Source organism: Prevotella sp. C0026C3, from assembly GCF_056590795.1.
In genome coordinates, this window is record NZ_JBWPWW010000012.1 from 1 (window position 1) to 57,671 (window position 57,671).

The window sequence follows — 57,671 nt, forward strand, 5'->3', positions numbered from 1 at the left end:
AAGTAATAGCGAAATAAAATGACCCACCCGACCAGGGCATTTAGTGGGTCAATAATAAATCGTTTTACTGGGTCTAAAATACTTTGCCAGCGTGGGTCAAATTAGTGTGGCTTTTCCACACGGTGAGTAGTCGTGCCAGACAGGAGAGTGCTGTACAGGTGGGCATCATCAAACCATCACGCATGGCCGCCGATGCTACTTATCGCACACTCGTGGAAACCGTCAACGCCCTTACCATCATCAACGGTGCAGCCCCCTACCCCCCCGTTCATCGCCCCTGTGAACGCCATCATCGACCGCATGAAGACAGTGTTGACCACACGCCACACCGTAAACACAAAGAAGGGCAGCAGCCCCACTCTGCCCCTCCCCATAAAGGGGAGGGGGAAGTATAAACTCATAAACTCAAGAGCTTAAAAACTCACAAACTCCATTTTGTAAAAAGACAGGCGCCTCTGCAAAATATGCAGAGACGCCTGTTTCGTTATTGATTGCTGTTTTCTGAATTAACCGAAGTTATCGAACATAATAGATTCCAGTTCTACACCGATACTATCAAGCATGTCTTGTACGGCCTTACTCATCGGGCCGGGACCACACATATAGTATTCTATATCTTCGGGCGCTTCATGGTCTTTCAAGTAGGTGTTGTACATCACTTGGTGTACAAAACCGGCCGTATAAGCCACTCCTGCTTCGTCGGCCTTAGGATCTGGACGGTCTAGCGCCAAATGGAAATGGAAATTAGGATATTCCTTTTCCAATTCATGGAAATCTTCTAAGAAGAATGCTTCGCTCAAAGAACGCGCACCATAGAAATAATGCATCTCGCGGTCGCGGGTGTGGAGCGTCTTCAACATGTACATAATCTGTGAGCGTAGAGGAGCCATTCCGGCACCACCACCAACCCAAATCATCTCTTTTCCGGAGTCTAAAATAGGATGGAAATCACCATAAGGGCCACTCATCGTCACCTTATCACCCGGCTTTAAAGAGAAGATATAACTCGATGCAATACCCGTCGGTACATCTTGGAAACCTACCTGTGGACGTGGAAGGAATGGTGTGCTGGCAATACGCACCGTCAAAGTGATGATGTCTCCCTCATCAGGATAGTTGGCCATAGAGTATGCACGTACCGTATCTTCAGGGTTATGAGCCTTCAATGACAGAATATTGAAATTCTTCCAAGCGGAAAGATACTCTTCGCCAATATCATTTTTATCAAAATCCTTATCGTAATCAATGACGTCGTAAGCAGGAATTCTAATCTGCGAATAGGAACCGGGAATGAAGTCCATATGCTCTCCAGGGGGTAATGCCACCTTAAATTCCTTGATAAATGAGCTGACATTCTTGTTACTAATGACCGTACACTCCCACTCTTTTACGCCAAGAACGCTCTCTGGTACTTTAATCTTCAAGTCGCCTTTGACCTTACATTGGCATCCAAGTCGCCAATGTTCTTTCACTTCTTTGCGACTGAAGTGAGGACGTTCGGAGTCTAATATCTCTCCACCACCCTCTGTAACACGTACACGGCACTGACCGCAACTACCTTTTCCACCACAAGCAGAAGAAAGATGTATGCCATTTTGAGTTAGTGTAGAAAGCAACGAACTTCCTTGTTCTACATTGAGAGTCTTCTCATCATTAACAACAAGATTTACGTTTCCACTTGGACTAAGATACTTTTTAGCCACAAGTAGTACGACTACCAGCAGTAGGATAATCGCCAAGAATACGAGTATACTTATTAATATAAACTGTCCCATATCTTATATTATATTTTTAGACCAGAGAAGCACATCATGGCCATAGCCATGAGTCCCACTGTAATAAATGTAATACCAAGTCCCTGTAGAGGCTTTGGCACATCACTATACTGCATTTTCTCACGAATAGCGCCCATACTCACGATAGACAGCGTCCATCCAATACCACTACCTATAGCATAAGCAATACTATCCCAAATACTCCCAATATACTGTGTGTTGCTTGGATCAAGGTTGATACGCTGCTGCATGAAGAGAGAAGCTCCCATAATAGCACAGTTTACTGCTATCAAAGGTAAGAAGATACCCAACGCAGAGTAGAGAGATGGACTAAACTTCTCGACCGTCATCTCAACCAATTGAGTAATACCTGCAATGACTGCTATAAAGAGAATGAAACTCAAATAAGACAAATCCACACCCTCTATCAAACAATCGGGACCTAAAACCTTCGTTTGGAGCAGGTAATCCACCGGTACCGTAACTAGCAATACAAAGGTAACGGCAAGTCCTAATCCCAAACTCGTCTTCACATTCTTACTTACAGCAAGGAATGAACACATACCAAGGAAGAATGCGAAAATCATATTATCCACAAATATGGACCTAAAGAAAAGACTAATAATATGTTCCATCTTAATTATTTCTCTTTATAAAAGTAAGCACGGTGTATCCAAATCACACACCCGACAAGTAATAATGCCATAGCAGGCATGGTCATCATACCATTATTAATATATCCTGCGTCGTACACTCCTTGGGGTATTAACTGGAATCCTAGCAAGGAACCGCGTCCCAAAAGTTCACGAAAGAAACCTACCACAACAAGAATCAAAGCATAACCTAAGCCATTTCCTAAACCATCTAAAAAACTTGGCCAAGGTTTATTCGTCATGGCGAAGGCCTCAAGTCGGCCCATCAGAATACAGTTGGTAATGATAAGACCTACATAAACGGACAACTGGACACTCACATCATAGGCTACTGCCTTCAACAATTGACTTACAATAGTTACCAAAGCTGCTACTACAACCAACTGTACAATAATTCTTATTCGCATCGGAATCGTATTACGAATAAGTGAGATTATCACGTTGCTAAATGCAGTAATAACCGTTACAGCCAATCCCATAACTATAGAAGGCTTCAATTGACTTGTTACAGCAAGAGCACTACATATTCCCAACACCTGAACCATGATAGGATTATCTAGGTTCAGAGGATTGATAAATGTCTCTTTATTTTGTTTTGAGAATAATGCCATATTATTTATCCTTTAAAAATTTAAGATATTGTCCCAAACAAGTGTGGAGCATCTCTGTCACACCATTTGATGTCAGAGTTGCACCGGTGACGCCATCAACTTCTCTCTGAGGGTCTTCTACCTTTTTGCTAACAGTAATTGCGATGGCAACTCCATCTTTCCCAAATATTTTTTTGCCTTGGAATTGAGCCTGCCAAGCTCTACTATCTTTGATTTCAGCACCAAGTCCAGCTGTCTCACTCTCATGGTTGAAGTAAGCACCAAATATAGTTTCCTTGTCGGCATTTAAAGAAATGTACCCGCTGATAGGTCCCCAAAGTCCCATACCATATACTGGAATGATATATTTCTCTTCACCATTGACTTTACAAATATACAGAGCGAGACGACCTTCTTTAGTATCTTTACTATTCAATTTGAACCCGGTGTTTTCTCCACCTTGTTCTCCGGGTGCTAAGACCTCTCCATTTGGATTGATAATCTCATCTGCCAATACCACCTCATGATATTTCTTGACAGCCTCTGCGTCATTGATGTCACGAATGTTAAGGGCATAGAGTAGTTGCTTTTTCTTATCTAAGGCAACGTTAGCATCTTGCGCCGGCTTCAATGCTTGAAACACAAATGCCAAAAGAAAGGCCACAACCACTACAATTACCATTGAATAGATAATCGTATATGAATTTGAATTTGTTTTCATTGTTCAATAATTATAATTTCAGTAGTGGCAATATTATTTGCTGGTACGCTTGGTACGCTTAGCAATATTTCGCTGTACTACACAGTAATCAATTGTTGGAGCAAACATATTCATCAGCAAGATAGCCAGCATCATACCTTCCGGATATCCGGGATTAAGCACACGTATAATAACAGCCATCGCTCCAATGATGAAACCATAAATATATTTACCGATTTCTGTTCGTGCACTTGTTACAGGGTCTGTAGCCATAAAAACTGCTCCAAATGCAAATCCACCTAAGATAAGATGTTCATACCAAGGAATATCAGTAGCACCACCAATATTAAATAAAGCTGCTACAATACCGCCACCGACAAATACACTACACATAATCTTCCAAGAAGCAATGCCTGTCCACAATAAGATAATGGCGCCAATAGCTATTGCTATAATAGAAGTTTCGCCTATTGAACCGGGGATAAAACCTACAAACATGTCGTTGAGACTTGCAGTTGGAATAATATTCTGGCCTAATTGACCAAGGGGTGTCGCTGCCGTGAAACCGTCAGGAAGCGTATTGCCTAAACCGAATATGGAATTTTTAGCTATCCAGACACTGTCACCACTCATTGTTTGGGGATAAGAGAAGAATAAAAATGCACGAGTTACAAGTGCAACATTGAAAATATTCATTCCCGTACCACCAAATATCTCTTTAGCAAATATGACAGAGAAAGCTATTGCAATAACCAAAATCCAAATAGGAGTGGTTACAGGAATAATCAATGGAATTAAGATACCAGTCACAAGATAACCCTCTTGTATCTCCTCTCCTTTCCATTGCGCCCAAGCAAACTCTATACCCAATCCTACTATATAAGAGATAATTACTTTTGGAAGTACAGCCAACATTCCGAAAGTAAATATTTCAGTAAATGAAGCTGTGGTCAATGTACCCGCAGCTAAATAATTTTGGTAGCCGACATTATACATTCCGAAAAGTAAAGCGGGCAATAAAGAAATCACCACTATACTCATGATTCTCTTTGAATCTATTGAGTCGTGAATCGAAACGCCAGTCTTTGAAGTTTCGTTTGGAACATATAGGAAAGTCTCGAAGCCTTCAAAAACGCTCTTAAATGCGTGCAACTTCCCTCCCTCTTCAAAGTTTGGTCTGATTCTATCTATGTATTTTTTTAAACTCATAATAAATATAACTACGTTTTATACCTTAAGCATTTTCTTTACGTAGGATATCTAGTCCATTACGTACGATTTGCTGTAGGGGCAATTTTGAGCTATCGACAAATTCAGCCAAAGCAAAATCTTCTGGACTTACTTCATAAATACCTAGCTGTTCTTGCTTATCAATATCACCCGCAATAATAGATTTAATAAGGAATTCAGCCATAATATCCATTGGCAACACCTTATCATACTCTCCACTCATAATCATGTGACGCTCTCCACCTTTGATTCGAGCATCCAATTTATAAGCTTTCTTCTTCCCTTGCAACCAAGAGAAATAGCTGCGATTGACAGAGAATTGAGAGATTCTCGGTAAAATCCATCCGAACATTTCATTTACATTGTCACCTTCGGGAATAGCAGTTACTTCTGATGTATGCGCTCCAAGGAAATCATCTAATAACGCTTTACGCCCTGTCAAAGGATTACCATTAATAATACGCACATTATCTATAGTTTTCAACTTATCTTTGAGCAAATCCTTAAGTGGAGTTCCCACCAAAGTTTTAACATAATCCGGTTCATGAATCTTACTTCCGGCAATAGCTATTGTACGTGTTAAATCTACTTTACCTGTTGTAAACAAGCGACCAATAAAGATAACTACAGATGGCTCTACCGTCCAAACCACTTCACCTTTATTCACCGGTGACAAATGATTCACTTGTATTCCGACATTACCAGCGGGACATGGACCATCAAAGATTGTTACTTCAACATCTTTGGCATTTGTCAATGCATCACTCTTTTGATTGGCTCCAATTCCCAAATATGTTTTTTGAATCTTCGATAAGGCAGTAAGTCCGGTTTGAAAGGCAGATTCATTACCTTCTAACTCAACCTCGAAATCTGCGGCCAAAGGCATATCACGCAAAGCAGATACAAAAATAGCTTTAGGTTCTACATCCTCTGTTGTTGACACTGCATACGGCAATTGGTTGATGAAACCAAAGAGACCGGCTTCTAACAAAGACTGTTTAACGCTTTCTGCATCAAGGCTATTCACATCTTTTACACCGAAATCTATAAATTGCTGTTCTGCATCTGCCTTTACATTCACGCTAAGGACTTTTCTACGATCACCTCGCACAATAGCTTCTACAGTACCACTAACTGGAGAAGCAAACTTAATCGAAGGATGTTTTTTATTCACAAACAAGCCTTCTCCTGCTTTAACATGGTCACCTTCTTTGACGATTACCTTCGGCTGTAAGCCTATGAAATCATTTGGGACAAGCGCATATACATCGCTCATTCCTTGACTTCTTGTTACAGTCTTGGCCTTGCCTTGCAGGTTAATGTCTAAGCCCTTACGTAACTTAATTACATTTGCCATAATTATATTTAAACTGATAAATATTGTTTTTGTACATTCACAAAAATAAACACAAGTGCAAATATACTAAAAAGCGGACACTTAAAACAAGAAAAGACAGCTTTTATTTCTATGTCAGGCAAAAAACGACTAAATTTGCGTCATTAATTCATAGAGAGCGAATAAAACGTAAATACAAACATATCATAAATGGGAGTATCTGGACATTTGTCAGTATATACTTCTTTACAATTGTATTGTTGCATATACCAGCAATACAGCGCTTTATTGGGTCGAAACTTAGCATTGCCGTTGGCAATAAATTAGGTACCAAAGTAGAAATAAAACGAGTAAACTTAGGTATATTTAATCGGGTAATTATCGACGGGATAGCAATTCAAGACCAGCATGGTGAGACTATGTTATCAGCCAGTCGGTTATCTGCCAAGTTCGATATACTCCCCCTTTTCCATGGTAAGCTCTCTATTTCTGCCGCTCAATTGTTTGGTACCTCTATCACCACATATAAACAAACCACTAATTCTAAGCCTAATTACCAATTTGTAATTGATTCTCTAGCATCAAAGGATACAACTCAACATTCAAAATTAGACTTAGCAATACACTCAATTATTATTAGACATGGTGCTTTTTCATATGACTTGCGAGAAGCAGTTACACTCTCTCGTACATTTAATACAAATCATATTGCCTTCCAAAATATCAGTGCACATCTTATATTAAACCAACTCACCAAAGAGCTGATAGATGTGAATTGTAAAAAGCTGTCACTCACAGAGAAATCAAGTTTGACGGTCAAAGGCCTGACTTTTAAGTTAACAGTAAACCAGCATGAAGCTAAACTATCCCATTTTCATCTGCAATTACCTCAATCTTCTATCAAGTTAGGAGAATGCCGTGCCAGTTTCAAAAAAGGTAAACATGGAATAGAAATGCCTTCATTGCAATTCATTGGTAGTATTGATAAATCTACCATAACACCTTGTGATTTAACGTTTTTATATAAATTATTCAAAGAAGCAAACAATCCAATAACACTTCAATCCTCTTTTTCTGGAACTAGTACATTTATTCGAATCAAAGATATTCATATAACAGGGAAAGACCTTACATTAAATACAAATGGTTCTTTAAGCAATTGGCAGTCCACTCCACGCTGGGTTGCTGCCGTACAAGAACTACGAATATCTGCTAATGGTATTAAGATGATAGCCGAAAGCCTAGGAACCAAATTCAACATCCCGGCAGAAATGACAAGATTAGGCAATATCCATTTCCAAGGTTTTCTTGGTGGATATGGGCAAGACCTTGCTCTAAAGGGAATATTAAAAACCGGTCAAGGTGTCGCTAATATAGCTTTAGGCAAGCATCTCAACAACTTTTCCGGACGTCTAGAGACAAAAGGTATCAACCTTGGTAAAATACTTAATAACAACAAATTAGGCGTCTTAGCATCAAGTATCAATATAGATGGGAAATTGCCTACAAAAGAACAATCTCCTCTATTGATTATTGCTAAAGGTTTTATCTCACGCTTTGACTACAACCAATACTCTTTCCAGAATATTCATCTAAATGGAAAATTTGTACAAGCTGCTAAAGGTATGCAGTTTAAAGGACTATTAAATGTTGACGACCCTAATGGACAATTGAGTTTACATGGTAATATCAGCAAAATTAATCAGGTATTAACAGCCCAATTAGAAGCTCATACTACTAATTTAAACCTAACGGCCATGCATTTGCCATCACCTTGGTCACAAGCTCTCATTAGCGGGAAAATTTCTAGTAATATAGTCGGTAAATCTCTCAATACAGCTACTGGCCAACTCGTCGTATCAAATCTTAATATCTCAAAGAGTGATGGTGATTTTATACTCAATGAGCTGCGAGTTAATACGGGATACCATGACAAAATCCATTACATGAATTTAACGAGTGATTTCGGGACACTTGCTATTCAGGGAAACTTTGATTATGCAACACTCTATCAAAGCATAACCAATCAAATAGGCAGTAAACTCCCCACCCTGCCCGGTCTTCCAAAAGTTACAAATAGCAAGTATAACAATTTTACTATCAACACTTCACTCTACAACTCAGAATGGTTGAAGACTCTTTTCAACGTTCCTTTGGAACTCCAAGATACAGTTTCGTTGAAGGGTTCAATTAATGACATTGATAAAAAGATCAATCTTATCTGCCAAGTTCCACACTTCACTTATGCAGACAAACAGTACGAAGACGCCTTCATTGAAGTAACTACGCCCAATGACACGTTGAAAGCCAACGCTAGATTGAAAATGCTAGACGACAAGGGAAACGGTTTCTATTGGAACCTCCAGTCTCATGCCGCCAACAACAAGCTGGGAGCAATTCTCTCATGGGACAATAAAAGGAAGAAATTATTTAGAGGACAATTGTCTACAGAGGCCGACTTCTTTAGAACTGATGGTGGTGTGTCTTCTGCCCATGTCAAGATACACCCATCAAATATTCTTGTCGGCGACACAATTTGGCATGTCCAGCCCAGTGATATCATTTATAGTAAGAACCATCTAACCGTTGATCATTTTGAAATATCCCACAACAAGCAGCATATCATTGTATCGGGAATGGCCACAAAAAGTATGGAGGATTCCCTAACAGTAGACTTGCAAGATGTCAATGTCAACTACATTTTGAATTTAGTCAACTTCCATGCTGTAGATTTTAGTGGTCTTGCTACCGGCCAAGCTTACGTTACATCAGTTTTTACTGAGCCCAAAGCTCACGCTAATCTACGCGTCAACGAATTCCGATTTGAGAATGGCCGCATGGGTACACTCTTTGCCCATGTAAACTATAATCACCAAGAAGGACAAATAAACATAGATGCTCAAGCGCTTGATGAAACCGACAAGCAAACCATTATCAAAGGTTATGTATCGCCCAAAAAGAATTATATAGATTTAGGTATAGCTGCCGATAACACCAGACTAGAATTCTTAGAGAGTTTTTGTGGGACATTCATGAACAATATAACAGCAACCGCAAATGGTAAAGTGCGACTGTTTGGCCCCCTGAACAACATCAATCTGACCGGGCTACTAGTTGCTTCGGGCAATGTACACATGCTAAGTCTCAATACAGATTATACATTAAAGAACGATACAGTAACACTTATTCCCGACCATATCATCTTAAAGCATGATACAATCTACGATCGAAACCATAACATCGGTATCGTTCACGGCACCATCAACCATGAACATCTGACCAATCTAACGTATAATATCAATGTAGATGCAAGGAACCTATTAGCCTACGATACTCATGAATTTGGGGGAAATACGTTTTATGGAACGGCTTACACAACCGGTACATGCTCTATTACCGGCCGCAGTGGCGAAGTAGTCATTGATGTCAATGCCACGCCGGAGAAAGGGAGTCAATTCGTTTATAACGTGGCAAGTCCGGCAGCTATATCTTCTCAGGAATTCATCAAGTGGTCTGACAGAGATACTATTGCGACAGATTCTATCCAGCACCTTCACTTACGAGCTGAGCAAGACCTACAGAATGAAGACGACACTCCTGATATTCCTACAGATATACGTATCAAGTTTCTCATCAACATGACCCCTGACGCTATCATCAGACTCATCATGGACCAACAAACCGGTGACTATATTGATTTGAAAGGCACAGGAGGAATCAGTGCCACATATTATAATAAGGGCTCGTTCGACATGTTTGGCAATTATGTGGTATCCGATGGCCTCTATAAACTTACTATCCAAAACGTCATTAAAAAAGATTTTACATTCCAACAAGGCGGAACTATCAGTTTTGGTGGCGACCCTTATGCCGCACGCCTAAACCTCAATGCCTTATATCCAGTAGTAGGTGTCAGTCTGAGTGACTTGAAGATAGGACGTAGTTTCTCGAGCAATAACATACGCGTCAATTGTCTTATGAATATTAGCGGTACTCCTAGTGCTCCTAAAGTCGACTTTACACTAGATTTACCTACTGTCAGTTCCGATGTTAAACAGATGGTATTCAGTATTATAAATAGTGAAGAAGAGATGAAACAGCAAGTATTATATCTGCTAGCTGTAGGTCGCTTCTACACCCAAGGTACCAACAATGCCACATCTGAATTGTCGGCTCAGCAAAGCCAGACAAGCTTGGCTATGCAGAGTCTATTAAGCGGTACGCTGAGCCAACAAATCAATAATGTTCTGAAAAATGTCGTTAATAATTCTAATTGGAACTTCGGGGCAAACATCTCTACCGGCGATGAAGGATTGAATAATGCAGAATATGAAGGATTATTCAGTGGTCAGCTACTCAACAATCGCCTACTCTTTAATGGACAGATGGGCTATCGCGACAATGCAAAGACCGCCACTTCAAGCTTCATCGGGGACTTTGATTTACGTTATCTGATATTTCCTAATGGCAACTTTGCCATCCGAGTGTACAATCAGACCAACGATCGATACTTTATTAAGAACACACTGAACACACAAGGAGTCGGAATTATCCTGAAAAAAGACTTCACTAATTGGCGCGACCTTTTCCGTTTCCGTAGCAAAAAGAGATTAAAGAAAGAAGTCGATAAGAATAATAAATAATACTGCAACGCTTTGGCAGCATTATTGTATAAGCCATTCAGCAAAACTGCCAAAGCACAACAGTATCGCTGTTAAGCCTTGGCAGTAACTCAATACTATTTTCTATACTTCCAGATATGTATCACCTTTCTAACGATTGCAATATGGTTGAAAGTCGATATACCTACAAATAGCACAATACCTACAACCAATGCAGGCCACACTCCCCTATCATCCATATTAGGAAATAGCGCTTCTATAACATCCATATAGTAAAGACGAACGGCATACAAAATAATCCAAGCCAAAATTAGAACTCCAAAATTCAATACCAATGTCAGCCATCTGTATGGCCATGCCACTTGCATAGGGCTATACCCTATCAACAGTAAATTTTCTAATTTCTCAGAATTCTTTTGTACCAATAGGTAGATGCTCAACATAAGGATATAAAAACTAAGAGCACTAATAATTAGACCGATGGCTACAACCATTGCTACAAGTAGTCGCAAGAAGTAAGTAGTCTTCTCCGCATTGAGTTTATCATTCTCCTGCTCATATCCTTTCCTATCCAGATACTTTGTAAAATGTTCGTCCGATGGGTTCTTAACAGTTACTATTAGGCGTGTAGGAGCAGTCGATTGCTGAGGCGCATACCGCTGATTACTCCAATCCATGAACGACTGCGGTACTAATATTGATGACAAACGGCTAGAGAATCCTATTACTTTGCCCTTATAAATATCAGTATATCCATTACCACGTATGTTGATATAAAAGTCTATCAGCCCCACCAATCCTTCACTGATTTTGGGCAGCGAATGGCTCTGTGCAAATCCAAAATTGTACATCGTAAGATATACTTTCGGCAGGATAATCGGAATAACCTTGCTTCCCGGAGTATATTTCCAAGCACTTAAAGGCACTTCGACAAATTGATTAGGAATGCTCTCAAAGGATATTTCACCATTATTCAGAACGCTTGTCCCATTGACAGACATATTGGCATCAGCTTTATACTCTGCACTTGTAAAGGTTCCTAAGTCGGTAATGAAGTCTTGATTTTCCAAGTCTTCTACTTCAGCATCACTGAAATTGCTGGCTTTTGCACTTAATGTATTACCTGCTCCTATTTTCTTATTAATAACCAGAAAGCCCGAACGCATGAAGCTATCTTCTGCTGTGAGTACCGAAGATATATCATGATAAAATTGAAAACCTAACAGAACGATGGTCATTCCAAACAGGTTTGCAAAGAAAAAACCGGCAAACTGCGGAATGCTGATATGTTGTCTTAGTAACTTCCAAACAAGTTTCATAATCTCAAAACTCTTTCGTAATTCATATCCATATGCTTTCCAATACTGGTAACAATAATACCCGCGCCTTGCTTCTTAGCTTCTTCTAACATAATTTCAGCCATAATTGTCGAATTCTTGTCATCAAGATGACTGATAGGTTCGTCTGCCAATAAGAAATCAAATGGCTGAACCAAAGCTCTTATAAAGGCTACACGCTGTTGTTGACCAAAAGACATAAGCCCAACTTTAGTATTCATCTTGTCTACAATTCCAAGACGTTCGAACCAATCATGAATTTGGGCATCTGTCTTAAAAGCGGTAATATGATTCTTGATTTCTACATTTTCATAAGCAGTAAGTTCTGGAAAGAGTCTCAATTCTTGAAACAAATGGCTTACATGACATTTCCTTTGCTCTACCCAATCTTTCTTTTTAAAGTCACTGATAGACCGATTATCAAAAGAAATTTCACCAGTATAATCATGCCGGTAGCCAACTATATAGCTGCAGAAGGTGCTTTTTCCTTTACCACTTTCTGATTCTAGGAGGTATAAATGTCCCTTTTGAAATTCTACATCCTGCTTCCACACATCAGAATGAATGTCACTTCTGTTAGTAAAAACTTGTGGCAAGACATTGCTAAACTTGATTTTTTCCATCGGTTATTTGATTCTATAAACGAGTTGGCTAACCTTTCCAAAGATAGGACTGATAAAATCCCCAACCATATTACCCTTTTCTGTCCCAATATGATTAAGGTTGACCATCATGACAAAGCGTTGTCCGGCAAACAACTGTTGGTCATTTCTTGTCGGTCTATTCTCTTGATTAGCGATGGTAGATAAAGCCTTTTCTGGTGTACTACCACTATAGAATTGCTTATCAGGCGTTACTCCAAAGTAGAAATCAGCCTTTCCATCAGAAAAATGGAATGCATCTTTCTGCCAATCGACGATGCTACTGCCTGCTGGACAAGACTGTTTCCAATAATCAACATCGGCTAACCATTTTGTATGAGCTAGTTGGGCTACTAATGAGATGCCTTGACTTGCCTTATCATTCCTCCCTATCAAAGTCATTTCACCATCAATGCTCCTTAATATATTATTCATGTCTATTGCCGAATTAATTCCGGAAAGTAGTACTTGGAATCCCTTGTTATTCTGCAAAACAGGTAAATAGGCTTCTCCATTCACATCCATAAAGATGCCAATAGCATCTTCGGGATGCATGGTATTCGCATATGTGCCTTTGATTGGGCGATAAATAGCCAATGCGTTTTGTAAGGACTCATTCACCTTACGATTAAATGCAAACGGCTTCCCATCAAAGAATAAACATTCTCCATGCTTCTCTACATTTGCACAAATATAAACTCTTGACGCATCAGCACCTTTAGGTATACCGATAGTCAGAGGGGCTACCAACTGTTCAGGCAAGGCATCTGCCCGTGCCACCATGCACATGGGAGCTTCCAGTGAATCGATTTTCTCGTAGATTTTACTACTCAAGATACCTTCATCCTCATCTTGATTCAAATATTTTACCATCTGTTGTCGCATTTGACTTTGGCCAGATACCGTAACAGGTCCCATTATCAAAAGCGATTTATCAGAATAACCTACGAGCCAAGAATCTCTCAACACAGCAAAATTATAATCTCTGAAAGATTGTACTTTGCTACATACTCCTTGCTCGTTTAAATTGTCCAATGTTTTTAGAAAATCGTCCTTATCTCGCATTTTCATGCATGCCCCTAAATTCCCATCAGGCGATTCAAACAGCAGGATACGTTGTGAAAGGTCTATCCCCGTCTTGTCTAATTTCTTCAAGTGAAGAAGTGACTTTAAAACAATAACATTATCAATGCCACTCATCTTGGCAGGATTAATAGCTATTAAAGCTTTTGATTCTGCTGGAACAGGATTCAAATAGCTACTATCCGAACAAGATAATAGCAAATTCACTAATAATACTCCTATGATAATCCTAAAATGTTTCATACTTCTAAATTTCTTTTAGTCAATTGCGACATCATAACAGCATACAGTCCGGCCGTTTCCGTCCGTAGCCGACTATTCCCCAATGATATAGGACTATAACCATTGTCCATAGCAAACTTCACCTCGTCAATAGAGAAGTCGCCCTCTGGCCCTATCAATACTGTAATATCCTCATTCGCATCTGTTTGCTGTAAAATATTAAAGAAATCTTCTCTTTCTATTTCTGGGTAACAATGTGCTATAAATTTAAGCCCTTTGCGAGGAGAGGTTATAAACTCTTCAAACGAAGATAGTTCATTGATAGTAGGCATCATGGACTTCCTACTCTGCTTAACAGCCGAAACCATAATTTTTTCAAGCCTGTCTATACGCAAGACTTTACGCTCAGAAAACTTGCATTGTAAAAAAGAAAAATGGTCAATACCTACTTCGCAAGCTTTCTCAACCATCCACTCCATACGGTCAATATTCTTTGTTGGTGCAATGGCTAGATGTATACTTCCATACCAACCTTTAGGTTGAGAAATCATATCAAGTATTCGGAATAAACATCTTTTCGATGTTGTCAAAGTTACTTCTGCTTGATAGAAATTACCAACTCCGTCTAATAACCATAATTGGTCGCCTGTTTTAAGGCGCAATACGCGTATTGCGTGTTGGGCTTCATCTAATGGTAACTCTTCCGTTTCGGGAAGAGTCGATACATAAAAAAAATGAGATTCTTTCATTATTTATTTGAATCATCAGTTATATCGGTACGCCTTTTCAACTCTTCGCTAAGATTAGAGGCGAGTTTATAATCCTCATCGCGAATAGCACGCTCTAATGCTTCCTTAAGCATAGGAGTACTAATGACATTCACAGGGAGTGCCACTCCATTTCCATTGGGATTGTATGGCACCCTTTGGCGCTCCCAAAGATTAGTATCTATATTGATAGGAAGTCTAGCCATATAAGCCAAAAGGACTCCATCTGTAGCTCTTATAGCATATTGGTCTAATGTCTCCACATTATTCAATACGGTCATATACTGTCCATCCACAACATCTAATATTAACAATTCAAAGGCATTGGATTGATCGGAACTGATGATATTCCATAAAACGGCAGGCAACATACGCTCCGACATCTTGCCTTTTGTGAAATAAAGGTCGAAGAGTTGCATGTCATATCGTTCACATGTTATTGACAACAGATATTCTTCGGCCTTATCTACCAAGACAAGAAGTCCTTTATCTTTTGTTCCAATTATCTCCGATATGTTTTTAAAGATAATTTCAGTCTTATTCATGTACCTCCTTCGGCTGCGGTTTAAAAATCAAAGCAAAGCATACACCAACCAACAATGCATAGCCGGCAAAAATCAACCAACAAGATTGCCAATCACCGACAATAAATACTTCATCAAACTTCTTTAGTTCATGTGTAAAATGATCGACCACAGCCTGTGCCGATAAAGTTCCTATTGTAGCCCCAATTCCATTAGTCATGAGCATAAAAAGTCCTTGGGCGCTCGAACGGAGTGCCGGATCTGTAGACTTATCGACAAATAGCGAGCCCGAAATATTAAAGAAGTCGAAAGCCACTCCATAAACTATCATGGACAAAACAAACATCCATACACCATTGCCGGGATTTCCATACGCAAAAAGACCAAAGCGCAAAACCCAAGCAAACATGGCTATAAGCATAACATTTTTGATTCCATACTTCTTCATGAAGAACGGAATGAGAAGAATACAGCATGTTTCGCTAATCTGTGAAAGAGAAATAAGCATATTAGCATGGCTTACCCCGAAAGTATCTGCATATAAATCCATCGGTTTAAAGCTGTGGATAAAAGGATTGGCAAAGCCGTTGGTTATCTGCAAACTTACACCAAGCAACATTGAGAAGATAAAGAAGATAGCCATCTTACGCTGCTTGAACAAAGTAAATGCACGTAATCCAAAGGCATCGACCAAGCTTTTCTTATCATCACCTTTACTAACAGGGCAAGCAGGCAATGAAAATGTATATAGGAATAAGATTAGACTAAATACGCCCGATGTTACAAATTGGTACTGATTGGATTGGAACCCCATTAAATCTACCAACCACATCGTACAAATAAATCCGATAGTTCCAAAGATACGTATGGGAGGGAAAGCTTTTACAGTATCCATATTTGCCTGCGTTAAGGCAGAATATGCAACAGAATTGCTTAATGCCAAGGTTGGCATGTAAAACGCAACACTCAAGGAATATAATAAAAAAACGTGATTTTGTGTGGTAGCAACACTCAACATCAAAGCTCCGGCAATCAAGTGACAAAATCCCAATAAGCGTTGGGCAGGTATCCATCTATCAGCAATAATACCTATCAATGCAGGCATAAATATAGAAACAACACCTTGTATTGCATAAAACCACCCTATGCTTTGAGCCATCCCAATATTTACGAGATAGGTTCCCATGGAAGTCAGATAAGCCCCCCACACTGCGAACTCCAAAAAGTTCATCAGTGCCAAACGTATTTTTAAATTCATCTGTGTTATTGATTTACTTTGTTGCAAAGATAAGGTAAATCAACCAATTACAATAAGAATAAAACAAAAAAAATTGATTGTCTCACGACAACCAATCTTTATTAACCTTAATAATCTAATACCATGAAAAACACAGTGCAAATATAGACTATATCTTTTAATATATCAAAGTATAGTGCAGTTATATGTATGTTTTATAACATAACTTAATAAACTTAGACAGTCTATTAAACTTCGTTGACAAGAACATGCGTTTCTAACAATATGTACCTATTTTATATACGATATCTAGTAACCGATAAGAAGTTCACATCAGCAGTAACCATCACTTTAGTAAAACATTCATTATAATTTGGTCAAACTCTGCCTGATGATGTACCCCTACTATCATTTGCGGTTGTCCGGTTTTAGGTATCATGAGAAAAGTCGGTATCGACTGTATACCAAACTGTGTAGCAAGCTCTTGCTCTTTATCTATATCAATCTGATAAACATTGATACGTCCTTTATATTTGGTTGCAAGCTGTTCCAAAATGGGAGACATCATTTTGCAAGGCCCGCACCATGTCGCATAAAAATCTATAATTGCTGGCTTGTCACCTTTAAACTTCCATTGTTTATCGTTCTCATAATCCATGACTTTATTCTTGAATTCTTGAGCGGTTAGACTTTGTACAGCTTTCTCAGAATTCTCTTTCGACTCTACTTGCTGTGCTACATTTTTTACCGAACGAGGGGAGGTATTACAACCAACAAATGTAAACGCTACAGCCATTATTATTAATACAATTTTTGTTTTCATTTATTTGAATCCTTTCATTTAGATTGATAATTCTTTAAATTCATAAAGGCAAAGATAGCTGTAATTCTATTTAGAATTAGGAAGTTAATCCTTTTTAAATAGGATTTTATAAAGAATTGAATAATAAGAAGGTTATCTGTTTGCGGAAACAGCAAAAATGTAATGTAGAGATTACAAATTTGAGACTCTATTCTTTGTACATTTATATTTTTACGCTATATTTGCAAAAGAATTACATGAGAGTGCAAACTTGACGCGTTTGACCTTATAATATAAAACGAATAATAAAAACAATAATTAAATAACCCCATTTTAACATGACTAAAAAAAGAGTTTACACTTTTGGTAATGGAAAAGCTGAAGGTAAGGCGGACATGAGGAACCTGCTTGGTGGTAAAGGTGCCAACTTGGCAGAAATGAACTTAATTGGTATTCCTGTCCCTCCCGGATTCACAATTACCACTGATGTTTGTAATGAATACTTTGAAAAAGGCCGAGAAGCTGTTGTTGAACTACTAAAAGCAGAAGTAGAACAATCTGTTCATCACATAGAATCATTGATGAACTCTAAATTTGGTGATCCTCAAAATCCTTTATTGGTCAGTGTCCGTTCTGGTGCTCGTGCATCTATGCCCGGCATGATGGATACGATCTTGAATTTGGGACTCAATGACGAAGTGGTTGAAGGGCTTGCCAAGAAAACTCAAAATGAACGTTTTGCATACGACAGCTATCGTCGCTTTGTCCAAATGTATGGTGATGTTGTATTAGGCATGAAGCCTGTAAACAAGGAAGACATCGACCCATTCGAAGCTATTATCATGGATGTAAAACGTCAACGTGGTATCACTCTGGATAATGAATTAACCGTTGAAGAGCTGAAGCAATTGGTAGAATTGTTTAAATTTGCCATCAAACAGCGTACTGGCAAAGATTTCCCAACAGATCCAATGGCTCAATTATGGGGTGCTATCTGTGCTGTATTTGATAGTTGGATGAATGAAAGAGCAATTCTTTACCGTAAGATGGAGGGAATTCCTCAAGAATGGGGTACGGCCGTTTCTGTTATGGCTATGGTGTTCGGAAACATGGGCGATACTAGTGCCACCGGTGTATGTTTTAGCCGTGATGCAGCTACAGGAGAGAATGTATTCAATGGAGAATATCTAGTAAATGCACAAGGAGAAGATGTGGTTGCAGGTATCAGAACTCCTCAACAGATTACTTTGGCGGGTTCTAAAAATTGGGCAAAACTTCAGGAAATTGATGAAGAGACTAGAGCCACGAAGTATCCTTCGATGGAAGAGACAATGCCTGAAATCTATGCTCAGCTAAATACCATCCAAGAGAAGTTGGAAAAACATTACCATGACATGCAAGATATGGAATTTACTGTTCAAGAAGGTAAATTATGGTTCTTGCAAACAAGAAATGGCAAACGTACAGGTATGGCAATGGTTAAAATAGCCATGGATCTTTTGAAAGAGGGTGAGATTGATGAGAAAACAGCTTTGCAGCGCTGTGAGCCCATTAAGCTGGACGAACTCTTACATCCGGTCTTCGACAAGTTGTCTCTAGCTCAAGCCAAGGTGTTAACACGAGGATTACCAGCGTCTCCGGGTGCTGCCTGTGGACAAATTGTATTCTTTGCAGACGATGCTGCTAGATGGAGCGCAGAGGGACATAAGATTATTATGGTTAGAATAGAGACCAGCCCCGAAGATTTAGCAGGAATGAGTGCTGCAGAAGGAATTCTCACTGCTCGCGGAGGTATGACAAGCCATGCTGCCGTCGTAGCTCGCGGAATGGGTAAATGTTGTGTATCTGGTGCCGGTGGCATCAATATCGATTATAAAGAGCGCACATTAGAGATTGATGGTATCACTTTGCGCGAAGGTGATTACATTTCACTAAACGGAAGTACAGGTGAGGTATATTTAGGTGAAGTTCAGACAAAGCCTGCAGAAATCACAGGTGATTTTGCGAATTTGATGGCGTTGTGCAATAAATATACGAAATTGGTTGTTCGTACCAATGCCGACACCCCACATGATGCTGAGATTGCTAGACAGTTTGGTGCAGTAGGTATTGGTCTGTGCCGTACAGAGCACATGTTCTTCGAGAATGAAAAGATCAAAGCTATGCGTGAGATGATTTTGGCTGAGAACACTGAAGGACGTGAGAAAGCACTTGAAAAACTTCTTCCTTTCCAAAAACAAGATTTCTATGGCATCTTAAAAGCTATGGATGGTTGTCCGGTTAATATCCGCTTACTTGATCCTCCATTGCACGAATTCGTACCTCACGATATTGAAGGACAAAAGATTATGGCCGAAGAGATGGGAGTTTCTGTACAGACGATACAACAACGTGTCAACTCCCTCAGCGAACATAATCCTATGTTAGGACATCGTGGTTGTCGCCTTGGAAACACTTATCCTGAAATTACAGCGATGCAGACTCGTGCTATCCTTGGTGCTGCAATCCAACTAAAACGAGAAGGCTTGGATCCTCATCCAGAAATTATGGTTCCCTTGATCGGTATAGTAAATGAATTCGATGAGCAAGAAAGGGTTATTCGTAAAGTGGCTAAGGAGTTATTTGAGCAAGAGAATGTAGAAGTTCCATTCAAAGTTGGAACTATGATTGAGATTCCGCGAGCAGCTTTAACAGCTGAAACCATCGCAACGAAGGCTGAATACTTTAGCTTTGGTACGAACGACTTGACACAAATGACATTCGGTTATAGCCGTGATGACATCGCCACATTCTTACCGGTCTACTTAGATAAGAAAATATTGAAAGTAGATCCATTCCAAGTATTAGATCAAGTCGGTGTTGGCCAACTCATTGATATGGCAGTTCAAAAGGGACGTAATACCCGTCCTGAACTGAAATGTGGTATTTGTGGTGAACATGGTGGTGAACCATCCTCTGTTAAATTCTGCCATCGCGTAGGACTCGATTATGTTAGCTGTTCTCCCTATAGAGTGCCAATTGCAAGACTTGCGGCGGCGCAGGCAGCAGTGGAAGAATGTTAGAAAACTCCTAAATATCAGCTGTTTAGGCGGAGTATCACGTGTTTACGGAGGTATTCCGCCTAATTCTTTTCATAAAACAGCGTGCATCTATACACACTATTTGAGCAGAATGAACGTAAATGTTTACAGTAAGTTTACTATTTTGGAATACACTGTTTACAGCGTGTTTACAACTGCAATTCTGCAAGTTATAACAAGTTTAGGTATTTTTATCACAATCAATTGGAACACGGATGAATTATGGCAACACTGAAAATATGCGTAAGGAGTAAACGTAGCGATGGGTTTTATCCTGTTTATATCAGGGTAACACATCATAGGGAACTTGCGTACATCAAAACTGACAAGATGGTGAACGATAAGGGCATCACGAAAACCAAAGAAGTCAAAGACCCATACGTGGTTGGTCTGCTCTCTCCTGTTATCATTGACTACATGGAGCGTCTCAACAAAAAGGACATTAGGAACTGGAATGCAAAAGAAGTGTCCGACTTTCTTGTGAGTGGCGATGATGATATAGACTTTTCGGAATATGCCAGAAAGCACATAGACCGAATGATTGACCGAGGGCAGCAGCGCAACGCTCGCAACTATGACCTAGCCCTGCAGCACCTCGAACGATTTGCAGGGACAAACTGTGTCAAGTTCTCGCATCTGACCTCGATGTTTGTAAACAGATGGATTAAAAGCCTTGAAACAACAAAGCGTGCCAAGGAAATGTATCCGATTTGCATTAGGCAGATATTCAAAGCTGCACAGGTGGAGTTCAATGATTACGACAACGGCATCATCAAGATAAAGACAAATCCGTGGGTGAAGGTGGAAATTCCAAAAGCTGATAAGCCCGAAAAACTGGCGATCACTCCTGAAGCATGCAGGGAGTTCTTTTTCTTTCCACTTCCTGAAAGTAAGATGGCGCACCCTACCACAGAGATTGGCAGAGATGTGGCAATGATGGTGCTTTGTCTTGCAGGTATCAACACGGTTGATTTGTTTCAGCTGAAGAAGACGGACTATTACGATGGTATTATCCATTACCAACGAGCCAAGACAAAAAAGTTTCGTGCCGATGGCGCATACATGGAAATGCGTGTCCCCCCTATCCTACTTCCCTTGTTCGACAAATACAAGAATACCGATGAGGCTGACGTGCATCTGTTCAACTTTGCTAAACGCCATACGACAACAGATAGTTTCAGTGCCAATGTGAATATAGGCATCAGAAATTTGTGTGAGGCTATGGGCATAGACAAGCAGCACGATTATTCTGTTTATACTTTCAGACACACATGGGGAACAGTGGCGCAAAACGATTGCAAGGCTACTATTGGCGAGGTGGCATTTGCTATGAACCATAGTAGCGGACACAGGGTAACACGAGGCTATATCAAGATAGACTTCTCTCCAGCATGGGAACTCAACGAGAAAGTAATTGATTTTATTTTCTTCTCAGACAAACCATCACAGCGAGAGCAAAAGCCGAAAGAAGAACATTTCAAACTCTCATTCCGTTATCAAGTTCATGGCACAGCATTCTTCCAAGGACGCAAGGTAGCAGAACTGACAGACGTTGGCTTCAACAATGTTGATGAAGTTATCGAGAAACTTGCCTCGCTTCTGCCTGATGATATTCCTGTCCGCTCAATGGTTTTATTCAAAATCGAAAATCAGGATAAAGACCAAACGGCAGTTTACGAGCGAATGAAAGGCAAAGGTTTTTAATCTTTCAAACCTACAAAGGAGCTTTCTTTTGTAGGTTTTTCTTTTTTCACAAAGAACTCTCACTTTTGTAATAGACGACTAAGTCTATTACTCATTATCATTCTCATTCTCATTCTCATTCTCATATAGATACATTTGCTACGTTTGCTTACGTTTGCTATTTTTGCTAACGTTTGCTTACGTTTGCTTACGTTTGCTATTTTTGCTAACGTTTGCTTACGTTTGCTACGTTTTTCGTAATCCCACGAAAATGGTATGCGAATAAAAAAGGAGCATCCTCACGGACACTCCTTACTCACTTTTATAACAAACAATTCATTAAAAATGGACTATTAACAAATTTCTACAGTAGATGTTTGTAGAAATCACTTGCCACCTGACAATGCGATGAGCCTGTCTTCAATGGTCTTCTTAGTTTCTGTTGCAACATCAAGTGTAGTAGATTGTAATTTCGGTGCTACATAACTTGTAAACTTCTCCATTGCCTGAATTCTATCCTTTGGCTCTAAGTCTCTTAAATCATTCTTGAATTGCTCTGAACTATAGTAATCGTCTGTAATTTCGGCAAGTATATTCCTAACCTTTGAAGAAACTTTGTTAGGAGTACCTGCAACACGACCACCGGTCTTAGGTGTTCCTGCTGGTCGTCCTACTTTTCTTTTCTCTGTACTCATATCTTCGTCATGATTAAAAGTTAAACCTGTGGTGCAAAGATAATTACTTATTTTCGCACCGTATAGTATAACTTTTAATAAGCATTACAATTATGGGACTAATTGGAGCAGCAATTGGAGCAGCAGGTAGCATATTTGGTCATATCTCAGCTTCAAAGGCTATGAAGAAGATGAAAGCCAATGTAGAGGCGCAGAAAAAAGCAAATCAAGATTGGTACGATAGGCGATATAATGAGGACGCAACACAGCGTGCTGATGCGCAACGTATTCTTACATTGACACAGGAGAATATCAAGAACCGTAATAAGGCAGCAGCAGGAGCGCAAGCAGTAATGGGTGGAACTGACGAGAGTACGGCAGCTGCCAAAGAAGCCAACAATAAGGCTCTTGCTGATGCTACTGCAACGATAGCCGTTAATGGAGAGCAGCGCAAAGATGCTATCGAAGGACAGTATAGGGAGCGTGATGCAGCACTCAATGAACAGTTGAACCAAATCGAAAAAGGAAAAGCAGAAGCAATTGGGCAAGCAGTACAAAGTGTAACCAGTGCAGCTGGTTCACTTCCTTTCTAAAATTTAGAGTATGAGTAGCGCATTAGATGATATATTAGGCAATAAGCCTACACCGTTACCACCACAGCAGCCTCAGCCGACACAGCAGCCGACTGGGGCTAAGCCGTTGGTGGATTGGAATAAGGCAGGTGCTGAATACGAGGCTTCAAAGCCTAAATTCACACCTGCCATCTTACAACAGCAGGAAAAGGAGAAAGCAGAGGCTAACAAAATAGTTCCTCCGATTGCCCCTCCTCCTGAACAGCCAAAGGCACCTGCAATACCTGAAAAGGAAAGGCGGATGTCTTATGTCGATATGTTGAAACAACTCAATCCTTATCAGCCACCAACACAAGAGGAGCTGGAAAAGGAGCGCAAGAAAGAGAAGCGTGAGAGGATGTTTGCAGCAATCGGTGATGGTATTTCGGCTCTGTCAAACCTATACTTTACCACACAGTATGCTCCGAATATGTACAAGCATGAAAACTCACAATCGGAAAAGGTCAAAAGCAAATGGGATAAGATTAGGCAGGAAAGAGACGCAAACATGAACGCCTACATCAAAAATCTCATGGCAGCACAACAAGCAGATGATGAGAACGCAGATAATGACAGGAAGTGGCAACGCCAGTTAGGCATTGATGCATACAATCAACAGAAAGATGCTGATGCTATCCAGTACAAGAAAGACCGTGATAAGGTCAAGGACGACCAATGGCAGCAGACTTACGACCAAAAGGCAGACCAATTTGAAACCACTACAGGTCTAAAGAGAGATGCTCTTGAAGAAACAAAACGTTCTCACAAGGCTAATGAGGGTTTGAAAGGCGCACAAATCCAAGAGACAAGACGACACAACGGTGTTACAGAGTCGCAAGGAGCTGAACGTATTGCCATTTCTCGTGCTGAAGGTTCTGGAGGTGGTGGAAAGCAGGAAACCATCAGGCTAAATGATGGAACTGTCCACACCTATTCTCCTGATAAAAAAGGCGCACTTACTTCACTTGCACCATCAATGGCAAAGAAAGCAAAGGTCGCAGCGGACCGTTATCATAAGGCTGGCGATAGAAGGAGTTATTCGCACTACATACAAATTGCTGATGCGCTTGAAAAGGCAAAGAGCAAAGACGATATTGCTGCAATTGTAGTTTCAAATGTAGGCGACTTCCCGACAATGGACGGTGATGTACGCAGCGTGATAGGTGCAACAGGTGGCTTTGACGCAAGTAATTATCGTAGAAATGGGAACTCAAAATCAAGTAAATCAACAAGTAAACCTCCATTAAACTAATAGATTATGCCAAATAAGATTACATACACGATTACGACATCCGATGGTAAGGAACATCAGGTGTCAAAAGAGAATGTGGATAAGTACGGCATTCAGTCGTATGCAGATGCCTACAAAGGTGCTACCATTCGTATGCGTGATGATAAGCATGGTGATTATGATATTCCTTTGACTCACTTCAACGATGCAAAATCACAAGGATTGCACGCTTTTGCATTTGAACATACACCTACACCTGTAAGCCAACCGGCACAACCTGCAAGCAAGCCTACCACCAGTGGCAAACCAATGACGGCCGCAGAAAAGGCACAAGCAATGGACTTCGCAGCAGGTATTCAGCAAGGAGTTCAGCGCAGTAAACAGCAGCTCGACACAACCATGCAGCGTGCTAAGGCGCAACAGAAGAACCCATTGAACTTACAGCGTGTAACACTGGGTGTAGGTGGAACGAAGCCATCAATGACTGCCAACAAGCACGTTGTTCAGGGTGAGAGTAAGCTAAATGCCAAAACTGGTAAGTTAGAGCCTACCTACATCACTGAGTCTGGCAATGTCTATCAGGGAGACCGTACTATGGCAGATGCTGAACAAAATCAGATTGACGACGCTAAAGAAGCACAACTACACCCAATAGACCACGAATTAAAGGAGGCATACGCAGAACGTGACCGTCTGACTCGTGAAATGAACAGACGTGGTGAGGAACTCGACAAAGAGGCTCTTGATTTCAGTTGGCGAGACATTCCACGTGGTAGTGGTGCAGCTATTCATACATTCAACTCTTCTACATCTAGCGGAAGATTGGCAGATGATGAGTGGAAAGCGTTATTAGCAGCAAAAAATCAGAACCAACAGCGTATAGTTGCACTCGAAGCTGAACGTGATAAGGCTGAGGCTGGTTTTTGGCGTGGTGTAACAGATACTTTCAAGAACCCATCTTTTTGGACTTTTGGCTACACTGATATGCTTGATACTTCTGCTATGCTCAACTATGGTGGCAAGAAGACAAAGAGACAGAAAGATGCCGAACAAGCGATGATAGAGAATACTTACAAGAACCAAGTGGCGCAAAGTAAGTATGGCAAGAATCGTGGCTTCATGTATCGTGCAGGTGGTATTACGGCACAGGCTATTCCATTTATGATAGAGTTCGCTGCAACAGACGGTCTTTCAGGATTGACACGAGCAGGAACTAAGGCCGGAGTAAAGATAGCCGAAAAGGTAGCAACAAATGCTCTGACGAAGAAACTCATCAAATACACTGGTACTACTCTGGGAGACATTGCAGCAGGTGTTGTTATGGCTAATACTACTGGTGCAGCACGTACTGCATCGGATATTGGACAAAGACACCTCGGACATGTAGAACAGGACGAGCATGGCAATTACCGTTTTGCTGGTGGCGAAGACTGGGGTACAGCTATTCGTAAAGGAGAGATAGCACAGGCACTTGAATACTATACAGAAAAGCTCGGTGCGCACCTTGAAGGCTTACCCATTGGTAAAACTATTGCAAAAGATCTTGACAAAATCGGTCTTAGTAAGGTTACAGCAGCTTTGAACCGTGCAGGTACTTCGCAGTACGCCCAATTGGGAACCAAAATAATGAACCGTGCAGGAGTTAATGGATATATCAATGAGGTTGCAGAGGAAGAGGCAAACATCGTCCTCAACTCCATGCTTGTTGGCGACAATAAGATGAGCGACTTGTTTGATGGTCGTACACAGGCAGACATTTGGGGTGGTATGTTATTCTCTGTTGGCGCAATGGAAGCAGCTCCGAAACTTGCTGGCGCAGTAGACTACTACAGAACGAAGAAAAGCGTTAAGGATGCCGATACCGGTGCTGCTTACAGCATGACACAGGAGAAATGGCAACCTCTTAGAGACCAAATAGACAATGCTACCAACGAGGAAATGGCAGACGTTGTTTATGGTATCATTCAAAATCCTGACCTCCATGAGCAAGAGAAGAAAGCAGCGTTGAACTATGCAGGTAACCTTATCAAGTTCAGAGGCTTTAACACTGCCCAATCTGCAAAGGCTAAAGAGTTAGAAGAGACTGGAGCAAAAGATGATGAGACTATCATTCATCAGTCTATGGATAATGCTTATATTCAGGGACACGAGGCCAGCGATGAACAGAAGAATGATATCAAGACACGCTATGAGTATGCTGCACAACAGTTGGGTGAAGCATTAGGCACAGAAGATGTTTCAGGTTATAGCGTTGATGACTTCCTTGACAATAAGGAGAGCCTCAACGATAAACAGAAGCAAGCTGCAATTGACTACCTAAACGCCAAATCTGCATACAATGGTATGATTAGTCAGGTTAAGGACAACATCGACGATGCAATTAAGGCAAGCGATGTGGCTATTGATAACCATACACACGAAGATGGCAATATCTATCCTGCCACTATGAAGGTGGATAACCGAAAGGTGTACGTTGTTGGTGGCCATGCACAGATGAATGATGACGGAACAGGCATTGACCATGCTAAATCAAGTGAAAGTATCATGGTACGTGATGCCGAAACTGGAAAAACAGAAATGGTTGCACCTTCGGCAATCTTATCTGTTGATGAGGCTACCAACGCAGAAGAAGAGAAAGCTAATGCAGCGGAAAGCATACGTCAGACTTATGCACAGAAGGAAGCAAATAAGATTGACGGAACACTTGAGTTCAATGTTGGAGACACCTATTCAGTTATTGGAGAAGATAACTCGCAGCATACATTACAGGTAATAGGCGATGCAGTTGATGAAAAGACAGGTCAGACAATCCCCGACATGGTAATGGTAAGTGTGGACGGTTCACTGCAGCCAACAATGTTGCCCAAGGCGCAGGTGCAGGAGATGAGCGATGGCGAAAACCTATTACGCCTCGGTCAATCCTTACAGCAACGTGAACAAGCCAAGGCAGCAGAACAGCAGTCAAGCAATACGTACAGCCTCAACGATGAGGTTACTCTTACCAACGAAACCGGCAACCCGGTACGTGGAAGTATCACTGCAGACCAAAATGAAGATGGTAAGTTTGAGGTTTACACCGAAGAGCCTATCAATGGCAAAAAGGTTAATCTGTTCAGTGCAGAGGAACTTGATGCACTCAATCCTGAAGTTCAGACAAAGGAGGAGATAGCGGCAAAAGCCCCCCTTAATCCCCCCAGTAGGGGGGAAAATGAACCCACAAAAGATTTGCAAGGTCAAGAGGCCGACACTACGCTCGAAGCCGGTGAATCTGACGATGTAAATAGTGCGTTGTCACGCATTCCCATGGATGAGGAAACGCAGGAGCCACGTTATGAGGAAGCGGATGCCGACACCGCATGGGATGCTATTGTAGAGCAGACAAACGGCGACAGAGCCCTTGCCCAAGAAGTGGTTGACGACACCGTGAGTGAGATGGCGGCAGGCATAGAGAAAGCCGAGAAAGCCATATCAAAAGCGACCTTCAAAGGAAAAGGCATACAGGAGCGTATCGCCTTTGCCAAGGACAAGCAGGAACGCATGGCAGCCTTAGAATTAGAGAAAGAGAGGTTGGCGAAATGGAAGCGCATTGCATCAGTAGAGAGGATGCGTGCAGCCGCAGTAGAAGCGGAGAAATCAAAGGCAGCGGCGGCAGAGCGCAAGGCTCGTCAAGAGGAAGAGGAAAAGGCACGCCTGGCAAGAGAGGAAGCAGAGCGACAGAAGCGTGAAGCATTGAACGGTGTTCCTGATTTTGTGGAAGACAAGGCGAGTGATGCACGTGCAAGAGGTTACAGACGTGTAAACGGTGATAAGGTGGACAGACAAGAGCCACTTGCAGCCGTACAAGGAAAAGAAGTGCAGGTAAAGTTCGATGATAAGAACATTCCATCTGGACATGTAGCACTTATTGACGCTGATGAATTACAGCCAAGCCATAAGAACGGGCAGCGTAACCCACTACACTTCATTGACGAGGCTCAGCCAAAGGAGCGCAAGGACGATGCAAGTAAGGAGGCAGCACGTAAGATTGCATCAAATATTCGTCCCGAGGAAATAACATCGTCTGTTACTGCATACACAGGTGCGCCAACGGTAAACAGTCGTGGCGAGGTTATTCAGGGTAATAACAGAAGTGCTGCCTTAAAAGAGATGTGGGCAGCATACAAAGACCAGGGTGAGAAATATAAACAGTACTTAATAGACCATGCAGCAGAATTGGGACTTAATCCTGATGAGGTCAGAGCTATGGAGAAACCTATACTCGTTAATATGCTTGATGTGGACGATGATGATGCCATTGCACTGGGTCAATTCGTGGCAAACGACACTGAAAGCGGAGGTGTAGAACGCATCAAGCCTAAGAATGTAGTGAAGAAGTTGGGCGATAAGATGAAGAATTTTGCAAGTCTTCTTTTACGTTCTACAGATGAAGATATGTCTTTCTCTGAACTCATAGACCGCAATGGCGTTGATGTGCTAAAGTGGATGAACGCCAATGGCTCAATCACTCCTACACAGTATAAGAGTGCATTTGATAGCAAAGGTAACTTGACGGCAGATGCCAAGAATGACCTTAAAGGCGTAATGTATCAGAGCATATTCGAGGGTGGCAGCACGCAACTCGAAGAAAGGTTCAATGCTTTGCCAGCCAAGGCGCAAAAGGCTATCCTTGCAACTGCTTATAGAGATTATGACAGCCCACAGAGTGAACGCATGGTAGAGGAACTTCAAAACTCTATCATGGCTTATTATGCGCTTTCGCATGATGCTCAGTTTATGGCTGCAACCAATCACAAGGATGCTCGAATGGCTGTTGAGTCATGGAAACGTCAGTATGCTATTGACGATAATACAGGCGAAAGTTATCTTCCAGCAGAGAAATATAGTAACTTTGCGCTGTTGCTTGCTACCATGTATAAGGGCGACAATCAGAGCTTTATACAAGGTACGTTCAACAAGATGTACGACCTTATTCAAGGAACTCAAGAGGAAACATTATTTGAGCAGCCAGACAACACACCACGTTCACTTGTTGAGGCTATCAAAGAGACATTAAACATAGATTACAATGGACAACAAAGAAACGATGTACTGGTTGGCGGTACTACAACAAGCCAACGAGGGGAACAAGGAAGCAATGGAGACTCTACAACAGGAGGACGAAGTGAGAGTAGCGATGGGACAGAAACCCATCAAGGAGGAACTGAAGCAGATAGTGGAAGAAGCGGAAGTAGACAAAGCGGTGGAGGCAGCCAAGAAGAGGTTGTGGCGGGAAACCCACGTTTAACGAAAAAGGAGGCTACTGATTTTATAGCTCAAATGGAGTTGGGTGCAGATGTTGCACAAGAAATCCCGCTAACAATAGAAAATTGGGATAAAGAATTTGGAGAAGACGGTATAGTTTCCACCCCTATTGGTGATGTTAAAATGGGTGAGAACCAATTTGTAAAACTTATGCGAGCCGATCGTAATGGCAAATTGGGAATGCTAAAACCAACTTTGGAATATCCCGACGCTATTGTAGAAGAAAATAGTAAAGCAAAGGAGGGGGCGCATACAGAACGACCATCTTCTTTCATCTTTATAAAGTCTTTCAGGAAGTCTGACGGAACACGTTATTACTATTTCACATCAGTAACTGTTAGTGTTGATGGGAAAGAAGTCGTTGTTTCCAATCAAGAAAAAAGCCGTAACAGAATATTACGGCTCTTGATGGAGGGTAGTGTTATTTGGCGCACTCCGAAAGATGCGACTACTTCTTCGGCTGAGAAGCAAGGTTTGGACTATGTTCACTCTGATAAAGCCGAGGGCGAGACAAAGGGCTCGGTAATAACTCCTCAAAACACTACTCCTGCTAGCAAAGATAGTAAACAATTTGATACAAAGCAAGCAAATGAGCAGAAATCTGCTAAAAGTAATGCAGTTAGTGAAGATTTGTTTGCTATGGCTGAACGTGTTGCAGCAGAAGATAAGGCAAAACGTACACGCAAAAAGGAGGAAGCAAAGGTTGATACCAATCCTACTGAAGCACAGAAAGAGGCTGGTAACTATCGTAAGGGGCATATCAAGGTAGATGGTATGAACGTTACTATTGAGCAGCCCAAGGGTAGTGTTAGACGTGGAAAAGATGCAGACGGCAAGGAATGGGAAAGCAAGATGCACAACACTTACGGTTACATTCGTGGGACAGAGAGCGTGGACGGAGACCATATAGACATTTTCCTTTCTGATACTCCTGAGACTGGAAATGTATTCGTCATCGACCAAGTGAACAAAGACGGTTCTTTTGACGAACATAAAGTAATGTATGGCTTCTCCAACATGGAGAGTGCAAAGAAAGCCTATCTATCCAACTACGAGGACGGCTGGCAGGGATTAGGGAACATTACCGAGGTCAGCAAGGAGGAGTTTAAGAAGTGGATTGATAGCAGTAAACGCAAGACGAAGCCTTTTGCAGAATACTCTTCTGTGAAAACAGAGGGTGATGTTAAGGTGGAGCATCCTATTGAGAGCAGCGAGAGAACGAAGCCAAAGACCAAGAATAGACTGGTAACGGATGAACGCTATGAGGAGCTGAAAAAGCGCATGAAAGCAAAGCTACGTGGGCAACTTAATATGGGGGTAGACCCTGAAATGCTCGCTATCGGTGCAGAGATGGCTGTGTACCATATCGAGAGTGGCGCACGTGCTTTCAGTGAGTATGCAAAGGGAATGATTGCAGACTTAGGCGATGCTATTCGTCCTTACCTAAAGGCATTCTACAATGGTGCAAGAGATTTACCAGAGATGGCAGAACTATCTAAGGAAATGACACCATACGATGAGGTAAGTAAGTTTGATGTTGCCACCATCAGCAAAGAGGGAGAAGAGATAAAGCCGAGTGTCTTCGACACCGCAGAGCAGATTAGTAATGAGGCTACTGTTGAGCATAACGCACAGGAGGAAGCCAAACAGACAACAGAGACGGGCGATGTTGATAACGATGTGTACTCTATCACCAAGCAGCACAACAACAAGAAAGATATTGATATTTGGGTAGTCCGTGGCAAAGAGCGTACAGACAAAGATGTGTACATGCAGCGCAAGCAGGTTGCCAAAGAGCATAACGGTTACTATTCTTCTTTCAGAGGAGTAAACGGTTTCGTATTTAATTCTCCCGAAGATGCGCAAGCATTTGCAGACAAAGTTTTTAACACAGAAAACAAGGGAGATTATGCGCAGAAATCAGAAGAAATTATGCGCACGGACAATCAGGGCAATCCTATTGATAAGGACGGAAAGCTAATAATAGAAAAGGTTGGAAGCATATCCGACCTTACAGATGAAGATTTTGAGCATCCTACCCGTAGTGTGGAATTGCCTGCTATTCCACAAAACATAGATGAAGCTATTGGGGCAAATGGTAAGCCTGTTGTTATCAAGAAGAATATCTTTGAAAAGAATAAACAAAGCCATTCTGATTTAACCCCTGTACAAAGTCGTGATATTTTACAGTCAGCTTTATATAATGCTGATTTGTATGGACAGAATCAAAAGGCAAAACGTCCATATAATTGGATAGTCATCAATACTAAGGATAAAACTGGCAATAATCGTTTAGTGTTATTAGAGGTTAATGATAAAAAGGATAATGTAGAAATAGTACATTGGCATTATATCCGTGAGGCAGCATTAGAAACAATAAAAAGACAAGCCGAGCGTGAGGGCGGCCTAATCCTCATACTGCCTTCTGATTATTCAGAAGAGGCTGGTGGCCTTTCCAGCCGTACGCAAGACTTGTCTTCTGTTGGCAAAGATACGCAAAGTTCTCACACAAAGCAAGTAAATGAGGATAAATCTACTCCAACTGCTAAAAAAACCAAGGAAAGCAAGCAGGAAATCCAGCACTCTACAGAAACATTATCTAACGACACAGAGGCAAAGTGGTTAGCCACAGGCGAACCCAAAATACATCAAGCTAAAAAATCGCAGAAAGAAAGTAAAGATAGTAATGTCTTCTTGTCTCAAAAAGAATACATAAAAAAGGAACTGGTCTCCGTATTGAAGCAGACAAAATACAAAACGTTGGAGGAATGGGAAGACAAAGATATAGAAAATTATGTCCAAAAATATGATGACATTTTAGAGACATACGAAGATTATGTAAGAGATTTGGCTGATGACGAAAAACTGCAAGCCATTTATGACAAATCTTCTGTTAAGACTCAAAAGGAAATAAGAGAGCATTTAACAGATGCGGACTTGGATTATCATGAGTTTATCAACACCTCTCCCAAGCGCTTAAGGATACAAGATAGATTGACGCGAAAAAGTAAATATGCAAAAGGAGAGTTTTCTGATGGAACAATTGTTTCAGGAGAAGTTGTCAGATGGTCTCCTACAGGTCTGACTGTAAACTCTCGTGGTACACTATATACCATAAGTGCTAATAAGGTATTGGAGCAGAGTAATGAGCTAATGAATGCAGATGGGCACGAATATCAGGAAAACGGTTCATTACAGTATTCGACAAAAGATTTAACCAATAATACTACAGCAAAGCGGTTAGCCACAGACACCATCTTGTCAGCCTTAAACAAGGCAGGTATAGAAGTTGTGCGTGCTACTGATGAGCAAGCGCAAGAGTTGCTTGCCAATACCCATGCATCCTCCCTACTCACCCCACAAGGCACTATTTACGGCTGGGCAGTGGATGGCAAGATTTATCTTACAGAAGCAGGCATAAACCCTGATACGCCAATCCATGAGTACACGCATTTGTGGGCAGAGGCGATGATGTCAAAGAATAAGAAAGGCTGGAATAGTATAAAAGCGTTATTGAAAGAAACCCCTGTATGGAATGAGGTTGTTGCAGACCCAAGCTATTCCAATATTACGAATGATGAAGATGCTGTTGCAAGTGAGGTTTTGAGTCGCATCAGTGGCAGAGAGAATGCAGCGAGAGTTGTATCAGAAGCGCAGAAAGTCATAGATGAAGACAAAGATGTTTTTGAAAAAGCAAAATCTGTAACATTGCTAAACCAAATAAAACGTGCATTGGATATGTTTTGGAAATGGGTAGGTAAAGAACTGTTCAAGATAAAGAAATTTGGTTCAATTAACGAGGTGACAGATAGGGTACTATATGACCTTATGCATAGCTCAAAACTTAACTCTAATGACAAATCTCTTATAGGTGTACATAACATATCGGAGCAAAAGCTTCGTAAAGTTTTAAAGCAAGGAGGATTTGCTAATCCGTCTATAGCTGTTATTGACACAGATAAGCAGGTGCATAATGATTATGGGGAAATCTCTCTCATTTTGCCAGCTCGTAAGATCAATAAGTCTACAGGTAAAAATGCAGGAACGTTCGAGGGCGATGCATGGACTCCAATGTACCCTGTTGTCGAAAAACAAATAAGTAGCGATGGCGGAATAACGATGCATAACGATATCAATGCAGTGCCAAAGGATATGCAGAGTGAAGTCCGTAATGCATTAAATAGATGGTTAGAGAATGGCTCGGACACTGATTTATCATACCTTTACTTATTCCAGCAAGGGAAAGCTCCGCAGATGATTGTCGAAAAGCCAAAATACAGAAATGAGGTTCACAAGACTCTAAACGATATTATGTTTGGCGTTAATAGCGTTTATAAGTTATCAAAAAACGAAATAAAGAAACTAGTAGAACTTTACATTCAAACCGAACTTGATGGAAACATTAAAGAATATAACGAAGCAATTCAAAGAAAAATTTCAAAATATGAAGAGTTAATTAAAAGATGCAAACCTAACTCTTTGCAATATAGAGTTGCAGACAGCTACTTAGAAGATATTGAGAAATATGGATACCCTCTTTCTCCTTTAATCAAATTTGTAGATGATGTGCAGAGAGATAAAATTAAACAAGGAAGCAAAAATGCACAAAAGACTCTTAACACAGCAAGTCAAATCATAAAAGATGCTGGTCTTGAAAAAGATTTTAAGAACTGGGTAGAGGGCTTAAATAGTCGTTACCAAATAAAAGAGGTTATTTTCGACGGCTTTACTCCAACAGGCAAACGTAGATATATCCCTAATACGTTAGAGAATGTATCTAAGATTATGAAAAAACAGGGACGACAAGCCTCTGCAGGGGTAAGTATATCATTTTCCAACTTTGCTGCAGCCGTAATGAAAGCAAACGGAAGTCTTGATAATATCAGAAAGAAGAAAAGCAAACTCACAAAAGAGCATAAAGATATAGAAGACTTTGAAGAAAAATGGAAAGAAGTATATTTCGACTTAGCAATGAAATTACAGCCAAATGCGAATATGTTTGATGATTACGGATTTGCACGCTTACAAGAGGCTGCGAATGAGAAAAACCCGCAAACATACATTAGAAATGTTTATGGGATAACGCTATCAGAAGAAGATGTTCAGAAGTTACAAGACTTGGTGGAAGCTATTCGGGAAGAAAGACCGGCGTTGTATTTTGAAACAAAATTTGAACGCCCTGTTTATCTTAACGAATTTTCTAAAGCTGTAGTGCCAGAAGATTTCTCTGACGATTTACAGAACGCACTTGGAGAAAGTGGAATAGAAGTATTCACATATAAACGAGGAGACGTTGAAGACAGGCAGAGAGTAACAAAGCAGGCAGCCTACAGCAGTAATGATATTGTATTCCAAATAGGAGATGATAACAATGAGATAGAAACTGCCGAGCGAGATAAACAATATTTTGAAGCTGTTCAGCGTGGCGACATGGACACAGTCAGACGATTGGTGAATGAAGCTTCAGAAAGAAATGGCTATACGTCTAATTCTGATTATCAAGGGACATCTGCTTTCAATGGAGCTGCTCCTTATGGCAATGGCTATTTCTTTTCAAGGGAGAAACGCAAGGAGGCATACGAGAATGATGAGTTTGATGGAGATACCAGTTTAGATGACTATATCAATAGCGGTATCGATCCTATGAACTTAGACTTTCTAACAAGTGATAGCAGCTATCGGTATGCAGATGATGCAAGAAAAGAAGCTATTAAAAACCTTAGGAATGTTATTAAAAATAAGCGTCAAACCATAACAATGTATCGCAGCGTACCTTCTTCTGTAAAAGAGGGGAGCTTTCGTAATGGAGATTGGATAACACCAAGTTACGCTTATGCAGTGGAAAATGCAAGAGTTCATGGTTGGGGACGCGATTTTAGAATAATAGAACAAGAAGTTCCAATCGATGAGGTTTGGTTTGACGGAAACGATATTGCCGAGTTTGGGTATGGTAATGAGGATGATTTTATAAACGACAAAGATTATCTTTATAGTAACACTAAGAACAATCGCAAACTTCCTGACGTTGTTACTTATGATGATAATGGGAATATTATACCACTTAGCAAACGCTTCAACAAATCAAAAGGTGACCCACGCTTTCAGATAAAGAAGAACACCTTATTTGCTAACGATACTGCCAGAAGTCATGCTTTTGATAAGGAAGTGAATGAGCAGTTCAACAGAGAACTGGCAGAACTGACAGAAGAGAACGCAGATACTAAGATTTTCAATCTAGGTAGTCCGTCATCAATTCTTCTGTCGGCAGGTGTCGAAGATAAGCCGATGAAACTGTATGGCTCTAAACTGATGAAAAAAGCGAAGTTGCATGGTTTCTCTCCTAAAGAACTTCAAAGCCTCCCTGCAGCCCTGACAGACCCTATAGCCGTATTCGATAATTATAAGAAAACTGATAATCGTTCTATCCTTACAGAGTTGAATACAAAGGATGGAAATTTCCTTGTGTCTTTGACCATCGGTAAGGGAATAGATGTAGATTTCAATATTATTGCATCTGCTTTTGGGAAAGCCAACGACAGCATAGTAAAGTGGATAAACAAAGGCTTTGCAACCTATATAAATAAAGAAAAAGCCCTAAACTATCTGTACCTCTCCGCACCAATTGCGGAAGCCGCAGAAAATTCAGAGCTTTCTTCTGCTGCAAAGATAGTGAAAGATTTTGTAAATCCAAATATTGGAGAAGAAAAATTGCGAGAGGGTTATGGTGCATACACAAATGATGAGTTGAGTTTCATCAACGACCCTTGGGCAAAAATGATAGGTAAGTCTAACCGTACAGCCAAGCAACGTGCAGCATTTGCCGAACGTGAACGTAGTAGAATGACTAATCGTGTAGAGGAGCTTGCAGACACATTACATCTTGACAATGTAGAAGTGGTTACAGATGCCAGCCAATTAGAGGGTAATCGTGCAAAGGCTAAAGGTTTCTACTCAAAGCGTACAGGTAAGATAACTATAGTTATCCCTAATCATGCCAATATTGCAGATGTAGAGAAAACTTTATTGCACGAAGCAGTAGCGCATTATGGCTTGCGCAAACTCTTTGGCGACCATTTCGATACATTCCTTGATAATGTTTACCAAAATGCAGAGCCTGATATTAGACGTGAAATTGTAAAACTTGCAACCAAGAACGGCTGGGACTTCCGCACAGCGACAGAAGAATACCTTGCATCACTTGCAGAGCAAACCGACTTTGAAAAAGCAATGTCGCAGGGTTGGTGGAGTAAGATAAAACAATACTTCCTCAAAATGCTGCATAGTCTCGGCTTCGATAATTGGCAGGGAGGTGAAATTAGTGATAATGAACTTCGCTATATCCTTTGGCGTAGCTATGAGAACCTAAAGGAGCCAGGAAGATACCGCAGTATCTTAGGAGAAGCGGAAGATGTGGCAAAGCAGTATGAGTTGAAGGTTGGTAATTATGCAGAGCAGACAGAGGTAACGTCGGGTGAGGTTGCAGAGGCTTCTGTTGGACTTGATGAGGTGAATGAGCGGTTTAATAAGGAATTAAACAACCTTACAGAAGAGAACGCCGACAAAGTCGCACTTGGGTTAGGCAAGCCCTCAAAAGTACTGTTAGCAGCAGGTGTTGAAAACAAGCCTATGAAGCTGTACGGCAACAAGGTTATCAAGAAAATGAAGAAGCATGGGTTTGCACTTGAAGAGCTAAAAGATTTACCAAAGGCAGTGGCTAACCCTATTGCCGTCTTTGACAATTACAAGAAGGAGGGCAATCGCTCTATACTTACAGAACTTCGTTCACAAGGGAAAAATATAATGGTTGCTGTAACTCTTGGCAAAAACGGTGTCGATGTAGATTTTAATATCGTTTCTTCTGTATTCGGTAAAGGAAGCACTAATATTGTGGACTGGATTAGCAAGGGCTATCTTGCCTATGTAGATAAAGAAAAAGCCTTAAATTATCTGTACTTCTCCGAGAGAAATATCTCGGAAGCCACAGATAATCCAAAGCTTTCTTCTGTTGCAAATATAGTGAAAGATTTTGAGAATCCAAGCGTTGAGGAAGAAAATGTTTTGTTCCGTGAGGGTGAGGATAGCGTTGACGCTCGTGATATTTACGAGCATCGTGTAAGCATGGCAATGTTCCAAACACAGGAAGCTATACAAGATAGTATGCTTGGGTTGAAAGAGGCTATGTACGCAGTGCTGAAAGCGGAAGGTACGAAAACGGATATTGCAGATATAGCAGGGTTTGAGAATGCCTATTTAGGAGAAAATAGATTATCTTCTGTCAATAAGGCTGAGGCAGATGCTTTTGCACACCTTGTTTTTAAGCCAATGCTTGATGAGGTTGCTAAGCTTTCAAAGAATGAGCAAGAGCGTGTAGAGCTTGTTGATTATATGATGGCAAAACATGGTTTGGAGCGTAACGAGGTTATGGCGGAACGTGATGCTACTGAGGCATTCAAAGTAAATGAACAGGCACACCCTAATAGTACAAAAAGTTTCGATGATTATCTTGCAGATGCTCGTGAACGTGATTATGCAGGTCTTACTGCCTTGACTGGAACAGATACAGTGGAAGAAGCAGAAGCGGAGGCTGGAAGAATGGTTGCAGATTACGAGCAGAACCATGATACGAAAGCATTGTGGGAAAAGGTAAATGCTGTTACCAAAGCTACTTTGTCAAAGAGTTATGAGTGCGGTATGATGAATAAGGACACATACGACAAGATAAGTGGTATGTATCAGTTTTATATTCCACTTCGTGGCTTTGACGAAAAGACAAGTAGCGAAGCATACGCATACCTTACTCATAGTCAAAGTGCTTTTAATGCTCCGATTAAGGTTGCAAGGGGTCGTACTTCAAAAGCAGATGACCCATTTGCAAATATGCAGAGTATGGCAGAGAGCGCGATAACACAAGGTAATAGGAATAAACTGGTAAAGCAGAAATTCTTAAACTTTGCTCTTAACCACCCAAGCGACCTTGTTAGTGTGAGTGATTTATGGTTGAAACATGACGATGTAACCGATGAGTGGAAACCAGTCTTCCCTGATAACATAGAAGACACAGACTCAGCAGATGATGTTGAAAAGAAGTTGCAAGACTTTGAGGCACGTATGGAAGAACTCACAGAGCAAGAGCCCGAAAAGTATAAGCATGGCAAGGATACCATCAATGTTCCGTATCGTGTAGTAGAGAGCCGTGATTTAAGACAGCATCAGGTTATTGTGAAACGTGGTGGTAGAGATTATGTCTTGACTATTAACGGCAACCCAAGAGCAGCACAAGCCCTTAACGGACAAACTAATCCTGATAATGACAATTCAGGTGCTATCGGTGCTATTCTTAAAGTTGGCGAAATGGTAAACAGACAGTTGAGCGCATTCTATACAACACGTAACCCTGACTTTGTTGTGTCGAACTTCATTCGAGATATGCTTTATGCTAACTCAATGGTATGGGTAAAGGAGAGTCCAAACTATGCGTTGCGATTCCATCGTAACATTGGAAGATGCAATCCTGTACAGATGAAGATACTTCTTACCAAGCATAGAAACGGTAAGCTCAATATGGATAACGACCTCGAACATTCATTCTATCAGTTCATGATGAATGGTGGCGAAACAGGTTATGCCAACATGAGAGATATAGAGCAGCATAAGAACGACATTCGCAGAGAGTTGAAGCGTGCTAATGGCAAGTTGGGTATTACAAAGGCAATCAACTTATTTGGCGAAAGACTTGATGAGTACAATCGTGCCGTTGAGAACAGCGCACGTTTTGCAGCATTCCTCACATCACGAGAAATGGGTAGGACAATCGACCGCTCTATCTATGATGCAAAGGAAATCTCTGTCAACTTCAACAAGAAGGGAAGTGGCGCAAAGTTTATGGGAGCAGCCGGGCAGACGAAACTTGGCAATACAAGTGCTTTCGTTTCAGGACTTGGACGTAGTGGCTTTGTATTCTGGAATGCAGCCATACAAGGAACAACAAACTTTGGCAGACAATTCAAGAGACACCCTGCAAAAGCATTTACGGCAGCAGCAACGATGTTCATACTCGGTGCTTTGGTAGCAGGAATGGGCATGGGAGACGGCGACGATGACAACAAGAATAGTTATTGGAACTTACCTGAATATGTAAGACGCAGCAATATCTTGTTTAAGGCTGGCGACCAATGGGTATCTATACCATTACCTGTTGAATACCGTGCTATATATGGCATGGGCGAGTTAATGGTTAGCGCAATGAGCGGTAAGGAACATTTCACAGGTACAGAATTAGGCAGAGCCATTGCTGGTCAGGCTACACAGATTCTTCCTATAGATTTCTTAGAGGGTGATGGAGGTTTGAAAGCGTTTATACCAAGTGCAGTAAAACCATTTGCTGAGGTCTATACTAACAAGAGTTGGACAGGTATGCCTATCTATAAAGACACTCCTTATAATAAGGATATGCCTGAATGGACCAAGGCTTACAAGAGTGCGAACAAGTATCTTGTTGGATTATCAAAGCTGCTCAATGAAGCAACTAGAGGCGATGCCTATACAAAGGGTGCTATTGACTTTAACCCTGCAAAGGTTGAGTATATTCTTAATGGTTATTTCGGTGGCGTCTCTAATACTATCGACAAACTTACTAAGAGTGCGGAGACTATTGCAGGGCAAAGAGAATATGACCCAAGAAGTTTCTTGGTACTCAATAGAATTTTGAAGAATGGAGACGAACGTACAGAGTCGCGTGCCATTAACAACGAGTACTATCGAGCAAAAGAGGAACATGACAAGATAAAGGCAAGGATAAAGCATTACGAAAAAGACACAGATAATGGTGTTTTTGACTATGCCGAGAAGATTGACTTCCTCTATAACTCTCCTGAATATGCACGCTATGAGATTTTCGAGGACTATAACAAAGAAATTGCCGGTCTCTATGATGAAATGAAAGAGGCAACAGACGATGATGAACGTAAGGTTATCGATAATGAACTTACAGCATTGAAAAAGCAGATGATTGAGGAGATGAATGCTACACGTAAATAGTTAAACCCACGGTGGCACAAATTTTAATTAGATTTGTGCCACCGAAAACAAGAAGATATGCATACAGTTACAAAGAAAAACGAAAAATTACTACCGATGAGCCAGATTGCACCAAAGGCAGATAGAGAAGAAATGGATACAGTTTCTTTTCGTTCGCATAACTTTGGCAGTCGCAGGGCTTTTGATATTCTTATGGAAGCGCAGCATTACTGGAACCAAATGGAGCAATTCCGAAAGGATAGACAACGTAACAAGCGTTATACATACGGAAGCCAATGGGACGATATGATATGTGTAGATGGTAAATCTATGACAGAGGAAGAATATATCAAGCAGCAAGGTAATGTTCCTCTAAAAAACAATCTTATTCGTAGGCTTGTGCGTAATGTGTTGGGGGTTTACCGTTCCCAGTCGAAAGAGCCGACTTGCACCGCACGGGACAGAGACGAACAGAAACTGGGAGAAACAATGTCTACTATTTTACAATGCAATATGCAGCTTAATCGAATGAGTGAAGTCTTTGCACGTACTATGGAAGAGTTTCTTATATCAGGCTTTATTGTACATCGTAAGAGTTATGGCTGGCGCAATGGTAAGGAAGATTGTTGGACGGACTATGTTCAGCCAAACAATTTCTTCATAGATAACAACATGAGAGATTTCAGAGGTTGGGATGTTAGTTGTTTAGGAGAGGTTCACGATGTGAGCTTTGGACAATTGTGTGAGCAGTTTGCCGAGTCTACAGAAGACTATCAAAAGCTAAAAGAGATTTATAAATGGGCTGCACGCAAAGAATTTCTTGCCAATTATGCAGAACGTTTTGGTTACAGTAGGCTTAATAATTACGATTTCCTCTTTACAAGTGAGCCTGGTCGATGCAGAGTAATCGAAGTATGGCGCAAAGAACAAAAGCCTCGCTACCGGTGTCATGATTATCAAAATGGCGATATATACAAGATTGAGGAAGAAGATTTTGAAAAAGAGGTTACTTTGGTCAATGCACAGCGTATGCAAATGGCTGAGGCTACAGGGATGCCACCAGAAGAAGTACCACTTGTCAAAGCTACTTGGTTTATGGACGATTATTGGTATTTCTACTACCTTTCTCCATTCGGTGATATTCTGAAAGAGGGAGAAACTCCTTTTGAACATGGTAGCCATCCGTACGTGTTCAAGGCATATCCATTTATTGATGGAGAGATACATTCGTTTGTGGCAGATGTGATAGACCAGCAGCGATACACAAACCGTCTTATCACTCTTTACGACTGGATTATGCGTGCCAGTGCCAAAGGTGTATTGCTTATGCCTGAGGATAGTTTACCTGATGGAGTAAGCATGGAGGATATTGCAGAGAGTTGGGCAGAGTTCAATGGTGTTATTGTCTTCAAGCCATCAAAAAGCGGTCAAATCCCCCATCAGGTAGCTAATAACTCTACAAATATAGGTATAACTGAACTACTTAATTTGCAGCTCAAATTCTTCGAGGATATTTCAGGTGTTAATGGAGCATTACAGGGTAAACCTGGGTATGCTGGCACAAGTGCAGCCAAGTACAACCAAGAAACGCAAAACGCTACAATGTCTCTTCTTGACATGTTGGAATGTTTCTCGTATTTCGTTGTCGATGGTGCTTACAAAGACGTGAAGAATATTCAACAGTTCTATGATGGCAAGCGAGTATTCAACATTGCCGGTAAGACAGGCGCACAAATTGAATACGACCCAAAGAAGATTAGAGACGTTGAGTTTGATTTGTCGATAACAGAAAGCACAACAACTCCTGCTTATCGTCAGCTTGCAAATGATGTATTGATGCAGCTATGGCAAGCAAATGCCATCAGCGTGGAACAGTTACTTGAACATGGTAACTTCCCATTTGCGGACGAATTGTTGCAGAGCATACAATCGCAGAAAGAACAGTTGCAACAGGGACAGACACCGCAGGGCGTTTCTCCTGAAATCATGCAACAGGCGCAGCAAGGAGCGAATATGCAAGCTGTAAACCAATTACACCAAGCAATCGCATCATAACAGTGAAAGGCGTAAGATTTATTCCTACGCCTTTTATATTATTTACCATTATTATTCTTCCCCTTTCGGATATTCTCTAATGCCAGTGCATCATTCGTAAGTGTAGCAACACCATCAATGCCTTGCTTACTCTTTGTGCTGTATCTTCCCATCATACCATGTGTAATACTGTCGTTTCTTAAACTCAATGACTAAAGTAGATAACTCCGCCGAGCCGTCCTTATACGGTGTAGCATAGAAGTACTCCCTTTCAAGGTCGGCAACAAAAGCCTTGTTGTTGATATAGCCCTTATGCTTCAGCTTGCGAAAATTGAACCTATCCATAATTAGGAGTGCTTTTTTATTTCCTAATGATGGCATTACATAGTAACGCTCACCTGTCTTTGCGTGAGCCTCATCAGCTTTCTTAACCGCTTCACGATAACGCAGATAGGCTTTGAATTTCTTAAATACATTCATAGTTTAACAATTTTGATAAATGAAACTTATATGGTGGCAGCAGATACTGCTTTTTTTTTCTTTGGCATTATTCTATTGACACGCAGAACAATTGTTGGTATAGGCATTTCGTAGAAACAAATATGTAAACCAATAGCACGTGTCATTAATAAGTCGTCATGCTTACCTATGATAGCTCCAAATGCACCGTTCTGTTTCTTCTCATATACCACATATTCATCTAAGCAACGCTCATCACGTTCTATGTATAGATGTTCACGCACTACCTTGATAAGCGTTGATATAATCATTGGCTTGGTGGATACATTTGTATGGAAGCCGTATTTGCGAGGAATACCCTCTCGTATCTCATCTTCCGTCTGCTTGCGTGCATAGAGGTTAGGATAAACGTCTTTAATCTGATTGAGGATGAAGTGAGACAAATCACCATCAACAGAACGCTCCTTGTCGTGCGTTTCAAGCGTGTTGCTCTCGATTACCAACAGGGAGTTGTCATAGAACGCAGCTATCTGTGCAGCTTTCCATGCAAGTATATCCATATCAATATGTCCATACCACTGCGCTACTACTTGCGGTCTACCACCGTCCATCATGAAAAGGCGGTCGATTACCAATATTACAGACCAGTCTGCTTTTTTAGAACGTCCACCAATATCAACAATAGTAACGTATCTATTGGTTACAATTTCCTTATCGTCTATTTCAGGCAAATCCCATACCCACAGAAGCCCTTGTGCGTCTTCTGTAAAGCGCAGGTTCTTCAAAGCATTCTTACCTTCATCTTCATCAGCATAAACATCACCAATTAGCTTAGGAGGTTTACATGAAGCTCGGAAAGTATCAACCTTATACTTATCGAATACACGTTCACCTGAATGAACAAAAGCCTCAACATCATCAGATGGATATTCAGAAGCCATTGGTGCGTGTTCGTTGTACTTCGCACGTTCTTGTACATACCAATTGATAGCTTCCAATGTTGCACCCTTCTCCCATAGCCACCAAAGATACCTACCACATTCCGCACGTGCAGAAGATGGTGTTGCGTTGTTTTTATTTTTCCAAAGCCATATAGCGAAGTCTGCTTTTTCATCATCATTATCAAATGGCAAAGAATACTGTTCAATATCAAACCAAGATACAAACATAGCTTCAAACTGTGAAGTTCCACGCTTTGCTGCATCGTATTCACGTTGGAAGAAGTTTCCCGTACCATTAGCCGTACTCTCATAGACAATCATCGTATAGGGCTTTAACAAAATACCCGAACAGGCAGAACGCACAATATCTTCAGGTTTTTTTCCGTCAGTAGTCTTCCATAGTCCAACCTCGGACAAATGCACAAGGTTGTAATCTCCACCACGACAAGAGTCTGGGCGTTCAGCAGTACCAATCTTTATCTTACAATTACGTTGTGGTACACGATGGATAGAGCCTGAATGCCCTACCCCTACCAACTTCGACTCGTTCTCGTTGTATATTTCTCCCAGTTTGTAGAGCATAGAAATAGGATAAGCCTTAATCATACGGTCGAACATATCCTTGATTTCATCAGAACCTGCACCCTGATGGGCAATAATAAGTGAGTTGAGTCCGACTTTGTGAACGAGCTGTAACCATGCCATATACAACTGTGAGGTTGTAGAACCACCCCACTGTCGAGCCTTTAACAATACTATTCGTATAGGCTTGCTAGCTTTGCGCAGTGCTTCAAGTCGTTCTACAAACTTTCTCTGTGGACGTGTCAAGCGAAAGAGAACATCTTCTCCCCCACCCTTGTTCTTAATATACACGTACATTGCTGCCCAGAATGCGAAGTCATATCTGCATCTTAGGCGCACGAATTGTTCAATAACCTTTAGACGGTCTTCCTCGCTATATGCTACCTCCAGTTCAATAGTTAGAAACTTTTCGATGCTTCCGCATTTCATCAGTAATTTAACCAATGGAATATTAAGCATTTCGACAGGAAGGTATTGTGTCTCTAAAGGAAAATCATCAATATGTACTTCCGTACGTTTCCCTATAGAGCCAATACCACTGATAGGGTCGAACTTCTGATAGACCTCGGCATTGCGCTTGTTGTTTTCCTTTAATATGTTTACTACTTCTTTCTGCATATTGTTATAGGATAGTTAAGAAGTGAAAACACGACCCCACACAAATAACAATACAGATGTAACCAAGCATTAGTATTGGGGAAGAAGAAACCAACAATAAGATAAAACAGCATCCACGACTGGTAGTAAAGCTTCTTTCTTACTTCAAAGGAGATAGAACCAAATAGAAAAAATACAACACCTGACATACCTACCGTTGGCAAAGGTGGAAATGATATAAAGGATGACAAAGTATCAATAGGAAAACTTACAGATACAATATACGCTACGAATACCCTCGTAAGTTTTATGTCATAGACAAACATCAGGCATATAAAACACCAAGCATTAAGTGAGGCATGCACCACACTGGCATGAAAAAAAGGATAGAGTAATCTCCCTACCCACGAGCCTCCTGCATAGATACCAATAGAGTACCAATTAGAGAAACCTATCAAAGAAAGTACAATAACAGCAAATGCTAAAAGCAATGACGTAGCCTTTTCTTTCTTTCTTCGAAACGTCTTTTCTTTTCCTTGCATATCATTACTCCTATACTTTCTGCTGTAAGATAAAACTTCGGAGCAGGTTGTTCTACAACAATCTCACAACATTTTTTTATTGTCCAATTAGGGTGCAGTTTTCGCAAAGTCTTAACTCGTCTGAATATCTCTTGAAACATTTCTCTTTTAGACGGTAACATATTTTTAAGCTGGCTTCCCTTAAACATTGCATACATCATCTTGCTTGCCCATATACTTGACACCCAAAAACGTGGTGCAGGCATATTAGCTATATGTTTACAAATATAAGATGTGTCGATGTATTCGCATGATGAAATATATTCATCATAGATGCGCATTATACTTTCGATGCGCTCTTGAGAATACTCCATTAAAGAACCTCGTTTCTTCATATTCATATTACCTGCGTTCCAAAGTTACTAATAAAAACAATAATACTTATACCTAAAACTAATAATTTACAATGTATATTTGCAGTAAAACAATCATCAAAATATAAAATTTTAAAAGATTATGGCTGATAGTACAACAGTTAGAAGTAATCGAGACAAGTTTTCGGAAAGGATGAAAAATAAATATCCTGACCGGCAATTTGATGATGATGAGACTTTATTTGGTCAAATCAATGACGATTACGATAATTATGACAAAGAGGCAGCAGGGTATCAGGAAAGAGAAAAGGCTTTTTCCGACCTATTTACGAGCGACCCTCGTAGTGCAGCTTTCCTTACCAATTGGCGTAAGGGTGGTAATCCTGCCATTGAATTGGTACGTATGTTTGGAGAAGACTTTGTAGAGGAGCTTCAAGACCCTGCAAAGCAAGAAGAAGTTGCAAAGGCAAGTCAAGAATATGCTGAGCGAGTTGCTAAGGAGAAAGACTTTGATGAACAATATCAAAAAAACATCTCCGAAACTTACGATACCATTACTGCAATTCAAGAAGAGAAAGGCTGGAGCGATGAAGAGGTAGACCAAATTATGGAGTTCCTTGTAAACATTATGAAAGATGGTATCCTCGGCAAATTTTCACGTGAGAGTATAGAAATGGCATCAAAAGCTATTAACCATGATGCCAACGTTGAAGAAGCTGCACACGAGGGCGAGGTAAGAGGACGAAACGCAAAGATTGACGAGAAGTTGAAAAAGTCCTCACGTAATGATGGTACTGCCAATCTCAATGGAAAGAATGGAGGCGGAAAGGCACAGAAGCCACTTCCAGACCTTGGAGCTATTGGACGGTACGATGGCAATCAAACTATTTGGGAACGAGGAGGTGAGAAACGAAAAGCCTATAACCGATAACAAATATCACTCATATATAAATTTCATAATAACAAAAGCAATGAAAACATTACGAAAAAGTTCAAGTTTTCTTTATCGCATTATGCTGACGGTGTTGGCATTTGTGACGGGTGCATCAAATGGTGTGCTTATGGCTGATGCCTCTGCACTCCCAGATGCAGGAAAGACCAGCGCAGGAGCAGAGGGAGATGGAAGTAAACAGACCACCGCAGGTATTGCTACCGAAACACAGGGACGCACAGACGGTGATGGCAACTTCTACATGAGCGATGTAGACCAACGCATCGTTAAAATTCGACCAATGGCTACCCCTGTAGACCAGATTAGCCGTTATGCCAAATCAAGTTCATGCGACTCATTTGATGTTAAGTACTACTCCGTTGGAACACGAGAGATTAAGTGTACTACAACGAAGCAGGTAGATGCTATGAGTAGCGGTGCAAGTACCTCTTTGCCTGTAAGCGATACCAATATGTTCACTCTTGACGATACTATCCGTGTTGTAGGAGTTAAGGGTATTACTGACCCCAATACAGGAAAGGCTTACGAGGGTAGTAACATTCCAGACCTTGTGTTGTGTGTATGTGGTAAGGATGCATCAACTAATCTACCTACAGTCTATGCCGTAAATGGCGCAATGGACTCTACAAGTAAGCAGCCTATCTTTGTACCACAGATTAAGAGCGGTGCAACCCTTGTAAGAATGGGTAAAGCATGTGGAGAATTAGATGTTCAGACAGGTCGTTTCAACAATATTCCTATGCCTGAGACGCAGTACTGTCAAAACTTTATGATACAGGTAGAGCAGTCTACCTTCGATAAGATTGCTGCAAAGGAGGTAAACTGGAACTTCTCTGACCTTGAAGAGGACGGTGTCTATGATATGCGCCTTGCAATGGAAAACACCTATCTTTTTGGTGTAAAGAATGTTATCAAGCACATTGCCAAAGAGGGTATGAATACATGGTTCACTGGTGGTATCTGGTGGATGGCTGGTAAAGACATCGAAGTTGGCGAGTGGGATAAAGAAAAGAAGTGTGCAGTAATTCCGGACGAGAACCTTGTAGATATTACTAAAGATTTATTTGTCGGCACAGGTATTGGTAATAAGCGTAAGATTTTGTTCTGTGGTTCTGATATGCTTTCCGCATTCTCTAAGATTAAGAGCGATAAGTTCCGTTTGAAAGATACTGTCGAAGTATGGAACTTGAAGTTTAAGTCTTGGGATACAGACTTCGGAGAAGTACTAACTATTCATCATGAGTTGTTTGATGTGAACGGCATGAGTGATTGCGGCTTTGCCATGGACCCTGAATACCTTTCTAAGAAGACACACGTTTCTTGGGCGCGTAATGTCCTTGACTTGAAGACCGCAGGTATCCGTAACACCGATGCAGTAGTTATTCAGGAAGTGAGCTGCTTATACTTGCGCTATGCTAAGGCACACGCACGAATGAAACTTGCACAAGCACCAACTAATAAGGAGAACTAACAAAGACAACATTACAAAAGGGGTGGGATAATTAGCATCCCATCCCTTTTCTTAATTATAACAGATATGATAAAGCATTATAGTTCGGACTCAAATATTGCGGTAAACGTAGTTCTGAGTAGTGGCAAAAGTACGCACATAGCCTTTGTCCCATTATCAAGTGGTGGTAGTACTTTTTCAACCAATATCGAGGATATTCAAAAAGCCCTCGAAAATCATTACCGATTTAACTCTCTCTTCAAACTTGACAGAGCAGAAGACGAGAACGCACCAAAGACTACACCTCAACAAGAAACAAGTACGGCAGAGGCGACAATATCATCAAATGGTCTTCGTAAGATTACTGTACACGATGAGGGAGAAGCAAAAGACTACTTAGCTGATGTGTTAGGTGTTAGTCGAACCAAACTCCGCTCCTCAAAAGCCATCGTGGATGCAGCAACTGCAAACGGCATTGAGTTCGATGGATTGTAATAGAGGTTATAGGTATGAAAGTTTATCGTCTTGAAGAAATAGCAAAAGATGTCCGTATTGCCATAGACCAAAATATGTCAAGTGAAACACTTAGTGATTTTGGAGACGTGGACACTCTATCCTTAAACGATATTATCAGGTCAAAGGTTACAGATGCCGTAAAAAGGATACATAGCACTGCACCAGCATACCTACTTGATGGAGGTAACAACTTTGGTGATGCTATCTATTGGAAAGAGCTTGAAAGCGGTTGGTGTCTACTTCCTGAAGACTTTATGCGCCTTGTAGTATTCCAGATGGACGATTGGGAAAGACCTGTTTACCACGCTATCAGTGAAGATGATGAGGAATATGCGAAGCAAAGCAGTCGTTTCAAGGGTATACGTGGTACTGCACAAAAGCCTGTTTGTGCCATTGCCATACGTCCCGAAGGAAGAGTGCTTGAGTTCTATTCCTGCAAGAGTACAGATGCTATGGTTAGTAGAGCCGTTTATCTTCCATATCCTAAAATTGATGATGATGGTGGAGTACAGATTTGCGAACGCTGCTATCAAGCGGTAATATATACTATAGCATCATTAGTATTAACAACATACGGCAATGCAGACCAAAGTAAGGCTTTGTCGGAACTGGCTAAATCAGCATTAATATGAGTTCAATAAAAACAAGACAGATAGACGGTGATGTATCCGTTGGGCGCAATGTCTCTATTGGTGGTAACACAACTATTCAAGGAAATGGTCATATAAAAGGCGGTTTCAAGGTAGATGGTTGGCTTGAAGCCAAAAATATAAAGGGTGCGAACAAGGGTATATTTACCACTGTTGAGAAATTACGTGAAGCCTATCCATTGCCACATGATGGTTGGTGGGCTATTGTAGGGCGCTCGCTCCCCAGTCCTATTTACGTTGCAGACGGTGGAGCATGGGTAGCTACTGGAGAAAGTGGTGGTAATCCTACAGTAGATAGTGAGCAGTACAATAATAACATTGCAGAGCTACAAGCAGATATAAAAGGTGCAAAGAGCGCCATTAGCGAAAACTCCAATAAGATAAAAGCACTTGAAGTACAAAGTACTACACAAGGGGATAGTGTAAATCAAACTCGTGAAGCAGTTGTGAAAGCACAACAGACTGCTGACGAAGCAAAGAGAACAGCCGATGGATTAACACAGCAGAAAGCCCAACCTGATGGCATAGCTCCATTGGACAGCGAGGGCAAAATTCCTGCATCGCACCTACCGAGCTATGTTGATGATGTTATAGAGTTTGATAGCACTGTAAGTGGAATTACTGCACAACAGCAATCTTCTGCTAAACGTTCTACTGATGCTAACTGCAAAGTAGTGTACGACAGAGATAACAATGTATTCGTCTTAGCCGTTACATCGGAAGAAGAAACACATTCAACTACTTATTATTGTAACTGGATTGATAGTGAGATATTTGGAGCTGTATCAATTAATGGCCGTATTCCTGTAAGTGGGAAAGTATATATTGACAATTCTGATAATATCACTTACCGTTGGAGTGGGACTAAATTAGCTCCCATTGGCTCAGACCTTGCACTCGGACATACAAGTGGCACTGCATTTCCGGGTAACGAGGGAAAGCAGCTGCAAGATGATATGACCGATGTCAAGAAGCGTGTTTCTACGTTGGAGAGCAGTAATTCTAATACGGCAACGCAGATTAAGGCACGTGGCGTTATCAATGTTAATAAGCTATTAGGTCAAGAGAATGGCGATATGACTTTCTCTGTAGCTCTATCAAAGATTGATGAGCTGCCAAATAAAGCTGATTATCAGATAGCAGGTATTGTCCTTACTTTCAATACTCCTAATAATGGGTGGCAATCAAAACAATGGGTGAACACCGAGGCGTGGAACAAAGAGGGAAACTGGAAAGATTTTGGTACAAATGGTAGTAACATTGGAAACATTCTCAATGTAAACACTATATGCCCAGATGTTGAATACACATTAAGTACAGCTATTAAAGCCGTTCAGGACTTAGAAGAACAAAGTGGATTTAAGTATTTTAAGAACGGTGTAGTACTAACATTCAAGACTGCTGACAATGATAGCAACGGTGCTCCTGTGTGGGCGACATTCCAATTTACTCGTGAGGTTCCTGACATTAACCCTGCCGACACAAAGCCATGGGTAGCATTTGGTGGTGGAGGAACAACAAAGGTAGAAGTATCTGACACCCCTGAGCAAAAAGGAGAAAAGGCTTTTTCAACAGGTGGAGCTTATGCTAAGATACCAACAAACATCAAACTCAACACAGAGACCGAAGGTGTTGTGAAATTGCAGCTTGTCAATGAAGCCGATGAGGGTGTAGGAGATGAGCAACAGTTTACTGTTGGTACAAGTGGAAACACAGGTGGAACAACCATTGCCATAGCTTTTAAGGAAAATCCATTGTATGGAAAGGCTGGTGGTTCATTTATCTGCCATGCTGCTATTATGAGTGTTACTAAGGCTGGAAGCCAAGAGACAAGTAATAGTATTGTTTCCGTAGTATTCGTAGACCGAACTACGAAAAAGACCGTTGCAGCATTTGATACAAAGAAGCCATCTTCTGCAACATTAGAAGACTACAGTTTTGATTTTGACCTGAGCGAGTTATACAAATCTGCCGGACAAGGGAGTTTACAGATGCAGGTCGTTGATGACGGAGGGAATACAGCAAGCAAGAACCTCTCCGTTGTATCTGTCGATGTTACTTGTGTCAGTGCGCAGACACTCAACTACACGAAAGATACCAGTCTTGAAGTCGGTGGTAAGCCTAAAAACATTCTCATGTTTTCATACCCCAACAACAGTAGTGATAAGGGTATCAAGACTACTATTGAGATTTATCGTGATGGCTCTTGGAAAACACTTGCCACTCCTACAATTACCGATACATACTCGCATACTGTGAATATTGACCCTACAGGATTATCTCATGGAGCATACCCTATCCGCATACAGGGACAAGATGTCGCATCAGGGGTAAAGGGTAATGTTCTGCATACTGCCGTTATGGTAATTCAACAGGACAGCAGCCTCGGAGACTATGACAAGCCTATTGTCGTAGCACGGTGGAGTGATAATAGTGATGGTAAAAAGAAACTCTACTCTACCGTCAACTTTGATGTTGCAGTATATCAACGTAGCACTTCACGCCCCGAAGCAACTGTAACACTTACAAATGCAGCAGGAGGGAAAGTAGAAACTGTTACAAAGCAGATAATGGCTCGTGAATCAACTTTCACTATCAGCAAGCGATTAGTTAGCTATGCTGAAAATAACCAGCTAACATTTGGTGTTATGTGTGGAGCAAGCTCTTTGGTTGAACCTTATAAAATTACTATCAGCGGTACACTATTACCTATCAGCGAAACAGAGGGTGCTTTGTTTAAGATAAATATGTCTGAGAGAAGTAATGCCGACAGTGATAAGACTATTACAACACAGACAACTGATGGGCAAAAGATTGATATTGCGGTAAAAGGTTCTAACTATTCAACCAACGGCTTTGTCAAGGATAGTTTCGGTACAAGTAGCTATGGCACTACAGATGATAACGGACGCATGGCATTGCGCATTGCAGAAGATGTAACAGCAGTATGCAGCTATCATCCATTTGCTTCTAACAGTATAGAAACAAACGGTATGGCACTTTCGTTTACAGTTATGACGAAAAACGTTGCAGATAACCACACACATATTATTAAGTGTATGGGAGAGAAACTTGGCTTCATACTCACTGGAGAAGAACTTATCTTTGCTACAAACGGTTCTCTTACAGATGTTGCAACAACGGCAATTGTACCATACGTTAATAATAAGGTAACACGCTTTGATATTGTAATTGAACCATCAGCCATTGCGCCATATAGTGGTATTGGTGTAATTAAAATATTCCGTAATGGAGATGAGGCTGGTGCTGTAGCCTATACAGCCGGAGAACTTTCAAACCATGATACACCTATCAGTTTTGATGGGCATAAAGCAGATTTATATCTATATGATATAACAGCTTGGAACACATACTATAACTTTATTCAAGCATGTAATAACTATATTGTAGGGCTTACAGATACGGAGGCAATGCTTAACGAATACGAAGAGAATGATGTTCTTGCGAGTGTTACAGCAGAAGGGACTACAAAAGATAGGCCAACCATGCAAAAGTGTCTTGATGCAGGACTTATGGTGTGTGCTATATGTAAGAACCCAGACACAGTGGATATAGCAGCCAATTACCCTGACTATCTTGAAGCTAAGGACGGCGACAAGAAGACAAAACAGATTGTAGATTGGTATTGTTATTTCCCTGACCGACCTTGGCAGGACTGTAAGACTATCGGTATCTCGCAGAACAATCAGGGAACTACATCTTCTTGGAGACCTATCAAGAACAAGAAAGGTAAGATGAAGAAAGCCATTGTCACCTTATTGCATACACGAGAAGAAATTGCAGCAATGTTCCCTGGCAATTCCGAAGCTCTTGCAAAGTATGATAAGTGTGTGAAGATGGCAGCTAAGAACCGCATACAAGTTGTGGAGGGTGGAAACTTTACTAACATCATCTGTATTAAGGTGGACTATTCTGATAGTTGTGGTGCTCACAATGGTGCCATGATGGAACTAATGAACGATACGCAGATAGCTTTGGGAAAGGATTATATGACCCCATCTCAGATTTACAATGAGGGGGAATATGAAATCCACACAAGTATAGATAGCGTACCTTGTGCATTATTTCGTACTGATAGCAAGATGAACCATAACGATGCCGAAAACCCGACCAAAGCTTATTTCCACGCAAAAGCCAACTTCAATGCTGATAAAGGCGATGCAAAGTTCTTTGGCTTCGAAGGGGTAAATGGATATAATAAGAAGTGCCTCAACTATGGTGACTTTACAGAATTGGTTGCAGCAAAGGGACAAGAGTTGCTAAACTTTAAGAGTTCAATCCTTGTAAATACGCAGCAACTTATAGCAGGAAATATCTATGTTCTTAGTGAGTATTGTGGCGATAAGCATATTGTGATTGAGAATGATGGTAAGGGTGCTATGCGAGAGGTACAGGCTGTAGAAAAGCCTGTTGCAGTCGACAAAACGCTTGCAGAAGTTCTTACAGATGATGTTAAGAACTACACTTGGCAGAACGTGTACAAGACCAGTGATGACCACTATGTACAGTATCAAGGTGGCAACTGGATAGACACTACCGGCAGAATGATTTTTAACAAGGCTACTAAGAAGTGGAGCATTACAGGTCGTGTTGTAAATCCAGTAGAATGTTTTGAATACTTGAAATACGACAGTCTCTGCTGGTTGCAAGGGGTAAATAGTGTAGATGACATGATGCAGATAGACCCCGCAACATCTTTCCCTGTATGGATGAGCTATTATGAAAGTCGTTATCCTGATGATGATAATCTCAATGCATTATACGAGCAGGGCAAGAAAGCACCTTACAATCTGTATAAGTGGCTTAATTTTGCACAACAATGTAATCATCATCTTACAGAAGATGATGGAAATATTATGCTTAGTGGTGTTTCGGTTAGTGGTACGAAAGAAAATCGTTTGAAGAAGTGGCAACAAGAGGTACATAAGTATGCTAACCCATATAGTATTAACTGCTACACTATTGCATCAGACTATAAGGCAGCCGTAGACCAACGCAGTAAGAATATGATGATAGCCTTCTATCTGGAGCCAGATGGAACAATACGAGCCTACTTCAACCATTGGTATGATGGAGACTGTGTAGATGGAAGCGATAATGATTGTGGATTAACTATACCTTGGGATATGGATGCAACTACATCGCACCTGTATCAAGGTTGGGACAGTGTTATGTTTGTTCAAACCTATAATGCTGCTAACTTATGGGTAGATGACAACGGCACATCAACAACCAGCCTACATGATGTGGCTGATGCAATGCGAAAGGCAGAGCGCAACAACCGCAAAGTTTTCTCCGCTGATGGCTGTTACCATTACTGGATAACAAAGAGACTAAGCAAATGGGCAAAGGTTACAAGTTCATTTGATGGAGAACGTAAGTACATTCAGGGTTCTACCTCTGCTGCTAATTATTTTTACGCATTGCATGGGTTGAGACTTGAAGACTTACCCGATTATCAGCGTAAGCGTTTTAAGTTGCGTGATGGCTTCTATAAAGTTGGCGACCTTTATGCAGCACCTTTCAAGGCTCGTATGATGGGAGCTATCAGTATTAAGATTACGGCTGCTCAGGACGGCTTCTTCGGACTGGGAGAAGACCGTGCAGATACAGTAACAGATAGTTGCTATTTGAAAGCTGGTGAGAGCTATACCTTACGTTCTAATGATGCTCAAGAAAGTGGCAAGATGATTTATGTCTTTGGCGCTGATAAACTTGGAGTACTTGATATTTCAGCTTGCACACCTAAGCAGGAAGCGTTCGATATCAGTACTTGCACACTATTGGAAGAATTGATTGTTGGCGGAGAAAACTATACACCTGCCTACACAACAGGAGTTCTGACTTATCTTAATCTTCCTGCAATGCCATTCTTACAGAAGATTGACATACAACATACCAAGGTACTTAGTGTTCGAGCAGAAAACTGCCCACGCCTGAAGACAGTCCTTGCGAAAGGAAGTACCCTTAAAGCATTCACGCCAGCAGAGGCTTGTCCTTTGGAGGTTGCAGAGTTTCCTGCGAGCATGACGGATATTGTATTTGTCAATATGCCAAATGTAACATATCCTAACGGGGGCTTAACATACGAGGGACTAAGCAAGGTAAGCACAATTAAGATAAGTGGTTGTGCCAATATAGACCCAATACAGGTACTTGAAGATGTTATTGGAGCAGGTGCAACAATCAGCACAGTGTCTATTCAGAACATAGAATGTACTAAAAAAGATACGGCACTAACTGCGATGAAGGCAATGGGTACACGTGGTATTGGTTCTGAACAGAAGACACTTTGCGATGGTCTCAGTGGCGTTTGGACTCTTAATAAGTATATTGAAGAAGAAGTCCTTGCATCTTTACAGGGGTATTATCCGAACTTAACTATTCATCAGTCGCAATACACCATGATTGTATTTGATGACACTATTGATGACCCTGCAAACATTTCCAATCTTGACAACAACACTGGTAAGCAGTTCAATAACGAGTTTGTTGCAAGTGCTCACGTTGCCAAGATACGCAAGAACTTAATCCCTGTCAAAGGAAAGTTGAATACTGAACGAGGTGTTTGGGAAGGTGTGAAGATTTCGGAAGAGAACTATCACAACCTTGCAAATGGAGAAGAGTTTGACTATACGGATAAGGCAGCTGGTGGATATGATGTTATGATGCGTTGCCCAGCACTGTGGTATAAAGGCATCAATGACTTCAAGAACCAAAAGAAGTATGTTGCATGGAGTAGCCTTGAAGACAAGCCAATGTCAAGTGCCAAGAAGACTACACGCAAAACGTTGAGTGATATTCTTCTAAAAGCCAACACTGGTGTTATGCCGGAGACTATTACGGAGAACGAAAGCACTCTTGAAAGCGCAGGAGTTCTTGCAGATGTTTCAAACATTGACACCTACAAGATTGATGTAGAGGGCATGAAGCAAGTGAGATACCCAGGTATGAACAACTCTACTGTTGGCGCATGCTTTGTAAATGCAGATGGCTTGATTATCTCCAAATACAAAATGGCTATTGGTAATACGCTATTTGATTTTGTAGATGGGGACTATATCTTTATAGATGTACCACATGGCGCAAAGAGTTTTATATTCTCTTCTCGCAATACCAACGCAGAATTAGAAGCGATAGCCGTAGACAGTTCGGAGGTAGAAGCCATTGAGCCCGATTGGGTACGCAGCGAAGAATGGCTTGGTGGTGTTTATCATGCATCGGTAGACAGCTTGTTACGCTTACGTTCTGTTTCAGGTGCTCCAGTACGCACAGGAGACGAAAATCACAACACATCTTCTGAATGGCAGTATGACGAGAATGGAGAACCGACAAACATGCCTGTAGGTACAATTCACTATACTAAAAAGGACTTTCAGAATATAGCACATAGGAGAGGAAAGGGTTACCAGCTATTTGACTACGAAATGTCTAAGTTGATGGCAATATTTTGGTTCTC

Annotated in this window: 31 protein-coding genes (1 of these 31 running past the window's edge); 13 read left to right on the forward strand and 18 right to left on the reverse strand. The window is 41.0% G+C overall.

Features of this window, described 5'->3' with window-relative positions; all coding sequences use genetic code 11:
* Nucleotides 1-83 precede the first annotated feature (83 nt).
* A complete protein-coding gene (locus AC1EK4_RS08330) occupies nucleotides 84-395 on the forward strand; it encodes a hypothetical protein (protein WP_480357814.1) in 312 nt (103 codons plus the stop codon).
* Between the two features lie 111 nt (nucleotides 396-506).
* Here the strand turns inward: AC1EK4_RS08330 and nqrF are convergent, their stop codons facing one another.
* From nqrF to AC1EK4_RS08360, 6 genes are read right to left on the reverse strand one after another with little or no spacing between them, the layout of a single operon-like run.
* Nucleotides 507-1,775 (reverse strand): NADH:ubiquinone reductase (Na(+)-transporting) subunit F, encoded by a 1,269-nt coding sequence (gene nqrF, locus AC1EK4_RS08335; protein WP_480357815.1) that lies wholly within the window; start codon nucleotides 1,773-1,775, stop codon nucleotides 507-509.
* Nucleotides 1,776-1,783: 8 nt separating this feature from the next.
* Entirely contained in the window at nucleotides 1,784-2,410 is a 627-nt protein-coding gene (gene nqrE, locus AC1EK4_RS08340; protein ID WP_036899793.1) for an NADH:ubiquinone reductase (Na(+)-transporting) subunit E, read from the reverse strand.
* A 5-nt stretch (nucleotides 2,411-2,415) separates the two neighbouring features.
* On the reverse strand, nucleotides 2,416-3,039 hold the full coding sequence (locus tag AC1EK4_RS08345; RefSeq protein WP_036899795.1) for an NADH:ubiquinone reductase (Na(+)-transporting) subunit D: 624 nt from the start codon (nucleotides 3,037-3,039) through the stop codon (nucleotides 2,416-2,418).
* A 1-nt stretch (nucleotide 3,040) separates the two neighbouring features.
* Nucleotides 3,041-3,739, reverse strand: coding sequence for an NADH:ubiquinone reductase (Na(+)-transporting) subunit C (gene nqrC, locus AC1EK4_RS08350; RefSeq protein WP_036899796.1), 699 nt, complete (start codon nucleotides 3,737-3,739; stop codon nucleotides 3,041-3,043).
* A 33-nt stretch (nucleotides 3,740-3,772) separates the two neighbouring features.
* Nucleotides 3,773-4,927, reverse strand: a complete 1,155-nt coding sequence (locus AC1EK4_RS08355) for an NADH:ubiquinone reductase (Na(+)-transporting) subunit B (RefSeq protein WP_036899798.1) — start codon at nucleotides 4,925-4,927, stop codon at nucleotides 3,773-3,775.
* 25 nt (nucleotides 4,928-4,952) lie between these two features.
* Nucleotides 4,953-6,305 (reverse strand): Na(+)-translocating NADH-quinone reductase subunit A, encoded by a 1,353-nt coding sequence (locus tag AC1EK4_RS08360; protein ID WP_036899800.1) that lies wholly within the window; start codon nucleotides 6,303-6,305, stop codon nucleotides 4,953-4,955.
* A gap of 749 nt (nucleotides 6,306-7,054) precedes the next feature.
* Between AC1EK4_RS08360 and AC1EK4_RS08365 the strand changes: the two genes are divergently transcribed.
* Nucleotides 7,055-10,927, forward strand: a complete 3,873-nt coding sequence (locus tag AC1EK4_RS08365) for a translocation/assembly module TamB domain-containing protein (RefSeq protein ID WP_480357817.1) — start codon at nucleotides 7,055-7,057, stop codon at nucleotides 10,925-10,927.
* 95 nt (nucleotides 10,928-11,022) lie between these two features.
* On the opposite strand, the gene AC1EK4_RS08370 is transcribed toward AC1EK4_RS08365, so the two are convergent.
* From AC1EK4_RS08370 to trxA, 7 genes are all read right to left on the reverse strand, one after another.
* Nucleotides 11,023-12,225, reverse strand: coding sequence for a cell division FtsX domain-containing protein (locus AC1EK4_RS08370; protein ID WP_036899803.1), 1,203 nt, complete (start codon nucleotides 12,223-12,225; stop codon nucleotides 11,023-11,025).
* Complete coding sequence (locus tag AC1EK4_RS08375; RefSeq protein WP_036899806.1) at nucleotides 12,222-12,866, reverse strand: ATP-binding cassette domain-containing protein; 645 nt, start codon at nucleotides 12,864-12,866, stop codon at nucleotides 12,222-12,224. Before AC1EK4_RS08375 ends, AC1EK4_RS08370 begins: the two co-directional genes overlap by 4 nt.
* A 3-nt stretch (nucleotides 12,867-12,869) precedes the next feature.
* Nucleotides 12,870-14,210, reverse strand: a complete 1,341-nt coding sequence (locus AC1EK4_RS08380; RefSeq protein ID WP_036899808.1) for a DUF4836 family protein — start codon at nucleotides 14,208-14,210, stop codon at nucleotides 12,870-12,872.
* Complete coding sequence (locus tag AC1EK4_RS08385) at nucleotides 14,207-14,938, reverse strand: 16S rRNA (uracil(1498)-N(3))-methyltransferase (RefSeq protein WP_036899810.1); 732 nt, start codon at nucleotides 14,936-14,938, stop codon at nucleotides 14,207-14,209. The genes AC1EK4_RS08380 and AC1EK4_RS08385 overlap by 4 nt, the downstream gene beginning before the upstream one ends.
* Entirely contained in the window at nucleotides 14,938-15,501 is a 564-nt protein-coding gene (locus tag AC1EK4_RS08390) for a DUF151 domain-containing protein (RefSeq protein WP_036899812.1), read from the reverse strand. Before AC1EK4_RS08390 ends, AC1EK4_RS08385 begins: the two co-directional genes overlap by 1 nt.
* On the reverse strand, nucleotides 15,494-16,738 hold the full coding sequence (locus AC1EK4_RS08395) for an MFS transporter (RefSeq protein WP_036899814.1): 1,245 nt from the start codon (nucleotides 16,736-16,738) through the stop codon (nucleotides 15,494-15,496). The genes AC1EK4_RS08390 and AC1EK4_RS08395 overlap by 8 nt, the downstream gene beginning before the upstream one ends.
* A gap of 325 nt (nucleotides 16,739-17,063) precedes the next feature.
* On the reverse strand, nucleotides 17,064-17,540 hold the full coding sequence (gene trxA, locus AC1EK4_RS08400) for a thioredoxin (protein ID WP_036899817.1): 477 nt from the start codon (nucleotides 17,538-17,540) through the stop codon (nucleotides 17,064-17,066).
* 317 nt (nucleotides 17,541-17,857) lie between these two features.
* Here trxA and ppdK point away from each other — a divergent pair, with 317 nt between their 5' ends.
* Nucleotides 17,858-20,581, forward strand: a complete 2,724-nt coding sequence (ppdK, locus tag AC1EK4_RS08405) for a pyruvate, phosphate dikinase (RefSeq protein ID WP_480357820.1) — start codon at nucleotides 17,858-17,860, stop codon at nucleotides 20,579-20,581.
* Nucleotides 20,582-20,821: 240 nt separating this feature from the next.
* Complete coding sequence (locus tag AC1EK4_RS08410) at nucleotides 20,822-22,303, forward strand: tyrosine-type recombinase/integrase (RefSeq protein ID WP_480357822.1); 1,482 nt, start codon at nucleotides 20,822-20,824, stop codon at nucleotides 22,301-22,303.
* A 365-nt stretch (nucleotides 22,304-22,668) separates the two neighbouring features.
* Here the strand turns inward: AC1EK4_RS08410 and AC1EK4_RS08415 are convergent, their stop codons facing one another.
* Nucleotides 22,669-22,977, reverse strand: coding sequence for a hypothetical protein (locus tag AC1EK4_RS08415; protein ID WP_480357824.1), 309 nt, complete (start codon nucleotides 22,975-22,977; stop codon nucleotides 22,669-22,671).
* Nucleotides 22,978-23,069: 92 nt separating this feature from the next.
* Between AC1EK4_RS08415 and AC1EK4_RS08420 the strand changes: the two genes are divergently transcribed.
* The 4 genes from AC1EK4_RS08420 to AC1EK4_RS08435 are packed head-to-tail and all read left to right on the forward strand — an operon-like array spanning nucleotide 23,070 to nucleotide 43,170.
* Nucleotides 23,070-23,549 (forward strand): hypothetical protein, encoded by a 480-nt coding sequence (locus AC1EK4_RS08420; RefSeq protein WP_480357826.1) that lies wholly within the window; start codon nucleotides 23,070-23,072, stop codon nucleotides 23,547-23,549.
* A gap of 10 nt (nucleotides 23,550-23,559) precedes the next feature.
* Nucleotides 23,560-24,819 carry a hypothetical protein gene (locus tag AC1EK4_RS08425; RefSeq protein ID WP_480357828.1) on the forward strand — a complete coding sequence of 420 codons (1,260 nt, stop codon included), beginning with the start codon at nucleotides 23,560-23,562 and terminating at the stop codon, nucleotides 24,817-24,819.
* Between the two features lie 6 nt (nucleotides 24,820-24,825).
* On the forward strand, nucleotides 24,826-41,136 hold the full coding sequence (locus tag AC1EK4_RS08430; protein WP_480357830.1) for a MuF-C-terminal domain-containing protein: 16,311 nt from the start codon (nucleotides 24,826-24,828) through the stop codon (nucleotides 41,134-41,136).
* Nucleotides 41,137-41,193: 57 nt separating this feature from the next.
* Nucleotides 41,194-43,170 carry a portal protein gene (locus tag AC1EK4_RS08435; protein WP_480357832.1) on the forward strand — a complete coding sequence of 659 codons (1,977 nt, stop codon included), beginning with the start codon at nucleotides 41,194-41,196 and terminating at the stop codon, nucleotides 43,168-43,170.
* A 126-nt stretch (nucleotides 43,171-43,296) separates the two neighbouring features.
* Here the strand turns inward: AC1EK4_RS08435 and AC1EK4_RS08440 are convergent, their stop codons facing one another.
* Genes AC1EK4_RS08440 through AC1EK4_RS08455 form a run of 4 tightly spaced genes read right to left on the reverse strand, consistent with a single transcriptional unit; the run spans nucleotide 43,297 to nucleotide 46,650 of the window.
* Complete coding sequence (locus AC1EK4_RS08440; RefSeq protein ID WP_480357834.1) at nucleotides 43,297-43,629, reverse strand: hypothetical protein; 333 nt, start codon at nucleotides 43,627-43,629, stop codon at nucleotides 43,297-43,299.
* Between the two features lie 26 nt (nucleotides 43,630-43,655).
* The gene (locus AC1EK4_RS08445) at nucleotides 43,656-45,749 is read right to left on the reverse strand and encodes a terminase large subunit (protein WP_480357837.1); all 2,094 of its coding nucleotides are present in this window, start codon (nucleotides 45,747-45,749) and stop codon (nucleotides 43,656-43,658) included.
* The gene (locus AC1EK4_RS08450) at nucleotides 45,734-46,270 is read right to left on the reverse strand and encodes a rhomboid family intramembrane serine protease (RefSeq protein ID WP_480357838.1); all 537 of its coding nucleotides are present in this window, start codon (nucleotides 46,268-46,270) and stop codon (nucleotides 45,734-45,736) included. The genes AC1EK4_RS08445 and AC1EK4_RS08450 overlap by 16 nt, the downstream gene beginning before the upstream one ends.
* Nucleotides 46,210-46,650 (reverse strand): hypothetical protein, encoded by a 441-nt coding sequence (locus AC1EK4_RS08455; protein WP_480357840.1) that lies wholly within the window; start codon nucleotides 46,648-46,650, stop codon nucleotides 46,210-46,212. The genes AC1EK4_RS08450 and AC1EK4_RS08455 overlap by 61 nt, the downstream gene beginning before the upstream one ends.
* A 166-nt stretch (nucleotides 46,651-46,816) precedes the next feature.
* On the opposite strand from AC1EK4_RS08455, the gene AC1EK4_RS08460 reads away from it, so the two are divergent.
* From AC1EK4_RS08460 to AC1EK4_RS08480, 5 genes are all read left to right on the forward strand, one after another.
* Nucleotides 46,817-47,554 (forward strand): hypothetical protein, encoded by a 738-nt coding sequence (locus AC1EK4_RS08460; RefSeq protein WP_480357843.1) that lies wholly within the window; start codon nucleotides 46,817-46,819, stop codon nucleotides 47,552-47,554.
* 40 nt (nucleotides 47,555-47,594) lie between these two features.
* Complete coding sequence (locus AC1EK4_RS08465; RefSeq protein ID WP_480357845.1) at nucleotides 47,595-49,046, forward strand: SU10 major capsid protein; 1,452 nt, start codon at nucleotides 47,595-47,597, stop codon at nucleotides 49,044-49,046.
* A 66-nt stretch (nucleotides 49,047-49,112) separates the two neighbouring features.
* Complete coding sequence (locus tag AC1EK4_RS08470; protein WP_480357846.1) at nucleotides 49,113-49,520, forward strand: hypothetical protein; 408 nt, start codon at nucleotides 49,113-49,115, stop codon at nucleotides 49,518-49,520.
* 14 nt (nucleotides 49,521-49,534) lie between these two features.
* The gene (locus AC1EK4_RS08475; RefSeq protein WP_480357848.1) at nucleotides 49,535-50,173 is read left to right on the forward strand and encodes a hypothetical protein; all 639 of its coding nucleotides are present in this window, start codon (nucleotides 49,535-49,537) and stop codon (nucleotides 50,171-50,173) included.
* On the forward strand, nucleotides 50,170-57,671 hold the 5' portion of the coding sequence (locus AC1EK4_RS08480; protein WP_480357850.1) for a hypothetical protein. It continues 589 nt past the right edge of the window; 7,502 of the gene's 8,091 nt are visible here — the first part of the coding sequence; it begins with the start codon at nucleotides 50,170-50,172; its stop codon lies off the right edge, out of view. Before AC1EK4_RS08475 ends, AC1EK4_RS08480 begins: the two co-directional genes overlap by 4 nt.

Coding starts and splice junctions, on each gene's coding strand:
- AC1EK4_RS08395 (WP_036899814.1), bottom strand. CDS start 16,738: ATGAATTTAAAAATACGTTTGGCACTGATGAACTTTTTGGAGTTCGCA.
- AC1EK4_RS08390 (WP_036899812.1), bottom strand. CDS start 15,501: ATGAATAAGACTGAAATTATCTTTAAAAACATATCGGAGATAATTGGA.
- AC1EK4_RS08360 (WP_036899800.1), bottom strand. CDS start 6,305: ATGGCAAATGTAATTAAGTTACGTAAGGGCTTAGACATTAACCTGCAA.
- AC1EK4_RS08435 (WP_480357832.1), top strand. CDS start 41,194: ATGCATACAGTTACAAAGAAAAACGAAAAATTACTACCGATGAGCCAG.
- AC1EK4_RS08375 (WP_036899806.1), bottom strand. CDS start 12,866: ATGGAAAAAATCAAGTTTAGCAATGTCTTGCCACAAGTTTTTACTAAC.
- AC1EK4_RS08440 (WP_480357834.1), bottom strand. CDS start 43,629: ATGAATGTATTTAAGAAATTCAAAGCCTATCTGCGTTATCGTGAAGCG.
- AC1EK4_RS08370 (WP_036899803.1), bottom strand. CDS start 12,225: ATGAAACTTGTTTGGAAGTTACTAAGACAACATATCAGCATTCCGCAG.
- AC1EK4_RS08460 (WP_480357843.1), top strand. CDS start 46,817: ATGAAAAATAAATATCCTGACCGGCAATTTGATGATGATGAGACTTTA.
- AC1EK4_RS08355 (WP_036899798.1), bottom strand. CDS start 4,927: ATGAGTTTAAAAAAATACATAGATAGAATCAGACCAAACTTTGAAGAG.
- nqrF (WP_480357815.1), bottom strand. CDS start 1,775: ATGGGACAGTTTATATTAATAAGTATACTCGTATTCTTGGCGATTATC.
- AC1EK4_RS08470 (WP_480357846.1), top strand. CDS start 49,113: ATGATAAAGCATTATAGTTCGGACTCAAATATTGCGGTAAACGTAGTT.
- AC1EK4_RS08385 (WP_036899810.1), bottom strand. CDS start 14,938: ATGAAAGAATCTCATTTTTTTTATGTATCGACTCTTCCCGAAACGGAA.
- AC1EK4_RS08450 (WP_480357838.1), bottom strand. CDS start 46,270: ATGCAAGGAAAAGAAAAGACGTTTCGAAGAAAGAAAGAAAAGGCTACG.
- AC1EK4_RS08430 (WP_480357830.1), top strand. CDS start 24,826: ATGCCAAATAAGATTACATACACGATTACGACATCCGATGGTAAGGAA.
- AC1EK4_RS08415 (WP_480357824.1), bottom strand. CDS start 22,977: ATGAGTACAGAGAAAAGAAAAGTAGGACGACCAGCAGGAACACCTAAG.
- trxA (WP_036899817.1), bottom strand. CDS start 17,540: ATGAAAACAAAAATTGTATTAATAATAATGGCTGTAGCGTTTACATTT.
- AC1EK4_RS08410 (WP_480357822.1), top strand. CDS start 20,822: ATGGCAACACTGAAAATATGCGTAAGGAGTAAACGTAGCGATGGGTTT.
- AC1EK4_RS08425 (WP_480357828.1), top strand. CDS start 23,560: ATGAGTAGCGCATTAGATGATATATTAGGCAATAAGCCTACACCGTTA.
- AC1EK4_RS08380 (WP_036899808.1), bottom strand. CDS start 14,210: ATGAAACATTTTAGGATTATCATAGGAGTATTATTAGTGAATTTGCTA.
- nqrC (WP_036899796.1), bottom strand. CDS start 3,739: ATGAAAACAAATTCAAATTCATATACGATTATCTATTCAATGGTAATT.
- nqrE (WP_036899793.1), bottom strand. CDS start 2,410: ATGGAACATATTATTAGTCTTTTCTTTAGGTCCATATTTGTGGATAAT.
- AC1EK4_RS08345 (WP_036899795.1), bottom strand. CDS start 3,039: ATGGCATTATTCTCAAAACAAAATAAAGAGACATTTATCAATCCTCTG.
- AC1EK4_RS08445 (WP_480357837.1), bottom strand. CDS start 45,749: ATGCAGAAAGAAGTAGTAAACATATTAAAGGAAAACAACAAGCGCAAT.
- AC1EK4_RS08420 (WP_480357826.1), top strand. CDS start 23,070: ATGGGACTAATTGGAGCAGCAATTGGAGCAGCAGGTAGCATATTTGGT.
- AC1EK4_RS08475 (WP_480357848.1), top strand. CDS start 49,535: ATGAAAGTTTATCGTCTTGAAGAAATAGCAAAAGATGTCCGTATTGCC.
- AC1EK4_RS08455 (WP_480357840.1), bottom strand. CDS start 46,650: ATGAATATGAAGAAACGAGGTTCTTTAATGGAGTATTCTCAAGAGCGC.
- ppdK (WP_480357820.1), top strand. CDS start 17,858: ATGACTAAAAAAAGAGTTTACACTTTTGGTAATGGAAAAGCTGAAGGT.
- AC1EK4_RS08465 (WP_480357845.1), top strand. CDS start 47,595: ATGAAAACATTACGAAAAAGTTCAAGTTTTCTTTATCGCATTATGCTG.